At 41.3% G+C, this 42,433-nt stretch carries 39 protein-coding genes and 2 riboswitches; of the genes, 3 read left to right on the top strand and 36 right to left on the bottom strand.

The genetic code is table 11. The features are described from left to right. Window positions 1-439: 439 nt before the first annotated feature. The 29 genes from ptsG to groES all read right to left on the bottom strand — a co-directional run bounded on the left by ptsG (window position 440) and on the right by groES (window position 34,154). On the bottom strand, window positions 440-2,509 hold the full coding sequence (gene ptsG / locus SLH55_RS21420; protein ID WP_226677697.1) for a glucose-specific PTS transporter subunit IIBC: 2,070 nt from the start codon (window positions 2,507-2,509) through the stop codon (window positions 440-442). Window positions 2,510-2,692: 183 nt separating this feature from the next. After that, window positions 2,693-3,535 carry a glucose PTS transporter transcription antiterminator GlcT gene (glcT, locus tag SLH55_RS21415; protein WP_206858106.1) on the bottom strand — a complete coding sequence of 281 codons (843 nt, stop codon included), beginning with the start codon at window positions 3,533-3,535 and terminating at the stop codon, window positions 2,693-2,695. A 216-nt stretch (window positions 3,536-3,751) separates the two neighbouring features. After that, the gene (locus SLH55_RS21410; protein ID WP_320324424.1) at window positions 3,752-5,086 is read right to left on the bottom strand and encodes an NCS2 family permease; all 1,335 of its coding nucleotides are present in this window, start codon (window positions 5,084-5,086) and stop codon (window positions 3,752-3,754) included. Between the two features lie 109 nt (window positions 5,087-5,195). After that, window positions 5,196-5,297, bottom strand: a riboswitch (purine riboswitch). A 178-nt stretch (window positions 5,298-5,475) separates the two neighbouring features. Further along, on the bottom strand, window positions 5,476-7,029 hold the full coding sequence (gene guaA / locus SLH55_RS21405) for a glutamine-hydrolyzing GMP synthase (RefSeq protein ID WP_320324423.1): 1,554 nt from the start codon (window positions 7,027-7,029) through the stop codon (window positions 5,476-5,478). A gap of 129 nt (window positions 7,030-7,158) precedes the next feature. Beyond that, a riboswitch (purine riboswitch) is annotated at window positions 7,159-7,260 on the bottom strand. Between the two features lie 40 nt (window positions 7,261-7,300). Continuing rightward, on the bottom strand, window positions 7,301-9,505 hold the full coding sequence (locus SLH55_RS21400) for a DUF3488 and DUF4129 domain-containing transglutaminase family protein (RefSeq protein WP_320324422.1): 2,205 nt from the start codon (window positions 9,503-9,505) through the stop codon (window positions 7,301-7,303). Next, window positions 9,502-10,719, bottom strand: coding sequence for a DUF58 domain-containing protein (locus SLH55_RS21395; protein ID WP_320324421.1), 1,218 nt, complete (start codon window positions 10,717-10,719; stop codon window positions 9,502-9,504). Before SLH55_RS21395 ends, SLH55_RS21400 begins: the two co-directional genes overlap by 4 nt. After that, window positions 10,720-11,679 carry an AAA family ATPase gene (locus SLH55_RS21390; RefSeq protein WP_219165790.1) on the bottom strand — a complete coding sequence of 320 codons (960 nt, stop codon included), beginning with the start codon at window positions 11,677-11,679 and terminating at the stop codon, window positions 10,720-10,722. It lies immediately after the preceding gene. Window positions 11,680-11,882: 203 nt separating this feature from the next. Further along, window positions 11,883-12,710: an ammonia-dependent NAD(+) synthetase gene (gene nadE, locus SLH55_RS21385; protein ID WP_320324420.1), complete on the bottom strand. Its 828-nt coding sequence runs from the start codon at window positions 12,708-12,710 to the stop codon at window positions 11,883-11,885. Between the two features lie 71 nt (window positions 12,711-12,781). Continuing rightward, window positions 12,782-14,251, bottom strand: coding sequence for a nicotinate phosphoribosyltransferase (locus tag SLH55_RS21380; RefSeq protein WP_320324419.1), 1,470 nt, complete (start codon window positions 14,249-14,251; stop codon window positions 12,782-12,784). A 191-nt stretch (window positions 14,252-14,442) separates the two neighbouring features. Then, entirely contained in the window at window positions 14,443-14,682 is a 240-nt protein-coding gene (locus SLH55_RS21375) for a hypothetical protein (protein ID WP_219165787.1), read from the bottom strand. A gap of 96 nt (window positions 14,683-14,778) precedes the next feature. Beyond that, window positions 14,779-16,164 carry a vWA domain-containing protein gene (locus SLH55_RS21370; RefSeq protein WP_320324418.1) on the bottom strand — a complete coding sequence of 462 codons (1,386 nt, stop codon included), beginning with the start codon at window positions 16,162-16,164 and terminating at the stop codon, window positions 14,779-14,781. Window positions 16,165-16,310: 146 nt separating this feature from the next. Further along, on the bottom strand, window positions 16,311-16,736 hold the full coding sequence (locus SLH55_RS21365; RefSeq protein WP_219165785.1) for a hypothetical protein: 426 nt from the start codon (window positions 16,734-16,736) through the stop codon (window positions 16,311-16,313). A gap of 375 nt (window positions 16,737-17,111) precedes the next feature. Next, window positions 17,112-17,918: a hypothetical protein gene (locus tag SLH55_RS21360; protein ID WP_320324417.1), complete on the bottom strand. Its 807-nt coding sequence runs from the start codon at window positions 17,916-17,918 to the stop codon at window positions 17,112-17,114. A 254-nt stretch (window positions 17,919-18,172) separates the two neighbouring features. Further along, window positions 18,173-18,817 (bottom strand): hypothetical protein, encoded by a 645-nt coding sequence (locus SLH55_RS21355; RefSeq protein WP_219165783.1) that lies wholly within the window; start codon window positions 18,815-18,817, stop codon window positions 18,173-18,175. Continuing rightward, on the bottom strand, window positions 18,814-19,212 hold the full coding sequence (locus tag SLH55_RS21350; protein WP_219165782.1) for a pilus assembly protein: 399 nt from the start codon (window positions 19,210-19,212) through the stop codon (window positions 18,814-18,816). The genes SLH55_RS21355 and SLH55_RS21350 overlap by 4 nt, the downstream gene beginning before the upstream one ends. A 452-nt stretch (window positions 19,213-19,664) precedes the next feature. Further along, complete coding sequence (locus SLH55_RS21340) at window positions 19,665-20,318, bottom strand: hypothetical protein (protein ID WP_219165780.1); 654 nt, start codon at window positions 20,316-20,318, stop codon at window positions 19,665-19,667. 432 nt (window positions 20,319-20,750) lie between these two features. Continuing rightward, window positions 20,751-21,320, bottom strand: a complete 570-nt coding sequence (locus SLH55_RS21335; protein WP_219165779.1) for a hypothetical protein — start codon at window positions 21,318-21,320, stop codon at window positions 20,751-20,753. Then, window positions 21,313-23,031 carry a hypothetical protein gene (locus SLH55_RS21330; RefSeq protein WP_320324416.1) on the bottom strand — a complete coding sequence of 573 codons (1,719 nt, stop codon included), beginning with the start codon at window positions 23,029-23,031 and terminating at the stop codon, window positions 21,313-21,315. The genes SLH55_RS21335 and SLH55_RS21330 overlap by 8 nt, the downstream gene beginning before the upstream one ends. Window positions 23,032-23,049: 18 nt before the next feature. Further along, the gene (locus SLH55_RS21325; protein ID WP_219165777.1) at window positions 23,050-24,435 is read right to left on the bottom strand and encodes a VWA domain-containing protein; all 1,386 of its coding nucleotides are present in this window, start codon (window positions 24,433-24,435) and stop codon (window positions 23,050-23,052) included. Then, on the bottom strand, window positions 24,435-24,644 hold the full coding sequence (locus tag SLH55_RS21320; RefSeq protein ID WP_219165776.1) for a hypothetical protein: 210 nt from the start codon (window positions 24,642-24,644) through the stop codon (window positions 24,435-24,437). Before SLH55_RS21320 ends, SLH55_RS21325 begins: the two co-directional genes overlap by 1 nt. A gap of 36 nt (window positions 24,645-24,680) precedes the next feature. Further along, window positions 24,681-25,613 (bottom strand): type II secretion system F family protein, encoded by a 933-nt coding sequence (locus tag SLH55_RS21315; RefSeq protein ID WP_219165775.1) that lies wholly within the window; start codon window positions 25,611-25,613, stop codon window positions 24,681-24,683. Between the two features lie 4 nt (window positions 25,614-25,617). Further along, entirely contained in the window at window positions 25,618-26,544 is a 927-nt protein-coding gene (locus SLH55_RS21310; protein WP_219165774.1) for a type II secretion system F family protein, read from the bottom strand. Further along, on the bottom strand, window positions 26,541-27,890 hold the full coding sequence (locus SLH55_RS21305) for a CpaF family protein (protein WP_226677663.1): 1,350 nt from the start codon (window positions 27,888-27,890) through the stop codon (window positions 26,541-26,543). Before SLH55_RS21305 ends, SLH55_RS21310 begins: the two co-directional genes overlap by 4 nt. Window positions 27,891-27,903: 13 nt before the next feature. Next, the gene (locus tag SLH55_RS21300; RefSeq protein WP_219165773.1) at window positions 27,904-29,058 is read right to left on the bottom strand and encodes an AAA family ATPase; all 1,155 of its coding nucleotides are present in this window, start codon (window positions 29,056-29,058) and stop codon (window positions 27,904-27,906) included. Further along, a complete protein-coding gene (locus SLH55_RS21295; protein ID WP_219165772.1) occupies window positions 29,042-29,821 on the bottom strand; it encodes a flagella basal body P-ring formation protein FlgA in 780 nt (259 codons plus the stop codon). The genes SLH55_RS21300 and SLH55_RS21295 overlap by 17 nt, the downstream gene beginning before the upstream one ends. A gap of 613 nt (window positions 29,822-30,434) precedes the next feature. Beyond that, window positions 30,435-31,622, bottom strand: coding sequence for an alanyl-tRNA editing protein (locus SLH55_RS21290; RefSeq protein WP_219165771.1), 1,188 nt, complete (start codon window positions 31,620-31,622; stop codon window positions 30,435-30,437). A gap of 64 nt (window positions 31,623-31,686) precedes the next feature. Further along, the gene (locus tag SLH55_RS21285) at window positions 31,687-31,839 is read right to left on the bottom strand and encodes a hypothetical protein (RefSeq protein ID WP_219165770.1); all 153 of its coding nucleotides are present in this window, start codon (window positions 31,837-31,839) and stop codon (window positions 31,687-31,689) included. A gap of 336 nt (window positions 31,840-32,175) precedes the next feature. Further along, on the bottom strand, window positions 32,176-33,810 hold the full coding sequence (gene groL / locus SLH55_RS21280) for a chaperonin GroEL (RefSeq protein WP_034766062.1): 1,635 nt from the start codon (window positions 33,808-33,810) through the stop codon (window positions 32,176-32,178). Window positions 33,811-33,866: 56 nt separating this feature from the next. Next, on the bottom strand, window positions 33,867-34,154 hold the full coding sequence (groES, locus tag SLH55_RS21275; RefSeq protein ID WP_034766060.1) for a co-chaperone GroES: 288 nt from the start codon (window positions 34,152-34,154) through the stop codon (window positions 33,867-33,869). 293 nt (window positions 34,155-34,447) lie between these two features. Between groES and SLH55_RS21270 the strand changes: the two genes are divergently transcribed. Further along, window positions 34,448-35,191, top strand: a complete 744-nt coding sequence (locus SLH55_RS21270; protein ID WP_219165769.1) for a CPBP family intramembrane glutamic endopeptidase — start codon at window positions 34,448-34,450, stop codon at window positions 35,189-35,191. After that, entirely contained in the window at window positions 35,188-35,397 is a 210-nt protein-coding gene (locus SLH55_RS21265) for a YdiK family protein (RefSeq protein WP_219165768.1), read from the top strand. Before SLH55_RS21270 ends, SLH55_RS21265 begins: the two co-directional genes overlap by 4 nt. Before the next feature lie 15 nt (window positions 35,398-35,412). Here SLH55_RS21265 and tatC read toward each other — a convergent pair whose 3' ends face one another. The 3 genes from tatC to SLH55_RS21250 are packed head-to-tail and all read right to left on the bottom strand — an operon-like array spanning window position 35,413 to window position 37,104. Continuing rightward, window positions 35,413-36,186 carry a twin-arginine translocase subunit TatC gene (tatC, locus tag SLH55_RS21260; RefSeq protein WP_219165767.1) on the bottom strand — a complete coding sequence of 258 codons (774 nt, stop codon included), beginning with the start codon at window positions 36,184-36,186 and terminating at the stop codon, window positions 35,413-35,415. A 15-nt stretch (window positions 36,187-36,201) separates the two neighbouring features. Beyond that, window positions 36,202-36,372, bottom strand: a complete 171-nt coding sequence (locus SLH55_RS21255) for a twin-arginine translocase TatA/TatE family subunit (protein WP_044340658.1) — start codon at window positions 36,370-36,372, stop codon at window positions 36,202-36,204. 54 nt (window positions 36,373-36,426) lie between these two features. Further along, window positions 36,427-37,104, bottom strand: a complete 678-nt coding sequence (locus SLH55_RS21250; protein ID WP_201717022.1) for a redox-sensing transcriptional repressor Rex — start codon at window positions 37,102-37,104, stop codon at window positions 36,427-36,429. A 190-nt stretch (window positions 37,105-37,294) separates the two neighbouring features. Here SLH55_RS21250 and SLH55_RS21245 point away from each other — a divergent pair, with 190 nt between their 5' ends. Next, complete coding sequence (locus tag SLH55_RS21245; protein ID WP_219165766.1) at window positions 37,295-39,235, top strand: ABC-F family ATP-binding cassette domain-containing protein; 1,941 nt, start codon at window positions 37,295-37,297, stop codon at window positions 39,233-39,235. A gap of 350 nt (window positions 39,236-39,585) precedes the next feature. On the opposite strand, the gene tsaD is transcribed toward SLH55_RS21245, so the two are convergent. Genes tsaD through tsaE form a run of 4 tightly spaced genes read right to left on the bottom strand, consistent with a single transcriptional unit; the run spans window position 39,586 to window position 42,206 of the window. Next, a complete protein-coding gene (gene tsaD / locus SLH55_RS21240; RefSeq protein ID WP_219165765.1) occupies window positions 39,586-40,602 on the bottom strand; it encodes a tRNA (adenosine(37)-N6)-threonylcarbamoyltransferase complex transferase subunit TsaD in 1,017 nt (338 codons plus the stop codon). Beyond that, the gene (gene rimI / locus SLH55_RS21235) at window positions 40,599-41,036 is read right to left on the bottom strand and encodes a ribosomal protein S18-alanine N-acetyltransferase (RefSeq protein ID WP_257474857.1); all 438 of its coding nucleotides are present in this window, start codon (window positions 41,034-41,036) and stop codon (window positions 40,599-40,601) included. Before rimI ends, tsaD begins: the two co-directional genes overlap by 4 nt. Window positions 41,037-41,052: 16 nt before the next feature. After that, on the bottom strand, window positions 41,053-41,754 hold the full coding sequence (gene tsaB / locus SLH55_RS21230; protein ID WP_219165764.1) for a tRNA (adenosine(37)-N6)-threonylcarbamoyltransferase complex dimerization subunit type 1 TsaB: 702 nt from the start codon (window positions 41,752-41,754) through the stop codon (window positions 41,053-41,055). Continuing rightward, a complete protein-coding gene (tsaE, locus tag SLH55_RS21225; RefSeq protein WP_219165763.1) occupies window positions 41,751-42,206 on the bottom strand; it encodes a tRNA (adenosine(37)-N6)-threonylcarbamoyltransferase complex ATPase subunit type 1 TsaE in 456 nt (151 codons plus the stop codon). Before tsaE ends, tsaB begins: the two co-directional genes overlap by 4 nt. Window positions 42,207-42,433: the final 227 nt, after the last annotated feature.

The following is a 42,433-nucleotide window of genomic DNA, read 5'->3' as shown; positions in this document are numbered from 1 at the left end:
CACGCCGCCAGCGTTCGTCCTGAGCCAGGATCAAACTCTCCGATAAAAGTTTGAATAGCTCTTAAAATAAATCTAGAATTAACGTTGACGTATTGTCTTGTTTTGTTCAGTTTTCAAGGTTCAATGTAGCGCTTCTCTCGAAGCGACTTGACCATCATATCAAGAATGCAGTGTGTTTGTCAACAACTTTTTTTGAAATGTTTTATGATCTCGTTGTAATGTTGTTATGTAATCCGCTGCTCTCTTGCGACGGTTTTTAAAGTATATCAAGCTATTAGATATTCGTCAATAGATTTAATAGATTTATTTTAAAAACTTTCATATCCCCCTATTAAGCGCTCATGATTCTTCTATAATACACCCCTCTTTCTTCTATATATGAACAAAACAAAACCGGCCCAACCTCTCGATGGAGGACGGGCCGGTTTTTATAAAGAAATTAGTCGATCTTAATGATGTTTTCGTCGTTACGGTTCACGTTACCAGACTTCTCGATTGTCACTTGCTGACCTTCTTTAAGGTTCGTGAAGACAATCGGTGTCATGATGGAAGGTGCGTTTTCTTTGATGTAGTCTAAATCAACCTCTAGTAATGGTTGACCGGCTTCTACCTGGTCCCCTTCTTTTACTAGGGCTTCGAAACCTTTACCTTCCAGTTTCACTGTATCGATTCCAACGTGGATCAGGACTTCACGGCCTGCTTTGGACTCAAGTCCGATGGCATGCTTCGTCGGGAATACGTTCACGACTTTACCTGTGATTGGAGAAACGATTGTTCCTTCAGTCGGCACGATCGCGAAACCGTCACCCATCATCTTACCTGAGAATACTTGGTCAGGAACTTCTGTGATGTCTTTGATCTCACCTGTGATCGGAGCTACGAACTTTTCGTTGTCACGTTCAGTTTGAAGAGCTTCCGGATTCACTTCTTCGATTTGTTGCTCTACTTCTTCGTTTGCGTTTGTTTCTACTCTACGTGGAGCTTTCCCACGGATGATGTCTTGCATTTGTGATTTGATTGTGTCTGATTTTGGTCCGAAGATCGCTTGAATGTTATCTCCTACTTCAAGTACACCTGAAGCACCCAGTTTTTTCAGACGGTTTTTATCTACTTGTTTTACGTCATTGACAGATACACGAAGACGAGTGATACATGCGTCTAAGTGAGCGATGTTTTCTTGTCCACCCATTGCTTCAAGGATGTTGTAAGGAAGATCGCCTGCTGAACTTGCAGGAGCGTCATCTTCATCTTCATCTACGTCCTCGCGACCAGGAGTCATAAGGTTGAACTTACGGATAGCGAAACGGAATCCGAAGTAGTAGATGAATGCAAACACGATACCTACCGGGATGACGATCCACGCATTTGTTTGCGGGTTGATCAGTCCAAATAGGACGTAGTCGATTAAACCACCGGAGAATGTCATACCGATTTTGACATCTAATAGATGCATCGTCAGGAATGAAAGACCGGCGAAGATTGTGTGAATTCCAAATAACACTGGTGCTACGAATAAGAATGAGAATTCGATTGGTTCTGTGATACCTGTCAAGAATGAAGTCAATGCTGCTGATGCCATGATTCCACCTACAACCGCTTTACGCTCAGGCTTCGCTTCATGGTAGATCGCTAATGCCGCTGCCGGAAGTCCGAACATCATGAATGGGAATTTACCAGTCATGAACGTACCTGCCGTCAGGTCTTGTACACCATCTTGAATTTGTTTCATAAAGATTGCCTGGTCCCCACGTACAACTTCACCAGCTGCTGATGTGTAAGAACCGAATTCGAACCAGAATGGAGCATAGAAAATGTGGTGTAATCCAAATGGAATAAGTGAACGTTCAATTACACCGAATACAAATGCTGCGAATGCTCTGTTTTCACCAAGCATAAAGTTTGAGAATGTGTTAAGACCATCTTGGATCGGTGGCCAGATTAATAACATTAATAATCCTAATACTACTGAAGATGCTGCTGTTGCAATTGGAACAAATCGTTTACCTGCGAAGAATCCTAAGTATGAAGGAAGTTCAATCTGGTAGAAACGATTGTACATGGATGCTGCCAGGATCCCGACGATGATACCGCCGAATACACCTGTTTGTAAGGTTGGGATACCGAGTACCAGCGCAAATGCCGGATCGACGCCGTCACCTGTAACATCACCAATACCTAATCCTTCAACTGTACCCATTGTTACGTTCATGATCAGGAATCCGACGATAGCCGCTAAACCGGCTACCCCTTCTCCACCGGCAAGACCGATGGCTACACCGACCGCAAAGAGTAGTGCCAGGTTACCGAAGATAATTCCGCCCGCTTGTTCCATTACGCTGGCAACGGTTTCAACGCCGCCGTTGTTAAGGAATGGAGCAATGTCTAGAAGCGTTGGATTTTGAAGGGCATTACCAAACGCTAGTAAAAGTCCGGCTGCTGGTAAGATCGCAACTGGAAGCATTAATGCTTTACCGACTTTTTGTAGTACACCAAAAGCCTTTTTAAACATGTGAGTTTCCTCCCTTTATATTCATTTTCGACTAATTAGATGATTGCGCCTAACCAAACAAAAAAGGCATGAGAAAAGAGGATAATGAACGTATATGGATAGACTACCCCAAAATACACGTTTCAATTATCTTCTTTACTCATGCCTGATCGAATCAGTAACACGTAAGAAAAGATAAGTACGTTAATTCACTTTATTTTGAATCCGTTGCAGATGCATTGTGAGGTATACTGCCTCGGCATCGTACACGGGTTTCTGCAATGTTTGCTGCATCATCTTAATCAGCTTCCAAGATAGATTATAGCAGACAGGGTATTCTTCTTTCAACAGTTTTGCAATTTTTTCTGGTTCTTCTACTCTTTCTCCCCTGAGAACCCTCTCGATGGTATATCGAATATGCCGTATGAGCCTCATATAATCGACGCTTTCTTTATTGATTTCAACGTCCAGCTGTTGTTCAATCATCCCTATTAGACGACTGATCAACTGGGAATGCTGATTCACTTCGGAAAGATCTTTGTTCATCATGGCACTGTGAATATGAAGGGCGATGAATCCCACTTCCCCTTCAGGAAGATGGACATCAGTCATTTCATTGATCATACTGACGACTTCTCTCGCTATTTCATATTCAAATGGATACAGCGTTCTTGTCTCGACCAGGAACGGATTCCGAATCTCCATCCCTCTCATCAATCGGTTAATGGCAAATAGAATATGGTCTGTAAGGGCGATGTGAATATGCTCGTTAAGAAATGAATTGGTTCTTTTCCGGATCAACTCGATGGCAGAAATAATGACGTTCGACATGTCATCATTCAAGAAAGGAAGAAGGTTCTTGTACTGCTCCTGTTCTTTTTCCCCTTTTAGGACAAACATCTTTTCTGCAATATCATTTTGGATGGGATCACCCTTTTTCCGGTTGAACCCTATCCCTTTTCCGATCAGCACAACTTCACCGTAGCTTTCGTGGACGGCAATCAATACGTTGTTATTTAAGACTTTTTTCACATTTAAAGTAGACATACTCAATTCTCCCTATATATTCGACCATTTTCGACATTACCCGATTTCATGATTTTAACGAAAACTGACCCTTTTTTCAATTCTTACTTCTTACCTTAGTACTACCTTCTCTAACCTTGACGTCATTCCCTTTATTTATATTCTACACTTTTTTCAATAAAAATCAGAAAGAAGCTGATCTGGGATAGATCAGCTTCTCGTGAATCGGTACCTATATTATACCAGGAATATAAAGTACAGGACAAAAATCATAAATAAGAAATACATGATTGGATGAATTTCTTTCGTACGACCTTTCATGATCATCGTGATCGGATAGAAAATGAATCCGATGGCGATACCCGTTGCTATGCTGTACGTAAGAGGCATGGCGACAATCGTCAGGAATGCCGGTACAGCTACTTCGAATTTCTTCCAATCGATTTCACCTAATGACGATACCATCAGTACCCCTACAATGATAAGGGCCGGTGCCGTCACGGCTGATGTGATGACCGCCAGTAACGGGAAGAAGAAAATCGAGAGCAGGAATAGGATAGCTGTTACAACAGATGCGAATCCAGTTCTTGCTCCTGCAGCAACTCCTGCTGATGATTCGATGTAAGACGTGGTTGTAGATGTTCCCAGGATCGCTCCAACTACTGTTGCACAAGAATCAGCGAACAACGCTTTACCGGCACGCGGTAATTTGTTTTCTTTCATCAGTCCAGCCTGGTTGGCCACCGCTACCAGTGTACCGGCTGTATCAAAGAAGTCGACGAATAGGAACGTCAGGATGACTACAAGCATTTGAATGGTAAAAATACTGCCTGCATCATTGAATAAAGGCTCAAGTGCCGCTCCGAATGTCGGCGCAAGACTTGGTGCTGCATCTACTACTCTTTCCGGTGTATCAATCAGTCCTGCAATCATTCCCACGATGGCCGTTACGACCATCCCGATGAAAATTCCGCCTTTAACGCCTTTTGTCATTAAAATGACCGTAATGATGATTCCGAAGATCGCAAGTAAGGTAGTTCCATTTGTCAGATCACCCAGACCGACTAATACAGCATCGTTATTGACTATGATGCCTGCATTTTGAAAACCGATGAAGGTAATGAATAAACCGATTCCTGCACCGACAGCGTATTTTAGTTCTGCTGGAATCGAGTTAATGATCTTTTCCCGGATGCCCGAAAGTGTTAATGCGATGAAAATCAGTCCCGAGATCAAAACTCCCGTCAAAGCCGATTGCCAAGGTACACCCATTGTTAATACGACAGTGTATGCGAAGAAGGCATTCAAGCCCATCCCCGGCGCCAGAGCGATCGGATATTTGGCGATGAGCCCCATGATCAACGACCCGATGGCTGCGGCCAATGCCGTTGCCACGAAGACCGCACCATAATCCATTCTCATGCTATCCGGAAGATCCGGCACGGATTGAAGCGTCAACGTAAGCGGGTTGACGATTAAGATATAAGCCATCGATAGGAACGTGGTCAGTCCCCCGATGATCTCCCTTTTATAATTTGTTCCTAACTGGTCAAACTGAAAGAAATTCCTCATGCTTGTACTCCTCCTATAGAGTCGCCGTAGAAAATAAAAAAACCTCGAACTACCAGAGTTCAAGGCTTTGACTGTTAAGATCAAGATCAAGAAGGAACCAACATGCGGTCCTTTTCATCCATCACCTCGTAGTCAAGCCATTTACGGTAGCTTGGTAGAAACGCTCGGGCCCTATTCCCGAAATTATACGACGTAATACTTTTATTATGTTTTGTTATGATTACAGTACTATTGTACCAACGGAAAAGGAGTCCGTCAACACAAAATACGAACATTAAAACAAAATATTTGAGTTAATGTTCGTTTAATACAAAAAACGACAGGCATTCTCCCGTTTGTCGAATGGAATCGATAAGGAAGAAGCCTGTCATTTTATTTATACCACGTTATTATTCCCACTCAATCGTTGCAGGTGGCTTACTCGTCACATCATACACCACGCGGTTGATATGATCGACTTCATTTACGATGCGAGTTGATATTTTCTCCAATACGTCCCATGGGATACGCGCCCAATCTGACGTCATACCGTCAATAGAGGTAACTGCACGGATTCCGATCGTGTAATCATATGTCCTCGCATCCCCCATAACACCGACACTACGGATATCAGGCAGGACAGTGAAGTATTGCCAGATGTCACGATCAAGTCCGGCTTTCTTGATTTCATCACGGAGAATGTAATCAGACTCACGGACGATTTCAAGCTTCTGTTCAGAAATTTCACCAAGGACACGGATACCAAGACCAGGTCCCGGGAATGGCTGACGCCACACAATTTCATCCGGAATGCCAAGCTCAGAACCTAAAGCACGCACTTCATCTTTAAATAGTGTGTTCAACGGCTCGATCAGGGTAAACTGCATATCTTCAGGAAGGCCGCCGACATTATGGTGGGACTTAATTGTTTGAGCAGTCGCTGTACCACTTTCAATGATATCCGTATAAAGCGTACCTTGTGCAAGATATTCGATGCCTTTAAGCTTCGTCGCTTCATCGTCGAATACGTAAATGAATTCATTTCCGATGATCTTACGTTTTTGCTCTGGATCGGATACACCTTTTAGTTTATTTAAGAAACGGTCTTGAGCATCCACTTTAATGACGTTCATGTTAAATCCGTCAGCGAATGTCTTCATGACGCTGTCCGCCTCGCCTTTTCGAAGAAGGCCGTGATCGACGAAGATACATGTCAGTTGATCGCCGATTGCTTTGTGGATCAATACAGCCACAACGGAAGAATCAACCCCTCCGCTTAGAGCGCAAAGAACTTTCTTATCACCAACTGTTTGTCGGATCTTGTCCATTTCCATTTCGATAAAGTTCTCCATGGACCAGTCGCCTGTGCATCCACACACTCCAAATACGAAATTCTTCAGCATTTCGTTTCCGTGCAACGAATGACGCACTTCAGGGTGGAATTGAACCGCATATAGTCCTTGTTCTTCGTTACTCATGGAAGCAATCGGACAAGAAGGGTTCGTCGCATTTACATCAAAGCCTGCAGGTGCTTCCACGACAAGATCACCGTGACTCATCCATACAACTTGCTCTTCCGGGAGTTCTGAGAATAATTTGGACTGCTTCTCAATGTTGATGGCTGCTTTTCCGTACTCGCGGTGCTTTGCACGCTCTACCTTCCCTCCGAAATGCATCGTCATCAGCTGCATGCCGTAGCAAATCCCGAGAATCGGGATATCCAGATCGAAGATTCGCTCATCACAACGGAATGAATCCTCACCGTAGACACTGTTCGGCCCACCGGAGAAGATGATCCCCGTTGGATTCATTTCCTGGATTTCTTCAAGGGTAACTGTATGCGGGTGGAGCTCACTATAAACACCAAACTCACGGATTCTTCGCGTGATTAACTGATTGTACTGACTTCCAAAGTCTAAAACGACGATCATTTCTTGATTGTGCAATTCTTCTTTACCAAGCATTCAGTTCACCTCTTCAGTTTATTTACCTTTTACTATCTATTGTTGTTAGCATTCCAAAAAAATATAAAAAAAACTAGACTTCGCCTTAAAAAAAGGCAGAATTCTAGTTTTTTTGCATACACGGATGTCAACTTAGAACACTGCCTTCATAGTCCAGTCATTTAAGGTGACCGGGTAGATACTTTCGAACCGTATTATCGAGGATATACGAAGGATGCTAACGAACACTATTTTGAATTTGACATCATTTTATACTCTGAAATGAACCGGGTCAACCGGTTGTCCTTTTAATTAAATTTTCCCATAATTCCCTCATCTTCACCCAATCTTCCGAAGTAGGCTTCTGACCGTACAAAATCCGTTCATAATTATTCGTCAGACTGGTCATTTCACGGGTACCGAAGAAGGAATCGATGTATCTTGAATACCCCCGCAATGTTTGGCCGTCTTCCATTCTCAATCCGTACCTTTCCAACTGTTTCATGAGGGACAGATAGGCTTCTGAGAATACATCGCTTGATGCCTTCCTGCGATAATAAAAAATCAGGACATACGGCATCCAGCGTCTTCTCACAAGGTATAAAGCGACCACAATGATGATCAGGAGAATGGCCCCCATCACAATCTTGCCCCAGTTGTCCACGACAAATGACTTCAGATCATCCCAAAGCTTCGTTATAGAAAAACCGTCACCTGCAGATGCTGTATCTTCCTCAGGCTGCAAAGGTTTCTTTGGCGTCTCCTTCTGCTCCGGAACCGGTACTTCATTATCTTCCGGATCAGGTACATCCAGGTCATACTGATAGGAAACGTTATTGCTGAACCCAACAGTAGGTTCAAACGGGACCCACCCCACTTCCGGGAAGAACACTTCTACCCACGAGTGGGCATTGTTGTTGGATACCTCGTAAAGCTTGTAGGTCGAATCAACCTGCCTGCTGTATTCCCCTTCCGTATAGCCTTTTGCCCATCTTGCAGGGATTCCAAGGGATCTGACCATCACGACCATGGAAGTGGAGAAGTTATCACAGTATCCCCGCTGTGTTTCAAAGAGGAACTGATCGACGTAATCCTGCCCTTCTTCAGGAACGGGTACGTCGAATTGATCGTATACATAGGCTTCCTTTGAAAAGTATTGCTCGATCGCCCTTACTTTGTCATACCAATTATCCTCTTCCGACGTAATCTCAACGGCCAAGTCCTTGACCCGTTGAGGCATCGCATCAGGAAGCTGGGTGTAGCGATCCACGAACTCGGGTACCTGCATGATCTCCTGAGTTTCATTCGCCGCCTTCATCTTTTTCTGAGAAAAAGAGGGGGAACGGTACGAAACTTCATACTCGTCAAGCTTAACGGTTTCATCGAGCTCTTTATAGCTTGTCACCTTTTCATTGATGGGATTGAAGCTGAAATAGCCCTTATCGTTTCCGTTAATGCTTTCCACCCCATACGGATAGACAATATGGGAATACTTGCGCTCGACCAGAACCTTTTCACTTTCCAGATCACGCTGTTCATCGGTTTGCGGTGAAGGAATCGGAACCTTTTTCCCAGGATCGAACGGCATGGCAGCCTGCTGTTCATCCGGTATGGATTGCTCCCATCCCTTCCCTGTGTACAAGTCCTTCGATTCGATCTTCCAATAATGCTCTTTGGTCACCTCAGCATTAAATACGACGGTAGGATCGCCGACAAAGGGACCTCCAAGCTTCGTGTCATCGGTATCATACCCAATTTTGTTCACGCCGCTGCCGCCTGCATCTTCAGAAAAGGATTGAAGATATGGGACCGGATCCGGCCAAATGGGATCCGCTTTTGGCGCGGCAAAAGCCACGACGGAACTAACACCGAGCATCACCGTAAGTGGAACGATCCAACGATGGCGGCTCATCTTGGAACCACTCAGGTTCTCTCTTTGTACAAGTCTTTCAAGAGCCAGCAGCCCCATAAGAAGAAAGCCGAAGATGACGACACGGATGATGGATCGATCTCCTTCGTATACCGTGAACGTGTCAATCAGACAAACGTAAGCAACCGTCATGATATAAAAAAGGAGAATCGTCTTTCGGACCGAGATCCAATAATGGATCAAGTACGTCATCAACCAAAGAAGCACGAAAAACAATAAACTTCTGTATTCAAATGACAAACTCGGCCACTCCCGACCAAGGGTCAAGCCGAGATTACTCCATAGATCTTGACTGAACTTCTTCAACCAACCGGTAGCAAAAAATGAACCGGAATAGTACAGTTTATTCAGACTGTAAAGGATAAACAGAACCTTCACTGATGCCGTGATGACATAATGAATCCTAAAATAAGACAGAACGAGGGCCAAACCGATAAACACAACAAAATAGGTCAAACTCGCCGTGTCCGTCACGACCTTCAGGGGCTTTAACCACTCCCACAGAAGTAAAAATCCAAATAAATATATCAGGACCTTGAAAAATGAGTTCGTTGTGTCATGCCTCATGCCCGCTTCACCTCCAAAAAGGCGGATGAAAAATCGCCTTCAAAGCATACTTTCAATCGGATGCCCCTTGAAGAAGCATAGGCTTTCAGCGATTTCTCTTCTGCTGTATACGCCTCTCCCATTCTTTTCACCAAGAAGATGACAACGGAGCTGTTTCGCTTCGCATACTCATTCACGCTCATAATCATTTTTTTCGACACCGAGGACGTCACGAACACAACCGCTGCTGATTGGGAATAGTTCAATCCCGCTCCCTGCAGGACCTTTCCTAAAGCAAAAGGACTGTCCTGCCTCACTTTTGCCAAGTGATAATTCAGCTGACTCAAGTGCTCATCACCACCACGGATTGGAAATGAAACATGATCTTCCCCGATGGACACAAGGCCGACCTGAGCACCCTTTTTCACGATGGATCTGATCATCGAAGCCGTAAAGGTGACCATCGCTTCAAATGCCGGAGAAGCCTCTCTGTCGAGTACGATGAGGACATCATGGGACTGACGTTCTTCAAACTCCTTCGTCATCAGCTCATTGGTTCTGGCGAAGGTTTTCCAATGGATCCATGAAAACCGGTCCCCGGGCTGATAATCACGGATACCCGTTGCCATCGTCGTATCCTTTTGAATCTTTACGTTCGAAGTCGTCATCCCTTGATCATACCGGTTCTCCAACGGACGATACGGGACATCGACAATCGACGGATAAACGAGGAGTTTGTCCACACAATCCACCGTCGCTTCCTTCTCAAACACGCCAAAGAAATCACCCGTTTTAAACCGCACTTTAGAGAAAATATGTTCTCCACGTGGAAGCTCATCCACAACATATGTCAGCTTGATCCGTTTTCTGAATCCAGGGTGAATCATGGCCTTCGCCTTTTGAAAACCGGAATGATGAAAGACCGAATCCGTCACCACATCCTCCATCACCATGTAAAACAAGGGAAAAGGAAACTTCCGGGACAGGGTGATCGTCACCTTTAATTCATCCCCCGCTTTGTACTCCGCTGATTCAAAACCCCTCTCCACATAAAACTCCGAAAGAGGGTATAAGAAAACCAATAAGGAATAAAGGGCAAACGGCAAAAAGCTATAAAATAAAAACCAGCTCACAAACCCACCTTGGAACATCGCATACGAAAACGTCACCCCCATTAAGAGGAGCAGAAGCAAAAACTTCACAAGTGGTTTTAAAAATCGAAGTTTCGTCTTCATCTATCTCGCAATCCTTTGGACAGGAACAGGAATACGCGCCATGACTCTTTCCACCACTTCCTCAGGGGTGATCCCTTCGTATCTCGCTTCAGACTTCATGATGATACGGTGTGAGAATACATAAGGCGCAAGGAATTGAACATCGTCAGGAACTACATAATCCCTGCCTCGTAAATAAGCATAAGCCTGACACGCCTTCATCAACGCAATCGATCCACGCGGGCTCGCCCCGAGGTATACATTGGCATGGATCCTCGTGCGGTTCGCAATTTCAACAATGTATTTCTTGATGGTGTCGTCCACCAACACTTCCTTCACATCCCCTTGGATATATCTCAATTCCTCAAGGGTCATCACCGGCTCCAATTCATCGATCGGAGGAGTCCGCTGGGCGCGGTGAAGGACTTCCATCTCTTCTTCCGGCTCCGGATACCCCATCTTCATCTTCAACAGGAATCGGTCGAGCTGCGCTTCCGGAAGCGGGTAAGTCCCTTCATACTCAATCGGATTCTGAGTCGCCATAACGAAGAACGGCTTATCAAGCTTCCGGGTCATCCCGTCAATCGTGACGCTGCTCTCTTCCATCCCTTCAAGTAACGCGGACTGGGTCTTCGGCGAAGTACGGTTGATTTCATCCGCGAGAATGATATTCCCCATGATTGGCCCCGGCCTGAAAGTGAACTCCATTTCCTTCGGGTTATAAATCGATACACCGATCACGTCAGATGGCAGCAAATCAGGTGTAAACTGAATCCGCTTGAAGCTTGCCCCTACGGACTTCGCCAATGCACGCACCATCATCGTCTTCCCGACACCCGGAACATCTTCAAGCAATACATGCCCGCCGGCAAGCAGAGAGACAATGCTCAGCTCCGCTACCTTTCTCTTTCCAATCATGACTTTCTCTATATTATCAATGATACTTTGCAACTTCGGATTCACCATTTCATGTGACGACATCGTACCCCTCCTGAATGATTCAAACTCATCTTTAACTATTACTACTTTCGTTTAAAAAGTCGAAAATCCTCTATAAAATGGTAAATTCGCATAGAAATTTTAGGGAATTGGTAGGAGATAAGGTGGTTATGAGGGTGGGGAGCTGCGATTTTTGTCGAAATAATAAAAGCCGATCCCATGAATCGAGAATCGGCTTCACTTTCTTATTTCCAAAAATCATCAAACACCGTAACCGGCAGATGACGTTTATGCTGTGTTTTCAGGTAATGACCTTCAATAACTTTCTTGGCTTCAGCAGGCACTTCTTTCCCTTCCAGGTAATCGTCCAGCTGATCATACGTGACCCCAAGGGCTTCTTCATCCGGCAGCTGCGGACGATTTTCTTCAAGATCTGCTGTCGGTTTCTTGTTGTATAAATGTTCCGGACAGCCGAGTTCCATTAAGAGCATCTTTCCCTGCCTCTTGTTCAAACGGAATAGAGGAACAAGGTCTACCGCTCCATCGCCATATTTTGTGTAGAAGCCGGTCACCGCTTCAGCAGAGTGATCAGTACCGAGCACCACGCCGTCCTTCATGGCGGCAATGGCGAATTGAACCTTCATCCGTTCACGAGCCTTTTCGTTCCCTTTCACGAAGTCGGAAAGCTCGATGCCGTTTTTCTTCAACGTTTCGACGCTTGCATCTACGGCAGGTTGCACATTTACCGTCATCGACACGGTCGGGCTGATAAATTCCACCGCATCGATGGCATCCTGGGCGTCACCCTGTTCCCCGTAAGGAAGCCTGACGGCATAAAAAGCATAATCCGATGAACCCGATTCCTGATTCATTTCATCAATGGCCATTTGAGCCAGTTTCCCTAATAAAGTAGAATCCTGACCTCCTGAAATGCCAAGGACCAGACTTTTCAGAAATGAATGCTTCTTCAAGTAAGCCTTCATAAAGTCGACGCTGCGACGGATTTCTTCCTGCGGATTGATTTCAGGGGAGACCATCATTTCTTCTACGATTTGTTTTTGAAGAGAATCCATGTTTTCACACTCCATGTTAGGTTTTATTACATCATATTATATCTTTTTATCTTACCCAATCACAGGCAAACTTACCAATTTCCGCTATGTTTTTCTTTCACTTCGACTTTTACGCGGTGAATCAGATCCATCTTATTGTTCCAACACTCTTCACTTAAGTCCACAGGGTACTCTTCCGGGTTCATGGAACGCTTATACTCGTCCCATAGCATTTCAAGGTTTTCATTCACGAAGCTTCTCATATTTTCAAGTGGAGGTGTATCATACACAAGCTCCCCGTCCTTGAATACATCAACATGAAGCTCCCTCGCTTCAAAATTCGTGACGAACTTACTGATATACGTATGAACAGGATGGAACATCTTCAACCGTTCCTGACTTTCAGGATGTTCATGGTCAAGGGCAATATATTCACCCTCTGATTTATGATTAACCGTATTGATGATGCGGTAAACCCTTTTCATCCCGGGAGTCGAAACTTTCTCCGCGTTGCTCGATATTTTAATCGTGTCTTCCATTTCACCTGACTCATTTTCAATAGACACAAGCTTATACACGGCACCTAAAGCAGGCTGATCGTACGCTGTGATCAGCTTTGTCCCGACACCCCACACATCAATCTGTGCCCCTTGCGCCTTCAAGTTCAAGATCGTATACTCGTCCAAGTCGTTTGAAGCGATGATTTTCGTATCCGTAAAGCCGGCATCATCCAGCATCTTGCGGGCAATCTTTGATTGGTACGCCATGTCACCGCTATCAAGACGGATCCCCTTGAAGTTAATCTTATCGCCAAGCTCCTTCGCGACTCTGATTGCCGTCGGTACACCGGATTTCAATGTGTCATACGTATCGACTAGGAACACACAATCCTTATGGCTCTCCGCATACTTATGGAAAGCCTGATATTCATCCCGATAAGCCTGAACCATGGCATGAGCGTGGGTTCCGGAAACCGGCATGCCGAATAATTTCCCGGCACGGACATTACTCGTCGCATCAAATCCGCCGATGTACGCTGCCCGGGTTCCCCAAATCGCCGCATCCAGCTCATGGGCACGCCTCGTACCGAACTCCATCACGACTTCATCCTGCACCACCTGCTTGATCCGGTTCGCCTTCGTCGCAATCAACGTCTGGTAGTTCACGATATTCAAGATCGCCGTCTCCAGTAACTGAGCCTGAGCAAGCGGCGCCTCCACACGAACAAGGGGGACATTCCCGAACGCAACCTCCCCTTCCTGCATGGATCGAATCGTCCCGGTGAAACGGAGCTCCGCCAAATATTCCAGGAAAGCCTCCTCATACCCGAGCTCCCGTAAATACTCGATATCACTCTCCGAGAAATGAAACTTTTTCACATATTCAATGATCCGTTCAAGCCCGGCAAATACCGCATATCCATTGCCAAAAGGCAGCTTTCGAAAGAACACTTCAAAAACAGCCTTTCGATTATGGAAATCATCATCCCAGTAAGCCTTCGTCATATTGATCTGATACAAATCTGTATGCAACGCTAAACTATCATCTGCATAGTTCGTCATGTATTTCTCTCCTTTAAGCTATAGCCAATTGTTGAACATGATGTGTCTTATCTATTTTAACCAATATTGGGTGGGATATCGAATGATTAGTTTAGGTTGTGGTTTTAAACAAACGTTTGATTAATTGTTCAAATAATAAATGAGAGAGATTCACAAAAAGCGCAATACCTACTATCCCTAAAAGCCCCATCTTAAAATAACGAAGCCAGAACTCGCCACACCAGCATGAACATCGCAAAACTACCCCCGGCCATAATCGCTTTCTTACTCGTATTCTTCCCTCCATCTGTCGACATATCAATGGACAGGCCAAACACTGAAATAACGACTAAAACAACGGCCGTTATCATGATATTCCGGTCACCATCATCCACCACACCGTCACTCATATAGAAATACAGATATGCAATGCCCCCGATGACCGTTCCCATACAAAGTATAGGCTCCTCCCAAAAAACGGGGGCAGTCCCCCGTCACAATCTCGCATTACTATGCAGGAGACTGACTCCACATTCTCTACTTACTACCTAATTATTATTTCTATTAAACTTTTCATTTATCAAACTTTTCGTTTCTTCATAACTTGCATCATTTACTTTATGGAGTTCACTTTTAATTTCTTTTGAATACTTGAAGACATCCTTTTGTCTTCTTTTGGCTTTATCAGACAAATATGTGTATGCTTCATCTGTTAATTCACCCTTATCTTTAAGATAGAGAATGACTCCTAAGAGATTATTGTTTTCTTTAATACGTTTATACGACCAATCATAGGTAAATTCAGATATTTCACTAGTATTCAGATACTGTTCTAGATCATTATTATTTAGCGCTTTACTCTTCCAACTTTCCCACTGTTTCGCTATTTCTTCTGCGCGATTAAACTCTGAGTTCAATTCATCTAAATCGTAAACATTTGCGTATGAACCAGAGGCATTCTCTGCGACATCTTGAAGTTGTTTTTGGCCTTCTGCATCAACATCAAATCCAATAATATTGACAATTGGTTTTACAGAAGAATCTTTTAAAGACTTTGCTACCTCAACGGGGTTACCATCACATGTCTCAATTCCGTCACTGACCAGGAAAATGATATTTGTGTTTTGCTCTGCAGGAAATTGAGATAAATCCTTTTGAGCTTCTCTTAAAGAAGCGGCTACCGGGGTCCAACCTTTTGCTTCAACATCTTTTAAAGATTGGTTTAATTTACTTTTGTCATAGCTTTGAAAATCATAAACTTTTTCATTTGCTTTACAGGACATTTCTTTATCCTTATCACTGCCTGTCCCTTTATGACCATATACTCTAAGTGCCACTTTACTACCTTTAGGAAGTGAAGATGCAAAAGTATCGATTGCTTCTTTAGCTAACTCCATCTTCGTACGTCCCTTTACCTGCGCCTTCATACTGCCGCTTGCGTCAAGGATAATTTCAACATTTAAATTTTCTTTAAATTGATAACGTGGATCTTCTATTTCAGGACTCCCAAATGACTTTACTTTTAATTTTTCAAGCATGACTTGTGGATCCTTATAATCTACAGCGAAGAGTGAAAGAAGTTGGTTCCAGTATGACTCAAGAAACTCTTCATCGGCAGAACCTTTAATTGCAGGAAGCTGATTTATCTCTTTAACGATCTCTTCGTTATTCTTATCAAACTTTGCATTTGCATATGGTCCGGCAGGATAATCAATTACTTCTTCCATTGTTTTAGGAGCATCAGGCGTCGATGAAAGCTCTGGATAATTGGAAAGCAGATTTTTTTCATCATTTTCTTGTTCATTTAATATAGAACTTTCGTTTTTCATTTCTGCTTCTTTGCTACCATCAGATTTATCATCTGCTGATTGACAACCTGTAATAGCGAAGGATAAGCATATAACCAAAATCGTAATAAAAAGGTTTTTACTCAAGAGTATTTCTCCTTTATCAAGTTTGTTGTGAAAATAAATTAGTAAACCAAATTTTATTATTTGTTCCTAACTTCATTCACCTTTGCATCGTAACCAAGTGTACACGCCCATGATTCACCATAAACATGTATGGCGGTTATACGTACTTAGGCTCTTGGATATCGCAAGTCTTGTTTATAACGCGGTAGTTTTTCCTGACCAGCCTTTTCTATACTCTGCACGATTAACTCTATTTGTTGTTCCACTGGAAGATGTGCTATTTCTTTCTCATATGTAAAATCCTTAATACTTTTCTTTGTTTCCCCTACTCCACGAGCGAGCTCCTTCAATACTGTCCGATCATACTCGTTGAGCAATTTCAAGAGATTTAATTTCTTCATTTCTTTATACGTCTTTTTAATATTTTTAAAGGAATCAATTAGCACCCTTGCCTGTTTGTATTGCAGCCGATTTAAGTGTGCCGATGCTTCTAATACTGTCTGAATCTCCTGGTCGTCGAGTGTATGATGAACCAATATATGATTATCGTAATAATGCGTATACGCTTTTAATCTTTCTTGAAGTTCTATCATTTAGTTGGTCAATCACTTCTTTTCCTTTTTTTAAGCAGTCATTCTTATCAACATATGGATCTACCACAGTACTTATATTGGAAAAGGACTCTGGTGAAAGTCTCATCTTCATCTTTTCAAGATCAAAAAAATTATTAACGTACGCGGTAAACAAGACTAACTTTTCAAAAGCTAGAATTGCATCAGCTTCAGAGTATTCCTCTTCAGCAATAACGGTATATCCTCTATGCTTATTCCCTTTTTATAAATCGCTAAATAGTAACTTACATCGTTTACTTCATAACCAAATTGATTTATCATTACCTTATTTTCGAATAATTTCTTGTGTTTATTCGCATTTCTTTTTAATACTGGTATATTCATTAATATCAATCCTCATTCACCTTGCTTTGGATAACGTAGGTCTTGTTTATAGCGTCGCAATTTTTCAATTCCGTTTTTATAATATGTCTTTTTTATTTCATTCATATCGTGATTGTCAGTCAGAATTTCTGCTTGTCTATCTTGATCAAACTCTTTTATTGATTGTTCAACTTCTTTCTTGCCTTTTAAAAACTCCTCTAAAAAATCTTTATTCTCTTTTGGGAGTTTCCCAAATATATTTGTCTCTTTCATCTCAGCCAACATTCGTTTTAGGACCTCGAAGTTTTCTAGTAATGTTTTAGATTGGATATATTGGACTCTATCGACATGTATAAGAATTTCTATTAAATTTTCATAATCTTGATCTGTTATAATATTTTCCTTTAATATACGATGGTCGTAATCATTTGAAAAACCAATAACTCTTTTCTTTAAATCTTTCTGAAGATTACCATATTCCAATAAGATATTTTTCCCTTTTGCCAATACGTTATTTTCATTATTAATTAAATAATCATTAATTACACTTACCGGCTTAAAGAAATAATCCGTGCTTAATTGCCCTCTTTTTTCTCCAATCGAGAAATAGTTGTTTGCATAAGCTGTATATAAAACAAGAATCTCAAATGCTTCAAGAGCATCGTTTTCTACAGGATCATCTTCTGAGATCACTGAGTATCCCTTAACTTTATTCTTTCTTTTATAGATTGATAAATAATAATATGTCCCACTGACCATGTAACCGAATGGATTAATAAGGACGGTTTCAAATAATCTCTTATGTTTATATGCCTTTGATAAGAGAATCTCTGCATTCATTCTAACCCACCTTCCGTAACTGAGATTTTTGGGGTTAACCTTGCTCTTGCTTATACCGAGAGAGTTTTTCATTGACTGCATTTTCGAAGTCTCTTACAAATATTTAATCTGTTCTCCCACTAGTAAAATGGCAATATGTGCATCAGCTTCTAAAGACACATTTCTATTACTTCCAAATCATAATTTCTATATTGTGTTCACAAAAAAAAATAAAAACCTTGAAAAAACTAACTTCCAAGGTCTTCTCCACTTAATTATTCATATACCTTCTCAAGATATTTCAGTTTAGGCCCATATCCCTTCTGAGGGATTTTCTCTTGAAATACCTTAATGAGTTTATTGTCCGAAATACTTTCGAAAGTTGCCGTTGACTTTACTTCAATTCTCCAATCCTCTGTAGATAAAATAATATCCATATCTTCAGGGTTTGCATCATTGTCGGTCAATATAGATTGAGCTGCATTTTGAATTCTACTATTAAGAGTAGAATCAGAAAAATGCTCTCTAAAAGCCTCTTTCAATAAAGGGTGTTCTTCTAATTCGCCAGGGAGCACGTCATTGAGCGCCTGTATATAAGCAAGATCAGAAGCTTTCCCAGAATCCTTGAGCTCCTGTTGTTTTTCTTCGATTTGTTCATTAATACTTTTACCACCATCTAAGGCCTTCTGAGCGGCGGAAATGACACTACCGTCGAATTCTTCTACCGTTTTCGTTGTTTCATCTATTAATACAGACGTACCAGCAAAGGCAGCTTGCTCTACAGAACTGTTTGCCTGGGCTTGAACAACGTAGATCTTTGCAATATTTGCCACAATCAGAAAAACGACAGCAACGATGCCAAATAGCCAAAGAATAAAAAAGATTGAGTTCCCTTTCTCATTGTCTATATACTTTCTCATTCCACCAACACCTGGCCCACTGCCGATTGATCAAATGAAAGAGCCGTTTCATCTTTCCATTGTTTAGGAATAAACACAAGCGGGTGCTCGACCTTAACATTAATTTCAAACTTTCCGTTGACATCGGGTGTAGTAATGGACATTCCATCATAAGTTATCACATTGCTTGCTCCAATTGCTTTTTTTACCGTATTTTCTGCTTCTAATGCATCTTTAGTAGCAGAGTAAGATTTAGCCCCTTCATTCACTGCCGTTTTAACTGTATATATGGCATACCCTGACGCTACAACCTGCCAGAGGAGCAGAAAAAACATGAAGAAGAAAGGTAGAATTCCAAGGAATTCAAATGTGAGAGCACCTTTTTCATTATTTACTTTTTTGAAGTACTTTCTCATTGCTACCCTCTCCTAATTTTCTTTTAGTCGATTGATTTTGAATTGGAGATACCAAACATTAAATATGACTAATAACCAAGGTTTAAAAATTTTTTCGTCAAAATGTTCTTCTATCATTTCCCTTGCCCTAAAAACTGAATAGTAAAGGCAACCTACAAAATAGAAAGATAAAATTATGTCATAACTATCTAATATAGATATGCCATATCCCGTGAAGAACGAGTCCTTAATTAGATCGTAAATTAAAGATACAATTGTAAATACCAAGAAAAATTTCCACCATCCATGAGGTATGAAATTTTTAGAAGTGAGTTGAGAAAACGACTTTTTTCTTGAAATAAACCAATAAGCATAATAAACACCAAATGTAAGTATGGATATTGGAATAAGGAAGAATAAGTTTGATTTCTTAAATATCATTGTTTTATCAGCCATTCATTTTCTCCCTCTTTTTATATTGTTGTATTGCTTTTATGATATTTCACCGCTAAGTAGATGTATATTAATGGAGAAAATATAGTGAAAATCAACACTTTTAATGTTAAATAAACTATTAAACTGTTCTCCATTTTATCGACAAATAAAGTGAGTAAAAACCACAGCAAAATATTTATTGAAATGACGAGTATCAAATCTCCTAACAGACCTATATTCTCATTTTTCATTACCGACCACGCATTTTTTATTTTATTGATCAATGGGATATCATCTGTAGCAAACAGTGGGAATACAATTAAAAATGATAAAGAAATTAAGGTAGGAATCAGTATTAAGGGTGATCCCACGACCATAATTATAAATGCAATGATTGTGACTATTAATATTAAAAAAAAGTTATCCAAGAAACTTTGTAATGAATCTTTAATACTATACTCTTCATCATTTAGGTAATTCTTAGCCACTACAACAAATGGAGGGAATAAAATGGTGAAGTTAATTAACACCATACACATTGAATAAAGGTTCGGTGTCATCAAATAATCCGCAGTTAAGAAATATATGACGAAAGACTGAATCAAATAACTTACTGGCAGTACCACCGCCAAACTTAAAAGGAAAATCTTTACCAAATTTTGATTAAATATATAAAACGTTTCTTTAAGCATATTTTTCACCTTTTCGTTCTATTACCTTTAAGTAAACTGTAGATATTACGAGTGCAAAAATAGAACTTAACACCATATTACGATTCACTAAATCTGGTGATTCCAAAATATAAAACTCAAACACATATGTCCCTGCCAAGTAATTTAGAAAGTTAAATGTGACCGTTGAGATATAGCAAGAAAAATATGGAGTATCCGGATTGAATTTTGGAGCTGTCCAACCAATTAGTAGGTGACTAATTACAAACAATAAAATAAATAGCAAGTTCATATTACTTAAATCAAAGATACCAAATAAAAATCCGATTACCACATTTACTAATAAGGGGTAACTTATGGTCTTTAAAATTCCATTAATATTAACCAAAAAACCACTTCTTTCTAAAGAAAGTTTCTAGGCCATACATAAGATATTATGACCTAGAAATTATCTTAAATATCTTTTGGGTGCTTTAAAAACGCAGGGAGAGTAATTTGTAATAGAGCTGATAAAAAATATAATACCAACCCATATGAAATATTTTTATTAAAATCATTTGCATTCCCGATAATGATAAACATTGGACCAACCGTTATGCAGATAAAGACTACAATATGAAAAGCAATGCTAAACTTATTTTCAAACGTCTTTGAAAAGGCTTGAAAAATATTCTCCTTTAAGAGATGTGTAATGATAAAGCTTCCTATCCAAATTCCTAATAAGAAAAACCATATGGAATTTTCTTCTTGCCAGAAGTATTTAATAAGTGGCTGGGCAAACAAAAAGGAAAGACTGAAAACTAAACAATAGCTTTGGATAGAGAAATATCTCACTTTAAGTTCCACTATTCTCCAAGAAACCACAATTATGATGACTAATATGCTAGAAACAATACTGTTCATAATGAATTGTGGAGTATACCATTCTGGCAGAGCACTAAATAAGAAAGTAACAATTATTATAGAAACCGTAACATGTATGATCCTGCTTTCTTTAAAAGAAAGGTTGTTCGTTTCATCCAAAAATACCACCCAATCCTGACTTCAGTTTATCTCCTAATTCGCCGACCTTGCTTCCAATTTTTTTCGCTGAATTTCCAACAAAATCATATGCTTTCTTATATCCCGACCGAATACCGCGTCTTAGCGCCTTTCCTGGTCTGGATTGCATAAAGAAATAAGAACCTACACCCACTCCGATACCAGCTACTGCACCAATTGCTGTGCCTAACCCTGGAACAATAGAACCCCCTACAGCACCTGTTGCAGCTGATCCTACAATTGAACCAACCAGTGTGGTTCCAGCACCTATTGTCAGATCTGTTGAAAGGTCAGCATAAAAATCAGAAGTATTGAACATACTCTTTTTGGCACCGACTGTATAATCTATTAGGGTTTGACCAGTTGTAAGTACAAAATTTACCGGAGCACTCCCCTTAATCAGTTGCATAGGCTTTAATACCTTTGTATTAAAAGTCCAATTGGATACATATTTGGGCTTCATCCAACCCTTTTTTTGAATTTCTTCTGTCTTTTTATAAAAAGGTATCCATTTATCCCTTATACTTTTTTTAAGGTTAGAAGTAAATCCATTTAACTTTTTTCCGTCTAGGAATTCATTCCTTCTGAAATTATTAAAGTTTTTCTTCCCATTATTAATACTATCATTGTCATTGAATCGATCAAGGAACCATTGTGTAACTTTGTTACCAGTCTTGCGATCCCCTTTCAATTTCCAATTTTTCGTCCCGTCTTTGACAAATTTGTAACCAGCTTTATGAGCAACTAATCCCTGAACAATATCATCTGCTGCGAATAACATATCAGTTCCCCATCTTTTCGCAGCTTTAATCCATGCTAAACTTGACGATAGTTTTTCATCAAGAGTTTCAACGCCCTTTACTGACTTACCATTCCCGTCTACATCTCCACCTTCTGTTGATTTACCATCTCCATCTACGTCTCCGCCTTCTACTGATTTACCATCTCCATCTACGTCTCCGCCTTCTACTGATTTGCCATCTCCATCTACGTCTCCGCCTTCTACTGATTTGCCATCTCCATCTACGTCTCCGCCTTCTACTGATTTGCCATCTCCATCTACGTCTCCGCCTTCTACTGATTTGCCATCTCCATCTACGTCTCCGCCTTCTACTGATTTGCCATCTCCATCTACGTCTCCGCCTTCTACTGATTTACCATTTCCATCTACGTCCCCACCTTCTACTGATTTACCATTTCCGTCTACATCTCCGCCTTCTATTGATTTACCGTTTCCGCCTACATCTCCGCCTTCTATTGATTTACCGTTTCCGTCTACATCTCCGCCTTCTACTGATTTGCCTGAATTAGGAGGAGTCCCTGGAGTAATCGGTCCTCCAGTAGTAAAACTCTCTCCTCCAAATACAAAGTTTGGAACAGGTGGTGGAGCGTTTGGAATTATGAAAGTACCGTTATTTAAAGGGAAATTTTCTAAGATTGGTTTTCCCGAATTCGAAACTTGACCTCCATTATATGACTCCCCGGGCTTGATCGCTTGGCCTGGTTTGAACACATCACCAGGAACAAGGAATTCACCACCGCTTATTGCTTCACCTGGAGTGATTGCTTGACCTGGTTTGATGGATTCTCCTGGGGTTATAAATGTACCGGCGGCCATACTCACTACAGGGAATACATTCCAAAATAATATCGTGAACGTTAACATCAGACTGAAAACTCTGGTTATATTCAACTCATTCTCACCCCAGTCTTATTGAGTGTTAATTTGATATTTTTCTTCAAGTGCTTCTTTGGCCTCGAGATAGCTTTGTTGGTTAATTTTCTTTAATTCATCATTAAAGTTATTAATCTCGGAATCTATCCAACTGTGATATTCATTGTTCTTCTTTTCAATATACTCACGTGATTCCTTACTCATTAAATTCTTTTGTTGTAAGGTGTAGATCAGGAGATTAATCTGGTCTTTTTCTTTGAGAGACTTAGACTCCTCCTCAGCAATATAATTGAAGATTTCCAGGTTATTTTGCACCTCTTTAAGCTCTATCGATTTTTCTCCTTTTTCTTTCCACTTTTTCCATGCCTCTGCAATATTATTTATTTTTTCAAGCTCTGTTTTGAGACCAGCTTGGTCTTCAACATTAGAATAAATACCATTAGTCTCATCCGCAATATCCTTTAGCTGTCTCTGACCTTCCCCATCTACATTAAAACCAATCACATTTATTATTGGAGTCAAGTCCGAATTATAAAGTTCTTTAGCAGCTTCTACTGGGTCTTGGTCACATGTTTCAATTCCATCACTTACTAAATAAACAATATTAGTATTTTTATCTCCATTAAAACTGGACAAATCGTTTTTAGCATCATTTAAGGCTAGGCTTATTGGCGTCCACCCAGTTGGTTTAACTTTGTCGAGTGATTGATTAAACTTTGTAGAATCGTAATTATCTATTGGATATAAGATATCCGAGCTTTTGCAAGACAACTCCTTATCAGAATCAGCATTGCTACCCTTATGTCCATATACTCTCAGACCTACTTTAGTTCCCTCAGGCAAATTCTTTACAAATTGTGTGATTTCTTCTTTTGCTGCTTTCATCTTTGTTTGGCCACCAGCGTCTTGAGCCATGCTCCCAGACGCATCAAGGATCACTTCAACATTCAAATTCTCTTTGAACTGATATCTTGGATCTTCTATTTCTGGATTACCAAAGGATTGAAATTTAAGCTGTTTTATCAAGCTATCTGGCCCATTAAAGTCTCTCTGGACACGTTTCAATAGCTCTTGATAATAGTAATCCAATTCTTTTTCACTTGGATCATTTTTTATCTCCGGCAGATCTTTGAACCTTTCTACTGCCTTTTCTTTATCTTCAGAAGTAGATAATGGAATATAATTCGAATCTTTTCCAACGGGTTTATTCTCCAGTTCGCTATATGTAGAAGGTAAAGGTTCGACTTGAACCTCTACCTCCTTTTCATTTACTTCCTTATCTTTATCGACTTTAGATGTTTCTTGAGGGGGTTCCCCTTGTTGATTTGCTTTTTCTTTTCCTTCTTTACTCTCGTTACCACAACCGATAATAAATAGTGATAAAACTATTATTATACTTAATAAACTTTTTATGGATTTCATTATTCTCCTACCATCTTGCCGATTTTGGAGAATATTTTACTAATAATTGATGATACGCTATCCTTGTTATCACTCACAGCCGTCGATACAATACCCAATACTAAAATCAATAAAGCCGCTAATCCTAACCACTCTAACGATTGAGCTCCTCTTTCATTTTTCACCGGTGTAGTAAATTTCACGTAAAGTTCTGTTAGTTTGTTCATCATGTTTTTTTCTCTCCTTAAAGTTGGTTTTAATTTTATTTACTGAAACATTTGTAAAATGTTTCGGTTTTCACTAAACATATTTATAATCATCAAGCCGCCAATCAGAATTAGTGCAGATGGCAAAACTAGAAATGTGGTAATCAGCGTTACTTTTGGAGAGGCTTTGGCAGCCTTCTCTTTAATCATTTCTTTCTTGATTTTCCTCATTTCTTCGGCTTGTAATTTGAATGTCTTTGATATTGGAACTCCGAGTCTTTCGCCTTGTATTAATGACTTTAAGAGTAATTGAAATTCTCTACTATCGTTTCGTTCTAACAAGGTGTTATATGCTTCCCCTCTCGGAACGCCTACACTTAACTCCTGAATGAAGCGCCCGAACTCTTCCCTGATGGGTCCTTCAAAGTAGGGGACGATATCCCTTAAGGCTTGATCCAACCCTACCCCTGCTTGAAGAGTGACGCTCATGGTGTCGAGAAAGTCTGGAAGTTGAAAGGACAAGTCTTCTTGTCGTTTTTTGGCTTTTCCATTTAACCATAGAATGGCTCCTCCATACCCTGCAAGTGGATAGATAATCACCGCAATCTGCGAGAATGGTAGTCTTAAGAGAAAGCAAATCCCTCCTACAATAAATCCAATTACGAGAAAGAACATCTTTAACCCTTGAAATCGTTGAACCGTAAGTCCATAAGGGTGCCCGGCTTTAATCAGCAACTTCTGTATGTCGTGATCTTCGCTGAAGAAGTTCACCCTTTGTCCAATACCGGAAAAATCATCTGCATACTCAAAAAGTTTACTGAGTATTTTTTCTTTTCTCGTAATTTTCTTTTCAAAAGAATTATAAATATACGTTTTTTCTTCTATTTCCTTCTTTAGATCATTTTTATAAATAATATATGTGTAAAAACTTCTCAGGCTTAAACCCAAAAACAACAAGGTTAACACTAGAAATATGACAATTAAACCATCCATCGTCTCACACCCTAATATTGGTTACTTTTTTAACTAGGATAAAAGTTAATAAAGTACCACCTATGAATAATAGCAACAGGATGACACCAAGACCTGTGAACAAAGGATCTAAGAATCCGTCGATTATATTGTTCATCATCAGAACCAGGAAAATTGGAATGACCGGAACGATATAGGCAACATAACGTTGTTCTGCTGTCATCGTTTTAATTTCTTGCATTAAGATCTTCCGCTCTTCCAACGTTTGGCCCATCTCATCCAAAACAGAGAATAAATTACCTCCGGCTTTTTTCTGAATGAGAATTGTAGCAACGAATAGTTTGAATTCACGGTTGTCAACGCGCTTTTCCATCGATCGAATGGCTGTGTTAAAATCAATCCCCAATGAAATTTCCTGCGCTAATCGTTTGAATTCCCCTTTAGCTGGTTCATTTACTTCCTGGGCTACAAGCTGTACTCCCTGATTCAACGTCATCCCCGATCTGGTTGCATTTGCAAGCAAGCGGCAAATTTCAGGTAATTGTTCAACCAGTCGTTGTTTCAATTTGTTTTTCCTCAATAGAAAGAGAAGTCTTTTTCCCCCTTCCAAGAAAAGGAGAGACACAAAGATACTGATTAGAAAGCTAAGACTGAAAAAGTTCTTCAGCATAATGACGATTCCCATAAAAGCCACAAATTGTGCACCAAAGTATTCAGACGGAGTAAGGGGAATATTTGACTCCCTTAGTTTCTCAAAAATAGGTTTCGCCGTTTCTGTTCGGTCAAACTTATCTCCTAAGAGGACGATATAACTTTTTCTTTTTTCTCCATTACTATAAAAATCGTTTACTTGCTTTTTCCATTCTCTTTTTTCCTTGCGGTAATCCAAATAGAAGCTTATGGAAATAATGAATAGAAGAGCCGAGAGAGTCGCTATGGCAGCAGATATCAAGTGCTCACCTCCTCAAAAACAGGTGTGAAGGCGGATTCGGAAATGTTATTCCCAAACACCTTCAGTCGTTCCAGGCACTTAGGTACATATCCTGTGGCCGTATAATGGCCTTCTATGGACCCATCTTTTTTCATACCCGTTCTTTTAAACGTAAAGATTTCTTTCATTTCATGACGACCATCAGAGTGTTTTATAACTTCCGATATCGAGATGATCTTCCTTGTACCATCAGTCAATCGTGTTGCTTGAATGATGATATCCAAGGCACCTACAATATATTCCCTAACAATATGGGACGGGAGATCCATTCCTGCCATTACAACCATGGCTTCTACACGCCTCAATGCATCTTCAGGTGAGTTGGCATGCACTGTCGTAATAGAACCTTCATGACCCGTATTCATGGCTTGAAGCATATCAAAAGCTTCTCCACTACGAACTTCCCCAACGATGATGCGGTCAGGTCTCATACGCAAAGCGTTTTTCACCAGATTACGAATCGTAACCTCGCCTCGACCTTCGACATTTTCAGGTCTTGCTTCCATCCCGACAACGTTGGGTCGATCGAGTCTAAGTTCTGCTGAATCCTCTATCGTTATAACCCTTTCACCATAAGGGATAGACGCAGCAATGACATTCAAGATCGTTGTCTTCCCAGAACCGGTACCGCCTGAGATCAACGTGTTAAGTTTGGATTTTACAACCGCCTCTAAAAAGTGGGCCATATGAGAATTCAATGAGTTGAAGTTTAATAGATCTTCCATTTTAAATGGTTCTGCTCTGAATTTCCTGATTGACACCAAGGTACCGTTTAAGCTAATCGGAGAGATAACCGCATTCACACGGCTTCCATCAGGAAGTCTGGCGTCTACCATTGGTGAACTTTCATCAATCCGTCTTCCTAATGGTGCAACGATTCGATCTACCACATGCCGTACATGCTCATCATCACGGAACTTAATGTTACTAACTTCTAACTTCCCTAATCTTTCGACATAAATTTCTTCATACCCATTAATCAGGATTTCCGTGACGGTCTCATCATTAATAAGTGGCTCCAACGGTCCAAATCCCACTGCTTCATCAAGAATTCTAGAGATCAATAACTCCTTATCATGTCGAGATATAATTACTCTCTCCTCCGACATGAATTGCGATACCAATTGTTCAATCTTTAATCTCATTTCCCCTTGAGTTAATTGGGTAAGGGCTTCTAAATTCGTATCTCTAAGAAGTCTTGCTTTATAGTGTTCAACAAGGTCGTCAACTAAATGATTTTCATATTCATATGTTGTCGGCCGATTTTTCTTCATTTTTTCTTTTCGTTTATCGAATAGGGACGACAATCTTTATTCCCTCCTATTTCAAGACTGCCATAGTGAATTTTCTTACATCCTTTGCAAAAGGAATCAACCTTTTCTCCTTAGGTGATTTCCGCACCGGTTCACCCTTATTAATATAAGTTTGCAGTCCTTTAAGATCTCTCCTTATGGACGCCGATATTGGAAATCTAAGAATGTCCTTTAAGTCACTCTGCTGCAGTTCGTTTTCTTTGGAAATCTCATTTAGAACAATTTCCAATCGAGATTGAAGATCTATCCCTAAGCGGGTACATAATTCTTCATAATGCTTAAGGACTTTCAAAGATGAAGTTTCCGGATATAGAACGTAATAAATCTTGTCTGACTCTTCCATCGCCGTGACAATTAAATTATTGACGTCAGATGGTAAATCGATGATGACATAATCAAATGACCTTCTACATGTTCTAAGAAGTTTAGCGATGAATTGTTCATCTAATGTTTCCCCTACTTCTGCATCGCATGGACTTACTAATATTTCTAATTGGGAATGCGTTTCGGTTTGAGAAACATTCCTTACATGGCTTTCATTCAGCTCTTCAATGACTGGCGTCAAATCAGCTATAGATCGATTCGTTTCAATCGACATCATCGTTTCAATACCGCCATACTGCAGATTGAAATCAATAAGGATAACTTCTGCAGCCGACTCAAGCTTGAGCGTTTGGGCAAAAGTAGAAGATATGATTGACTTCCCACTTCCTCCCTTTCCGCTGTAAAACGAATAGATTTGTCCACGTCCCTTTCCAAAGACCACTGTACTCTCTTCTTGACTGCTCTTTTTCATTTCATAATTCTTCTTAATTGTTGGGAACCTACTAAGGAACAATGACATCTCATCCGGCAATACGAAGAAGTCTTCTGCACCAGCTTTTGAAATGTTTCGTAATATAGTAAAATCTGAATCTCTTGCTAAAAAAATGATATAAGTGGAAGGATTAACTGATTTAATGTATTGGATCAGCTCGACTGAATTATCATTATTTGATTGGACAAATACGATCATATCTCTTGGTTGTCTATTTACTTCCCTTACTGTATCTTCTGCGGGTATGACAGAAACTCTACTATCCTCTTGATCAAGGGTGTTTAAGACTTGATTGGTCACTACGTCATCTTCACTTACTAGTAGAATATCAAGATTCTTTTCCATTTGATGCGTCTCCTTGATTTGATTCTTTTGGTTTGTTTTGTTCAGCTGGCTTTTGATCTGATGTCTTTTCTTTTGTAGTCTGTGCAGGTTGTTCTTTCTTTTCGGTTTCCGCGGACTTTTCAGGTTTTTCTTGTTCAGCTGGAGGTCCTTCCATTTTCCCTACATTAGCTTTTAAAATTCGTATATGCTCCGCGTAGTTTTGCATATGTATTAACTTGGGTGCCTTTTCTTCCGGAACCTCGACCGCAACTCCAGCGAAATTCTTTTCATCTCCCTCAGCATATGAGACTGGTACATCCTTCATAAATAGCTCCGTCTTTCTTTCACCATTCACTTCAGTGGAAACAATGATATCGATTCTATCCAGAGCTTCTATTACCTGGTCGAATTGAACCTTATCATTCCGATAAATGGCAACTAATCTATTGTTTTCGTTATTTAAATTTGAAACAGGTTTAATCATATTTTCAGTGATAATATCACCGGCTTTAAGGGGGACCACTGATACCCGGTTCTCCAATTGAAGTTTCCCTGTAATATGTGATTTTGTAACGAATTTATTAGGTATTTCCATTACATCGATCTGATTTTCTTTTATAGGCGTTCTTGACGGAATATCACTTTTTGCCACATAAACCTTTGTCATGCCACCCAACTCAGAATTTAGATCTTTCACTTTGTCGTATACCAAGTAGCCTGCACCGACGGCTAATAGAAATGCTAAAAACAAAAATATAAATGCCCTTTTTTTGGACTCAATCATCTCCAATGTCACTCCATTACAAGGTTGTTTAGTTACTATTAATTGTTGATTACTCTTTTGCAGGTAGTTAAATATCTAGGTTCTTTATTCATCCCCCACTTCTAGTTGTATCTACGAACCAAAAGACAAAACAATGTCACATTTCCCTCAAAATGATTCGTTAGTATGAGGTTTGAAGAAAATGGAATTAATTCTATCCTTATTTACCACGAATTTCATGTTTAAAAACTTTTCATTGTAAAATCCTGATACTTTTTTTCTATATAATAATTATCACTGGTAACCGGGAACGTCAATCCGACAAAGGTTTTGTCGAATTTTGTCTGTTATCATTGGACTATTTTATAAAATTTTCCATAGGTAAAAATAGGTATTTTGTATAGTTACGAAAGGATTACTTCACTTTTATCAACAGAGGATTTGAATTTTATAGTGGTAATTTTTAGGTGTTTTATTACAAGTATTAAAATTGGTAGGTAATTGGAATCATTTGTGAATGAGGTGTGACTGCACCATGGGATTTTTATGTTGTTCGAATTTTCCAAATTCAGATAATATCAGCCATATAATTGAAAAAGCCACCCGGTCACGCCGGATGGCTCATTCATCTTCTCTATAGTTCGTTTACCAGTTTTTCAAGTAAATCTTCCTTACTCATAACTGCCTCTCCACCGCCTTGAACAAACGATTCTTTCCCGCCCCCTTTTCCATTGATGAGCGGGAAAACTTTTTGTGCGACTTCTCTTAAGTCAATCGTCTGGAGAGACCCCTTCGCCACTACGAGCTGAAGCTTTTGATCATTATGCACGACCAGCATCACAATCGCATCTTCTCTCTTAGAGACGATATGCTGGGCGATCTTCTGGAGTTCCTGGATCGGCCGGTCACTGTAAGCTTTTTGAATGAGTGTATAGTCATCTTTTGGGATTCCGAGTAATCCTTCCGCTTCATATGTAAGCAGGACTTCTTTCAATCCTTCGAGTGCTTTTTCCTGCTCTTTTTGTTTGGCGATCAGTTGCTCGGCGGTCAGTACCATCGTTTCTTCTGGTACCTGGAGTATACTTGTGAGCTCTTTCAGCAGTCCATGCTTCCGGTGCAGTTGATGGAGGACCCTGTCACCGCAGATAAATTGCAGGCGGATATGGCCTTTGTGCTTTTCCCAATCAAGGATCTTGATGGCTCCGACTTCACTCGTGGAACGTGGATGGGTTCCACCGCAACCGTTATAGTCGAAGTCCGGGATGATGACGAGACGGATTTCATCCGTGACGGATGGCTGTTTGCGCAGCGGATAGTCGGACAGTTCCGCTTCCGTCAACCACTTCGTCTCGACCGGACGCGCTTCCCTTATGATTTGGTTGGCGAGTTCTTCTGCTTTCAGTGCGTCCGAGTTACTAATATCACTTACGTTTAAGTCGATGGTGAGGAACTCTTTCCCGAGATGAAAGCTGATCGTCTCGTATTGGAATGCTTCTGCAAATGCAGCCGACAGGATATGCTGACCGGCGTGCTGCTGCATATGGTCGAATCGGCGTTTCCAATCGATCTGTCCCTCGACAATACCTGAAATATCTTCAAACGGTTCTTCTATGTAATGACGGATCTCTCCGTTCACTTCTTCTACATTGATAATTCGCTTATCCTGTAATGTACCTGTATCATGGGGCTGGCCGCCGCCTGTTGGATAGAAAGTCGTCTTTTCTAATACGACGTACCAGCCTGACTCATCCTCCTGCTGTTCTTGAATGGATGTTTGAAATCTTTTCATATAGGCATCTTGATAGTATTGTTTGACTGTCATCGTTAACCCTCTTTCTGAACTGTTCTATCCATACTTTATCATAAGAAGGTTGGATGGAACCACGTCAGTCCCTTGGCTTCTTTTCAATGGATATCGAGACCGTCCCGACCTGCTCCCACGGAATCTCCCATCGCCTTTCGAATTCTTCTTTTGCCATTTTGTCTCCTTCAATGACCCGCTCTACCAGTGTCCTGAGTTTCATCGTTGTGTAGTCCATATTATCACCTGCTTTTGTTTAGTTAAAAAGTAGAAGTCACACGGAGTATACGTAAAGTATTTCGATAGGGATGTGTTTTTATCATACTTTTTACCTATATGGTGATTTTGTAAACGTTTGGACTCTCTTGGGATGAGAAAAAGTGGTCACTCCGGTTGGAATGACCACTTTGAGTACTTTACATAGTCTAACATCAGTATTTATTTTCAAAAACAGGTTTTAAACCCCAACGAATCCTATCTCATAAAAAAAAGAAGCCCCCCAAAAGTTCACCGAACTCCTGAGAAGCCTCTCTTTATTCACCTTAATGTCATCCAAGGGAATGGCGATGATGAATTACATCATGCCGCCCATTCCACCCATACCGCCCATACCGGACATATCCGGCATGCCGCCGCCTTCTTCAGGAATGTCCGCTACTACTGCTTCAGTAGTTAGGAACATTGCTGCTACAGACGCTGCGTTTTGCAGTGCAGAACGAGTTACTTTGGTTGGATCTACGATACCTTTTTCGATCATGTTGACCCACTCACCAGTAGCTGCGTTGAATCCAACGCCTACTTCTTCCTTCTTCAGACGTTCTACGATGATAGAACCTTCGAGTCCAGCGTTGTGAGCGATCTGACGGATCGGCTCTTCTAGAGCGCGTAGCACGATGTTGATACCAGTTGCTACATCTGCATCCGCTTCGATTGATGCTACTTTGTTGTATACGTTCACGAGTGCCGTACCACCACCGGATACGATACCTTCTTCTACTGCTGCACGAGTAGAGTTCAGGGCGTCTTCGATGCGTAGTTTACGCTCTTTAAGCTCGGTTTCAGTTGCAGCTCCAACTTTCACGACTGCTACTCCACCTGCAAGCTTAGCAAGGCGCTCTTGTAATTTTTCCTTGTCGAACTCAGAAGTAGACTCTTCTAATTGAGCACGGATTTGGTTTACGCGAGCTGCGATTTTTTCTGGATCTCCAGAGCCTTCTACGACAGTCGTGTTTTCTTTCGTTACGACTACTTTCGCAGCGCGGCCAAGTTGAGTGATGTTTGCAGATTTAAGGTCTAAGCCTAGATCTTCTGTGATCACTTCTCCACCAGTTAGAACCGCTAAGTCTTCAAGCATGGCTTTACGACGGTCACCAAAGCCAGGAGCTTTAACAGCTACAGCGTTGAATGTTCCGCGAAGTTTGTTCACAACAAGCGTTGCAAGAGCTTCACCTTCAACATCTTCTGCTACCATTAGTAATGGCTTACCTTGTTGTACAACTTGCTCAAGGACAGGAAGTACTTCCTGGATGTTACCGATTTTCTTGTCAGTGATTAAGATGTATGGATTTTCTAAGACAGCTTCCATTTTATCTGAATCAGTGACCATGTATGGAGATGCATATCCGCGGTCGAACTGCATTCCTTCTACTACGTCAAGTTCTGTAGTGAACCCTTTAGATTCTTCGATTGTGATAACGCCGTCGTTTCCAACGCGCTCCATTGCTTCTGCAATCAGTTGACCGACTTCTTCGTCAGCAGCTGAGATGGCTGCAACTTGAGCGATGGAATCTTTGCCTTCGATCGGCTTGGAGATCACTTTTAATTCTTCGATAGCAGCTTGAACCGCTTTTTCGATTCCTTTACGGACGCCGACAGGGTTCGCACCAGCTGTTACGTTTTTAAGACCTTCACGGATCATTGCTTGAGCAAGGACCGTTGCAGTCGTTGTACCGTCACCGGCGATTTCGTTTGTTTTGCTTGCTACTTCAGCAACCAGTTTCGCACCCATGTTTTCGAATGCATCTTCTAGTTCAATTTCTTTCGCAATGGTTACACCGTCATTTGTGATAAGTGGTGAACCGAATTTCTTCTCAAGCACCACGTTACGTCCTTTTGGTCCAAGAGTTACTTTTACTGCATTTGCTAATTGATCGACACCGCGAAGCATGGAACGGCGTGCTTCTTCGCTGAATTTAATATCTTTAGCCATTGATAAAGTCCTCCTCTTATTTAAATAATGTATGGTTTACGTTTACGGAAATTTAATTATTCGCCAACTACAGCCAGAATATCGCTATCGCGAAGGATCAGGTATTCTGTGCCTTGGTATTTCACTTCTGTACCAGCGTATTTAGAGAAAATGATCCGATCGCCGACAGCTACCTCAAGAGCAACGCGCTCACCGTTGTCTAGAATGCGACCAGTACCTACAGCCATCACTTTACCTTCTTGTGGCTTTTCCTTTGCGGAATCCGGTAGCACAATACCGCTTGCTGTTTTTTCTTCTGACTCAACTAGCTCGATAACGACGCGATCACCTAGTGGTTTTAACAAGTGAAACAACCTCCTTGAAATATGTAAATGATATTTATTAGCACTCGCACTCTGTGAGTGCTAACACAACTATTATATTAATTAATTCGTTTTCATTTTGCAAGACTCCTGCTTAAAATTTTTTTCGTCATATTTCTCTTTTTTTCACACCCTCCTATCCTATGCCCCCCGTTCCCCATATATTCCAGGACGAATGAAACCCTTAGATTTGAACAGTTCCGCTTTTCTTAGTAGAATTGTACAGGAGTAACTAGGTTGATCGTTATCTTACAGGTGCAAAAGGAGATCAAACGTTGAAAAAACATTTTGGATTTATCTTAATTGCCTATATCGTCATGCAGCTTTCAAGCATTGTCGGGGTACCCCTTTTATATAAGATCGGTGTCGACGTCCTCGGTAAACCCGATGAGACGGTACGGAGCCTTGTCCCTGGATACTGGCTTGTCATCAGCTTCACGCTGACCCTTCTCATTGTGGGAGGCATCCTCAGGAAAAGCGAAACAAGTACCCGGCTTGAACGGAGTGCTCCCATGGGTGCCGGTCGTTCGATTGTTTGGGCGGTTCTCGGGATCTTCATGGCATTCATCGCTCAATCGGTTGCGATACAAGTTGAATATGCACTGGGAATTCAAATGGGATCTGAAAATACGCAGATGATCATCGGCATCATTGAAAAAGTGCCGTTATCCATGCTGGTCGCGGCCATCATCGGACCTATATTGGAAGAGATCGTATTCAGGAAGATCATTTTCGGCGTGCTTTACGAGAAGATGCATTTCTTCTTTGCCGCTCTGATCAGCTCGGTCATTTTCGCTCTAGCCCATTTCGAGCCGGAGCATGTGATCCTTTATTCCGCGATGGGCTTCACATTCGCCTTCCTTTATGTAAAAACGAAGCGGATCCTGGTGCCAATATTTGCCCACGTTGCCATGAATACAACGGTCGTTCTAATGCAATCTATCTATAAGGACGAAATCGAGAAAATGATGAACGAAGCTGAAAAAATACAAGGATTTATTGGAGGATTATTTCTATGAGGAGATCACCATTATTCTCAGGAGTGATCTATCTCCTTCTCGGTGTGCTCTTCACATACTTTGCTGTACAAAATGTACAGAATGATGAAGGTTGGGGATTTTTCACGTACATGCTCATCTTTCTTGCGACCCTGGACTTCGGTTCCGGGCTACGGATGATCATGTTGCATTTCAAGATCAAAAAACAAATAAAGAACAAAAAATAAGGATTGATCATTTGATCAATCCTTATTTATATTCTCGAACTGTTCCATTTCAAGCTTCTGCTCCGCTTCCAGCACCTTTTTGTATCCGATCTTGGAGATCCATATACTGATTTCATATAGAAGCAGCAAAGGAACCGTCACCATCATATGGGATACGATATCAGGCGGTGTAATGAAGGCCGCAACGACCAACAGGATGAAGTAAGCGACTTTCCTCATTTGGGCCAGCAGCATCGGCGTGACAATTCCCAAACGGGTCAGGAATAGCATGATGACCGGTAGCTGAAACAAAAATCCAAATGGGATCGTAATTTGAAACAGGAAATGAAAGTATTCATTTATTCCTATGACTTGCTCGATATTCAGATTGGTTGATAACCCCATCATGAATTTCACGACGTACGGAAACAAAATAAAATATGAAAATGACAATCCACCTAAGAAAAGCAAAAGAGAAATCGGTATGTAGCTGAGCGTCACCTTTCTCTCTCTCTCATATAGACCCGGACTAATGAATGACCACACTTGGTATAAAATGATGGGTGATGTCATGATGATGGCAATGAACATGATCATTTCCATATAGATTTTGAGAGGGTCTGTGATCCGAAAGGCGTTCATGGTCAGCTCTTTCGCCTCATCGGCGTGCTGCAAATATCGAATTAACGGTTCCGCAAGAAAGAAACTCACGATAACCGCCAACAAGAAGAAAACGACTACAAACATGAGTCGTTTCTGCAATTCTCCTATATGTTCATAGACTGTCATGTCTCTTTGACTTTGACTCATGGCGTTCATCCTACCCTACTTAGCTTTTTTGCTGTTGTCGTCCTCATCATCTGCTAAGCCCTTTGTTGCATTCTTGAATTCGCGTAATGTATTCCCAGCCGCTTTTCCTAACTCGGGCAATTTCTTCGGTCCAAAGATCAGTAAAGCCACAACGGTTATTAGTACGATACTACCTGCACCTAACATAATGAGACACCTCCTCTTTTACCATTCTATCATAACGTAAATATGAAGAATTTTCTATTCTGTTATGATTCCATCTTGTGACATTTCCGTGTCATCCTCTGAGTAATGCTTCAAGAAATAAACGAGTGACTGAAGCTCGACAGCCAAGTCGATATGATGGACGCGGATATGATCCGGTACCGTCAATCTCGCAGGAGTGAAATTCAGGATCCCTTTAATATTAGAAGAAACCAATCGGTCTGTGATATTTTGAGCAGAAGATGCCGGCACCGTCAAGATCGCTACTTCAATATCATGCCCTACAAGCTTCTCTTCTAAATCATTTAAATGAAAAACAGGTACATCACTGATTTGCGTCCCGACCTTATTTTCATCCACTTCAAATGCCATCTCGATCTTCGTATTATTATTTTTGATGAAATTATAATGAAGAAACGCTGTACCCAGGTTCCCCACCCCGATCAGAACAACCTTCGTAAGGGCATCTTGATCTAACGTCTTTCGGAAAAAGGATAGTAGGTAATTGACATTATAGCCATATCCCTTCTTCCCCAATGCCCCAAAGTACGAAAAGTCTCTGCGGATGGTGGCAGAATCAACCTTCACCGCTTCACTTAATTCCTTTGATGACACCCTCTGCTTACCGGATGAGTACAGGTTCTTGATAAAACGATAGTATAACGGAAGGCGCTTGGCCGTTGCCTGTGGAATTTTCGTTGTATCCTGGTTCATATTGTATTCCCCCACATCTTTTCAAAACCTCTGATACCGCTTCCAAAATAGAAAGCACACAGTATTAATAAACTCTACTACTCATCATACACTATATTTTATCCTAAGTGTACGAAGATTAATAGGTGTTTTATTGCCGTTCCCCTCTCGAATACGGTACACTAGCACTATGAAATAGAGGTGAAACGTCATGATTCTTCTACAAGTGAATCAATTAACGAAAAACTTTGGTGCAGATAATATCCTATCAAATATTAAACTTGAAATACAGACAAGAGATCGCGTCGCCCTTGTTGGACGTAACGGAGCCGGGAAGTCGACGCTTCTAAAAATAATCGCAGGTCATCTTTCCTATGATGCGGGTGAGATTACAAAGCCAAAAGGTGTCTCCATCGGATACTTGGCACAGAACACTGGCTTGGAGTCGGATTTATCGATTTGGTCCGAAATGTTGACCGTCTTCGAAGAATTGCGCCGTCAGGAAACCCAATTACGAGCATTGGAGCAGCAGATGGCAGATCCATCTGTATATGAAGCCGAAGAAGTCTATCAACGGGTATTAAAAGAATATGATGAACTTCAGATCCGCTTCAAAGATTCAGGAGGTTATCAATATGAAGCCGATATCCGTTCCGTCCTTCACGGATTGAACTTTGCCGATTTCGATTATGAAACCAAGATATCCACTTTGAGCGGTGGTCAGAAAACCCGACTTGCTCTCGGTAAGCTTCTACTCACCAAGCCTGACATCCTCATCCTTGATGAACCGACCAACCACTTGGATATCGAAACATTATCATGGCTCGAGACCTATCTGCAAAGCTATGCAGGTGCGGTCCTGATCGTTTCCCATGATCGCTATTTCTTAGACAGCGTCGTCAATCAAGTATATGAGATTTCCCGGAACCGGAGCAAGAAATACCTGGGGAACTACAGCAGATACCTTGAACAAAAAGCAGAAGACTACGAAAAAGATCTGAAAATGTTCGAGCGCCAGCAGCAGGAAGTCGCAAAGCTTGAAGACTTCATCCAACGGAATATTGCACGGGCCTCCACCACAAAGATGGCACAGAGCCGCCGGAAGAAATTAGAGCGCATGGATATGATGGACCGTCCCCTCGGGGATGAGAAATCCGCCAACTTCGCGTTTCAGATCGACCGCCCAAGCGGAAATGATGTTCTCCACGTCCAGGATCTTACCATCGGATATGGGGAGAGTGAGACCATTTCCTCCCATATTGACTTTTCTGTCAAAAAAGGGGACAGCATCGCACTCGTCGGCCCGAACGGAGTCGGCAAATCGACACTGTTAAAAACATTGGTGAATAAGCTTCAGCCTTTGGACGGTGCATTTAAATTCGGATCCAATGTGTCCATCAGTTACTACGACCAGGAACAAGCCGAACTCTCATCCAACAAGACGGTCTTGAATGAACTGTGGGACGAATACCCGATGAAGATGGAGAAAGAGATCCGTACGGTACTCGGCAACTTCCTCTTCTCCGGGGAAGATGTCCTGAAGCCCGTATCGACATTAAGCGGTGGAGAAAAAGCCCGTTTAGCCCTCTCCAAGCTAATGATGGAAAAAGGGAACGTCCTTATACTCGATGAACCGACTAACCATCTGGATTTAGACAGTAAGGAAGTGCTGGAGAATGCCCTGATCGACTATCCAGGGACCATCCTCTTCGTTTCCCATGACCGTTATTTCATCAACCGCATTGCCACCAAGGTCGTGGAATTATCCAAGCAGGGATCAACCGAATACCTTGGTGATTATGATTATTATGTCGAGAAGTTACAGCAACAGGAAGAGCTTGCAGCACTTGAAAGTTTGGAACAAGGTAAAACAGCTCTATCTCAAAGTACGACTCAAAAACAAACCCATAAGATTGATAAAGAAGCGAAAAAACTCGAACGTCAACGAAAGCGCAGAGTAGAGGAAATCGAAGACCTTATGGAAACCCTTGAAACAACCATACAGGAAAAAGAAGACCTTCTCTGTGATCCGGAAATCTTTCAAGATCACGAGAAAGTGCAGGACATCAATGAATCACTCACAAAAGCAAAAGAAGAACTGGATTCTTTACTAGAAGAATGGACAGAACTTGAAGAACTGCTAGGACAGTAATCCACAGGATTGGGGATAAGTACTACTCCCCAATCCTTTCTTATTCCACATAATTATCCACAACCAAAACACGTATGAACCGTTATTCATATCACTTTTCCACAATATCCACAAGAATAACCTTATTTATCCACAGCAAAAACCCAATAAATGGAAGTTTGTTCTACGGTTTTTTCACATGCTGTACACATTTTTTAATAAGTTACTAACAACTTATCCACAATCTGTTGATAAAACGTATGTTCGTTCACATTCATCGGAGATTCTGTAGATTACTCACACGATATCAACAGACGTGGATATCCGAAACGAAAAAAAGCTTGAACGAAATCTTCGCTCAAGCCTTACCTTTAAAAACTCTCGATATCAAGTCCAGGGTGAGCATTCATATCCATGCTTCCCCTTTTGCCTTGTTCAAATAATATCGTCCCGGCTGCCGCAATCATGGCGGCATTATCTGTACATAAGGATAACGGCGGGATGATCAACTCCGCATCCATTCCTTCAAATGCTTCTTGTAATGCAGCACGCAATCCTTTATTAGCCGCCACTCCTCCGGCCAGGAGTACTTGCTCCACTTCATGTTCCTTTACTGCTTTTAAGGTTTTGGTCACTAACACATCAATTACACTGGCTTGAAAGCTTGCTGCCAAATCCTGTGGAGGAATATTTATCCCTTTTTGTTTCGCATTGTGTAAAGTGTTGATAACGGCTGATTTAAGCCCACTGAAGCTGAAATCATAAGATCCTTCCTCAAGCCATGCCCGTGGAAGATCAATACTTGGTTCGCCCTCATGTGCCAAACGGTCGATATGTGGACCACCCGGATACGGAAGACCCAAGGTACGGGCTACCTTATCATAAGCTTCTCCAGCTGCATCATCACGTGTTTCACCGATGACCTCAAAGGAACCGTGCTCTTTCATGAGAATAAGCTCAGTATGTCCTCCTGAAACGACCAGGGAAAGGAGTGGGAATTCCATCTCTTTCAATAGACGATTTGCATAGATATGCCCTGCAATATGATGAACTCCGACTAATGGTTTATTATGGGCAAACGCAAGTGCTTTGGCCGCATTGACACCAATTAAAAGCGCACCTACTAACCCCGGCCCCTCAGTCACAGCAACACAATCAATATTGTCCATGGTCATCCCGGCTTGTTCCAGAGCTTCCTCCAGTACAAATGTAACTTGCTCCACATGATGGCGTGACGCAATTTCAGGTACCACGCCACCAAATCGCTTATGACTTTCAATCTGAGACGAAACAATATTCGTCACAATTTCTGTTCCATTTTTAATAATCGCAACGGCTGTTTCATCGCAGCTTGTTTCGATTCCCAATACAAATATATCCTTCTTCATAAGTTCACCCACATTACTAAAGCATCCTCTTGATTGTCCGAATAGTATCGTTTACGGATCCCGCCATCCTGAAAGCCGAGCTTCCGATATAAATGCTGGGCAGGTGCGTTTGAGATCCTGACCTCTAGCGTCATCACCCGGGCGCCAAATTCAATGGCGATTCCCATAATCTTGCGCATGAGAGCTTCTCCCATGCCCTGTCCCCGATAATCTGGTAAAACGGCCACATTTGTGATATGTGCCTCATCCACGACGAGCCATACCCCACAATAGCCTGCAAGCCTGTCCCCATCCTCCGCCACAAGATAACTGGACAAATGATTGTGTTCAAGCTCATTCAAGAAAGCGTCCCGGCTCCAAGGAATGCTAAAAGATTGATTTTCAATTTCCATTACATCATCTAAATCATCGACTGTCATAAATCGTATATCCATGTCGTAACGATCCTTATCATTTATTGAGATTTTTTTGAGACTCCAGCCACTTCACTTCGGCTTCTGCCATCCTAATATAATTAGGGAGCACTTCATGAGCCGTCGTTTCTTTAAGACCCATTCCAATATAAGCAAGCTCGGACGGGCGTGGATTATGACTGACAAACGGAGCGATTCTCGCCTGTTTTCCCAGTACTTCCTGAATCTTATTTTCATGCAGGGAGACATCATTCCCGACGAATAATATATCTTTATCCAACTCTTTTAACTTTATGACCCATTCCTCAAGCATCACATTTCGATCCTCTTCCTTGCAAACAAGTTGGTCTCCTTGAAACTCATAGAGTCCTGTATATACCTGTCCTCTTCTTGCATCAAACAAAGGAACAATATATCCTGAAAAGTACCTTCCGGATGAAGCCAGTGTGGCGAGGCTTGAAACCGGTATAAGAGGGATACTCAATGACCATGCAAGAGTCTTGGCCAATGTGACTCCAATCCGTACGCCCGTATAGGAACCTGGACCGTTTGCAACGACGATCTTCGTTAGCTCCTTAGCCTCTATCCCACAGTCTTTCAATAACTGCTCGATGGCAGGCATCGCTCTTACAGAATGATTTTTTTTAATATAGGTAATGTACTCTCCAATTACTCTGTCCTCCTGAATGAGGGCAACCCCAAACGGATAATTGGATGTATCTATTGCTAATATCGTCATGACACAATCTCCTTACACAATTCACTATATCGGGCTCCATATGGCTTCAACACGATCCTTCTCTTAGAATCGCCTTCACGGTATATCGACAGACTCAACAACTCTTCCGGAAGTTGATCCTGTATGAGATGCGCCCACTCGACGACCGTCACACCTTCTCCTTCAAAGTATTCGTCGAATCCCAGATCTTCAAAGGAATCATCAAGCCTGTATACATCCATATGATAAAGAGGCAAATGCCCCTTATATTCTTTAATGATAGTAAAGGTGGGACTGTTCACGGTTTTCGTGACACCAAGACCCTTCGCAAGACCTTTCGTAAACGTTGTCTTCCCCGCTCCAAGGTCACCTTCCAATGTTAATACAGCCCCTGGCTCTAATAGTGCTGCCAGCTTCTCTGCAAAGCGGCCTGTTTCTTCCGGGCTGTTTGTTAAAACCTCGAACTGATTCATGTTAATCTCCTCAATCATCATTTAGAGTATAAAAAAACCTTAGGATCGTTTGTTACCCTAAGGGAGAATGTATATATGTAGTTTACCCTTTTTGGGGTATGAGAGTAAAGGTTCTGAAAAAAGACAATAAAAAAAACGAAACAATGTTTCGTTTGAATGAACAGAAATGGCGGTCCGGACGGGACTCGAACCCGCGACCTCCTGCGTGACAGGCAGGCATTCTAACC

The organism is Rossellomorea sp. YZS02 (assembly GCF_033963925.1).
Lineage (GTDB): Bacteria > Bacillota > Bacilli > Bacillales > Bacillaceae_B > Rossellomorea.
Note: the sequence above shows the minus strand (reverse complement) of the source record. Positions and strands in the feature narration are given on the sequence as shown.

Bases quoted from the DNA above. Each gene is read 5' to 3' on its own strand.
- SLH55_RS21390 (WP_219165790.1), bottom strand. From the start codon at position 11,679: ATGTCGTCACATGAAATGGTGAATCCGAAGTTGCAAAGTATCATTGAT.
- SLH55_RS21245 (WP_219165766.1), top strand. From the start codon at position 37,295: ATGATTCTTCTACAAGTGAATCAATTAACGAAAAACTTTGGTGCAGAT.
- SLH55_RS21300 (WP_219165773.1), bottom strand. From the start codon at position 29,058: ATGGAAAAGAATCTTGATATTCTACTAGTAAGTGAAGATGACGTAGTG.
- ptsG (WP_226677697.1), bottom strand. From the start codon at position 2,509: ATGTTTAAAAAGGCTTTTGGTGTACTACAAAAAGTCGGTAAAGCATTA.
- SLH55_RS21365 (WP_219165785.1), bottom strand. From the start codon at position 16,736: ATGATAGAACTTCAAGAAAGATTAAAAGCGTATACGCATTATTACGAT.
- SLH55_RS21265 (WP_219165768.1), top strand. From the start codon at position 35,188: ATGAGGAGATCACCATTATTCTCAGGAGTGATCTATCTCCTTCTCGGT.
- SLH55_RS21255 (WP_044340658.1), bottom strand. From the start codon at position 36,372: ATGTTAGGTGCAGGTAGTATCGTACTAATAACCGTTGTGGCTTTACTG.
- SLH55_RS21400 (WP_320324422.1), bottom strand. From the start codon at position 9,505: ATGAGGCATGACACAACGAACTCATTTTTCAAGGTCCTGATATATTTA.
- SLH55_RS21380 (WP_320324419.1), bottom strand. From the start codon at position 14,251: ATGACGAACTATGCAGATGATAGTTTAGCGTTGCATACAGATTTGTAT.
- SLH55_RS21340 (WP_219165780.1), bottom strand. From the start codon at position 20,318: ATGCTTAAAGAAACGTTTTATATATTTAATCAAAATTTGGTAAAGATT.
- rimI (WP_257474857.1), bottom strand. From the start codon at position 41,036: ATGGATATACGATTTATGACAGTCGATGATTTAGATGATGTAATGGAA.
- guaA (WP_320324423.1), bottom strand. From the start codon at position 7,029: ATGCTTGGTAAAGAAGAATTGCACAATCAAGAAATGATCGTCGTTTTA.
- SLH55_RS21285 (WP_219165770.1), bottom strand. From the start codon at position 31,839: ATGGACTACACAACGATGAAACTCAGGACACTGGTAGAGCGGGTCATT.
- SLH55_RS21410 (WP_320324424.1), bottom strand. From the start codon at position 5,086: ATGAGGAATTTCTTTCAGTTTGACCAGTTAGGAACAAATTATAAAAGG.
- tsaD (WP_219165765.1), bottom strand. From the start codon at position 40,602: ATGAAGAAGGATATATTTGTATTGGGAATCGAAACAAGCTGCGATGAA.
- SLH55_RS21350 (WP_219165782.1), bottom strand. From the start codon at position 19,212: ATGAGAAAGTACTTCAAAAAAGTAAATAATGAAAAAGGTGCTCTCACA.
- SLH55_RS21375 (WP_219165787.1), bottom strand. From the start codon at position 14,682: ATGGGAACGGTCATCGGGGGCATTGCATATCTGTATTTCTATATGAGT.
- tsaE (WP_219165763.1), bottom strand. From the start codon at position 42,206: ATGAATCAGTTCGAGGTTTTAACAAACAGCCCGGAAGAAACAGGCCGC.
- SLH55_RS21290 (WP_219165771.1), bottom strand. From the start codon at position 31,622: ATGACAGTCAAACAATACTATCAAGATGCCTATATGAAAAGATTTCAA.
- SLH55_RS21395 (WP_320324421.1), bottom strand. From the start codon at position 10,719: ATGAAGACGAAACTTCGATTTTTAAAACCACTTGTGAAGTTTTTGCTT.
- glcT (WP_206858106.1), bottom strand. From the start codon at position 3,535: ATGTCTACTTTAAATGTGAAAAAAGTCTTAAATAACAACGTATTGATT.
- SLH55_RS21315 (WP_219165775.1), bottom strand. From the start codon at position 25,613: ATGGATGGTTTAATTGTCATATTTCTAGTGTTAACCTTGTTGTTTTTG.
- SLH55_RS21355 (WP_219165783.1), bottom strand. From the start codon at position 18,817: ATGAGAAAGTATATAGACAATGAGAAAGGGAACTCAATCTTTTTTATT.
- SLH55_RS21360 (WP_320324417.1), bottom strand. From the start codon at position 17,918: ATGAATGCAGAGATTCTCTTATCAAAGGCATATAAACATAAGAGATTA.
- tatC (WP_219165767.1), bottom strand. From the start codon at position 36,186: ATGAGTCAAAGTCAAAGAGACATGACAGTCTATGAACATATAGGAGAA.
- nadE (WP_320324420.1), bottom strand. From the start codon at position 12,710: ATGGATTCTCTTCAAAAACAAATCGTAGAAGAAATGATGGTCTCCCCT.
- groL (WP_034766062.1), bottom strand. From the start codon at position 33,810: ATGGCTAAAGATATTAAATTCAGCGAAGAAGCACGCCGTTCCATGCTT.
- SLH55_RS21325 (WP_219165777.1), bottom strand. From the start codon at position 24,435: ATGAAATCCATAAAAAGTTTATTAAGTATAATAATAGTTTTATCACTA.
- SLH55_RS21295 (WP_219165772.1), bottom strand. From the start codon at position 29,821: ATGATTGAGTCCAAAAAAAGGGCATTTATATTTTTGTTTTTAGCATTT.
- tsaB (WP_219165764.1), bottom strand. From the start codon at position 41,754: ATGACGATATTAGCAATAGATACATCCAATTATCCGTTTGGGGTTGCC.
- SLH55_RS21320 (WP_219165776.1), bottom strand. From the start codon at position 24,644: ATGATGAACAAACTAACAGAACTTTACGTGAAATTTACTACACCGGTG.
- SLH55_RS21250 (WP_201717022.1), bottom strand. From the start codon at position 37,104: ATGAACCAGGATACAACGAAAATTCCACAGGCAACGGCCAAGCGCCTT.